The organism is Pyxidicoccus sp. M6 (assembly GCF_055568925.1).
Map to the genome: position 1 here is coordinate 7784915 of NZ_CM145714.1, position 57671 is coordinate 7842585.

46 protein-coding genes (2 of these 46 running past the window's edge) are annotated in these 57671 nt (G+C 69.5%); 26 read left to right on the forward strand and 20 right to left on the reverse strand.

Annotated features, from left to right (window positions below; genetic code table 11):
- Together ACVTJA_RS30605 and ACVTJA_RS30610 are read left to right on the forward strand one after the other, a co-directional pair.
- A protein-coding gene (locus ACVTJA_RS30605; RefSeq protein WP_465825047.1) for a hypothetical protein crosses the window boundary here: on the forward strand, positions 1-1694 show its 3' portion. It extends 1588 nt beyond the left edge of the window; only the last 1694 of its 3282 coding nucleotides appear in the window; the start codon falls outside the window, past its left edge; it ends in the stop codon at positions 1692-1694.
- A gap of 105 nt (positions 1695-1799) precedes the next feature.
- Entirely contained in the window at positions 1800-3095 is a 1296-nt protein-coding gene (locus ACVTJA_RS30610) for a hypothetical protein (RefSeq protein ID WP_465825048.1), read from the forward strand.
- On the opposite strand, the gene ACVTJA_RS30615 is transcribed toward ACVTJA_RS30610, so the two are convergent.
- From ACVTJA_RS30615 to ACVTJA_RS30645, 7 genes are all read right to left on the reverse strand, one after another.
- Entirely contained in the window at positions 3073-4080 is a 1008-nt protein-coding gene (locus ACVTJA_RS30615; protein ID WP_465825049.1) for a cysteine synthase A, read from the reverse strand. The two genes, ACVTJA_RS30610 and ACVTJA_RS30615, sit on opposite strands and share 23 nt — an antisense overlap.
- Before the next feature lie 70 nt (positions 4081-4150).
- Positions 4151-5383 (reverse strand): ABC transporter permease, encoded by a 1233-nt coding sequence (locus ACVTJA_RS30620; RefSeq protein ID WP_465825050.1) that lies wholly within the window; start codon positions 5381-5383, stop codon positions 4151-4153.
- Between the two features lie 4 nt (positions 5384-5387).
- Positions 5388-6626, reverse strand: coding sequence for an ABC transporter permease (locus ACVTJA_RS30625; RefSeq protein WP_465825051.1), 1239 nt, complete (start codon positions 6624-6626; stop codon positions 5388-5390).
- Positions 6623-7375, reverse strand: a complete 753-nt coding sequence (locus ACVTJA_RS30630; protein ID WP_465825052.1) for an ABC transporter ATP-binding protein — start codon at positions 7373-7375, stop codon at positions 6623-6625. Before ACVTJA_RS30630 ends, ACVTJA_RS30625 begins: the two co-directional genes overlap by 4 nt.
- Positions 7372-8640, reverse strand: coding sequence for an efflux RND transporter periplasmic adaptor subunit (locus tag ACVTJA_RS30635; RefSeq protein WP_465825053.1), 1269 nt, complete (start codon positions 8638-8640; stop codon positions 7372-7374). Before ACVTJA_RS30635 ends, ACVTJA_RS30630 begins: the two co-directional genes overlap by 4 nt.
- Positions 8637-9965, reverse strand: coding sequence for a TolC family protein (locus tag ACVTJA_RS30640; RefSeq protein ID WP_465840550.1), 1329 nt, complete (start codon positions 9963-9965; stop codon positions 8637-8639). The genes ACVTJA_RS30635 and ACVTJA_RS30640 overlap by 4 nt, the downstream gene beginning before the upstream one ends.
- 110 nt (positions 9966-10075) lie before the next feature.
- On the reverse strand, positions 10076-10786 hold the full coding sequence (locus ACVTJA_RS30645) for a YIP1 family protein (RefSeq protein ID WP_465825054.1): 711 nt from the start codon (positions 10784-10786) through the stop codon (positions 10076-10078).
- A 219-nt stretch (positions 10787-11005) separates the two neighbouring features.
- On the opposite strand from ACVTJA_RS30645, the gene ACVTJA_RS30650 reads away from it, so the two are divergent.
- Both ACVTJA_RS30650 and ACVTJA_RS30655 read left to right on the forward strand, forming a co-directional pair.
- Positions 11006-13624 (forward strand): AAA family ATPase, encoded by a 2619-nt coding sequence (locus tag ACVTJA_RS30650; RefSeq protein WP_465825055.1) that lies wholly within the window; start codon positions 11006-11008, stop codon positions 13622-13624.
- Between the two features lie 74 nt (positions 13625-13698).
- Positions 13699-14556, forward strand: a complete 858-nt coding sequence (locus ACVTJA_RS30655; protein WP_465825056.1) for a DUF2520 domain-containing protein — start codon at positions 13699-13701, stop codon at positions 14554-14556.
- On the opposite strand, the gene ACVTJA_RS30660 is transcribed toward ACVTJA_RS30655, so the two are convergent.
- On the reverse strand, positions 14549-15871 hold the full coding sequence (locus tag ACVTJA_RS30660; protein WP_465825057.1) for a hypothetical protein: 1323 nt from the start codon (positions 15869-15871) through the stop codon (positions 14549-14551). The two genes, ACVTJA_RS30655 and ACVTJA_RS30660, sit on opposite strands and share 8 nt — an antisense overlap.
- Positions 15872-15956: 85 nt before the next feature.
- Between ACVTJA_RS30660 and ACVTJA_RS30665 the strand changes: the two genes are divergently transcribed.
- Positions 15957-19331 (forward strand): hypothetical protein, encoded by a 3375-nt coding sequence (locus ACVTJA_RS30665; RefSeq protein ID WP_465825058.1) that lies wholly within the window; start codon positions 15957-15959, stop codon positions 19329-19331.
- Here ACVTJA_RS30665 and ACVTJA_RS30670 read toward each other — a convergent pair.
- The 5 genes from ACVTJA_RS30670 to ACVTJA_RS30690 all read right to left on the reverse strand — a co-directional run bounded on the left by ACVTJA_RS30670 (position 19328) and on the right by ACVTJA_RS30690 (position 24015).
- The gene (locus ACVTJA_RS30670) at positions 19328-19834 is read right to left on the reverse strand and encodes a nicotinate-nicotinamide nucleotide adenylyltransferase (RefSeq protein WP_465840552.1); all 507 of its coding nucleotides are present in this window, start codon (positions 19832-19834) and stop codon (positions 19328-19330) included. The genes ACVTJA_RS30665 and ACVTJA_RS30670 overlap by 4 nt on opposite strands.
- A 68-nt stretch (positions 19835-19902) precedes the next feature.
- A complete protein-coding gene (locus tag ACVTJA_RS30675) occupies positions 19903-20574 on the reverse strand; it encodes a metallophosphoesterase family protein (RefSeq protein WP_465825059.1) in 672 nt (223 codons plus the stop codon).
- Between the two features lie 17 nt (positions 20575-20591).
- Positions 20592-21773 carry an exo-beta-N-acetylmuramidase NamZ family protein gene (locus tag ACVTJA_RS30680; RefSeq protein ID WP_465825060.1) on the reverse strand — a complete coding sequence of 394 codons (1182 nt, stop codon included), beginning with the start codon at positions 21771-21773 and terminating at the stop codon, positions 20592-20594.
- 41 nt (positions 21774-21814) lie between these two features.
- Positions 21815-23206 carry an adenylate/guanylate cyclase domain-containing protein gene (locus ACVTJA_RS30685; protein ID WP_465825061.1) on the reverse strand — a complete coding sequence of 464 codons (1392 nt, stop codon included), beginning with the start codon at positions 23204-23206 and terminating at the stop codon, positions 21815-21817.
- 68 nt (positions 23207-23274) lie between these two features.
- Positions 23275-24015, reverse strand: a complete 741-nt coding sequence (locus ACVTJA_RS30690; RefSeq protein WP_465825062.1) for a tetratricopeptide repeat protein — start codon at positions 24013-24015, stop codon at positions 23275-23277.
- Between the two features lie 75 nt (positions 24016-24090).
- Between ACVTJA_RS30690 and ACVTJA_RS30695 the strand changes: the two genes are divergently transcribed.
- The 6 genes from ACVTJA_RS30695 to ACVTJA_RS30720 all read left to right on the forward strand — a co-directional run bounded on the left by ACVTJA_RS30695 (position 24091) and on the right by ACVTJA_RS30720 (position 33457).
- Positions 24091-26496, forward strand: a complete 2406-nt coding sequence (locus ACVTJA_RS30695) for an endonuclease MutS2 (RefSeq protein ID WP_465840554.1) — start codon at positions 24091-24093, stop codon at positions 26494-26496.
- A 138-nt stretch (positions 26497-26634) separates the two neighbouring features.
- The gene (locus tag ACVTJA_RS30700) at positions 26635-27879 is read left to right on the forward strand and encodes a J domain-containing protein (protein WP_465825063.1); all 1245 of its coding nucleotides are present in this window, start codon (positions 26635-26637) and stop codon (positions 27877-27879) included.
- Positions 27880-27977: 98 nt separating this feature from the next.
- Positions 27978-28625 (forward strand): HAD hydrolase-like protein, encoded by a 648-nt coding sequence (locus tag ACVTJA_RS30705; protein ID WP_465825064.1) that lies wholly within the window; start codon positions 27978-27980, stop codon positions 28623-28625.
- A gap of 79 nt (positions 28626-28704) precedes the next feature.
- Complete coding sequence (locus ACVTJA_RS30710) at positions 28705-30225, forward strand: hypothetical protein (RefSeq protein WP_465825065.1); 1521 nt, start codon at positions 28705-28707, stop codon at positions 30223-30225.
- Positions 30226-30346: 121 nt separating this feature from the next.
- Entirely contained in the window at positions 30347-31114 is a 768-nt protein-coding gene (locus ACVTJA_RS30715; RefSeq protein WP_465825066.1) for an ATP-grasp domain-containing protein, read from the forward strand.
- 135 nt (positions 31115-31249) lie between these two features.
- Complete coding sequence (locus ACVTJA_RS30720) at positions 31250-33457, forward strand: M4 family metallopeptidase (RefSeq protein ID WP_465825067.1); 2208 nt, start codon at positions 31250-31252, stop codon at positions 33455-33457.
- A gap of 160 nt (positions 33458-33617) precedes the next feature.
- Here the strand turns inward: ACVTJA_RS30720 and ACVTJA_RS30725 are convergent, their stop codons facing one another.
- Positions 33618-34991 carry a sigma-54-dependent transcriptional regulator gene (locus ACVTJA_RS30725; protein WP_465825068.1) on the reverse strand — a complete coding sequence of 458 codons (1374 nt, stop codon included), beginning with the start codon at positions 34989-34991 and terminating at the stop codon, positions 33618-33620.
- Between the two features lie 4 nt (positions 34992-34995).
- Entirely contained in the window at positions 34996-36276 is a 1281-nt protein-coding gene (locus ACVTJA_RS30730) for a sensor histidine kinase (RefSeq protein ID WP_465825069.1), read from the reverse strand.
- Between the two features lie 417 nt (positions 36277-36693).
- On the opposite strand from ACVTJA_RS30730, the gene ACVTJA_RS30735 reads away from it, so the two are divergent.
- The 4 genes from ACVTJA_RS30735 to ACVTJA_RS30750 are packed head-to-tail and all read left to right on the forward strand — an operon-like array spanning position 36694 to position 41734.
- A complete protein-coding gene (locus tag ACVTJA_RS30735) occupies positions 36694-38100 on the forward strand; it encodes a TolC family protein (RefSeq protein ID WP_465825070.1) in 1407 nt (468 codons plus the stop codon).
- Positions 38097-38855 (forward strand): ABC transporter ATP-binding protein, encoded by a 759-nt coding sequence (locus ACVTJA_RS30740; RefSeq protein ID WP_465825071.1) that lies wholly within the window; start codon positions 38097-38099, stop codon positions 38853-38855. Before ACVTJA_RS30735 ends, ACVTJA_RS30740 begins: the two co-directional genes overlap by 4 nt.
- 50 nt (positions 38856-38905) lie before the next feature.
- Positions 38906-40510 carry an efflux RND transporter periplasmic adaptor subunit gene (locus tag ACVTJA_RS30745; protein ID WP_465825072.1) on the forward strand — a complete coding sequence of 535 codons (1605 nt, stop codon included), beginning with the start codon at positions 38906-38908 and terminating at the stop codon, positions 40508-40510.
- An 18-nt stretch (positions 40511-40528) separates the two neighbouring features.
- Entirely contained in the window at positions 40529-41734 is a 1206-nt protein-coding gene (locus ACVTJA_RS30750; protein WP_465825073.1) for an ABC transporter permease, read from the forward strand.
- Positions 41735-41768: 34 nt separating this feature from the next.
- Here the strand turns inward: ACVTJA_RS30750 and ACVTJA_RS30755 are convergent, their stop codons facing one another.
- The 3 genes from ACVTJA_RS30755 to ACVTJA_RS30765 form a co-directional block, all read right to left on the reverse strand.
- Complete coding sequence (locus tag ACVTJA_RS30755; RefSeq protein WP_465825074.1) at positions 41769-42872, reverse strand: citrate synthase; 1104 nt, start codon at positions 42870-42872, stop codon at positions 41769-41771.
- An 87-nt stretch (positions 42873-42959) separates the two neighbouring features.
- Complete coding sequence (locus tag ACVTJA_RS30760) at positions 42960-43340, reverse strand: hypothetical protein (RefSeq protein WP_465825075.1); 381 nt, start codon at positions 43338-43340, stop codon at positions 42960-42962.
- Positions 43341-43436: 96 nt separating this feature from the next.
- A complete protein-coding gene (locus ACVTJA_RS30765) occupies positions 43437-43973 on the reverse strand; it encodes a DUF4833 domain-containing protein (protein WP_465825076.1) in 537 nt (178 codons plus the stop codon).
- A gap of 167 nt (positions 43974-44140) precedes the next feature.
- On the opposite strand from ACVTJA_RS30765, the gene ACVTJA_RS30770 reads away from it, so the two are divergent.
- Complete coding sequence (locus ACVTJA_RS30770) at positions 44141-44974, forward strand: class I SAM-dependent methyltransferase (RefSeq protein WP_465825077.1); 834 nt, start codon at positions 44141-44143, stop codon at positions 44972-44974.
- Between the two features lie 101 nt (positions 44975-45075).
- On the forward strand, positions 45076-45750 hold the full coding sequence (locus tag ACVTJA_RS30775) for a hypothetical protein (protein ID WP_465825078.1): 675 nt from the start codon (positions 45076-45078) through the stop codon (positions 45748-45750).
- A gap of 51 nt (positions 45751-45801) precedes the next feature.
- Here ACVTJA_RS30775 and ACVTJA_RS30780 read toward each other — a convergent pair whose 3' ends face one another.
- Positions 45802-46812: a beta-propeller fold lactonase family protein gene (locus tag ACVTJA_RS30780; RefSeq protein WP_465825079.1), complete on the reverse strand. Its 1011-nt coding sequence runs from the start codon at positions 46810-46812 to the stop codon at positions 45802-45804.
- Between the two features lie 237 nt (positions 46813-47049).
- On the opposite strand from ACVTJA_RS30780, the gene ACVTJA_RS30785 reads away from it, so the two are divergent.
- From ACVTJA_RS30785 to ACVTJA_RS30815, 7 genes are all read left to right on the forward strand, one after another.
- Positions 47050-47820, forward strand: a complete 771-nt coding sequence (locus ACVTJA_RS30785; RefSeq protein WP_465825080.1) for a zinc-dependent metalloprotease — start codon at positions 47050-47052, stop codon at positions 47818-47820.
- A 262-nt stretch (positions 47821-48082) separates the two neighbouring features.
- Positions 48083-49450 carry a tetratricopeptide repeat protein gene (locus ACVTJA_RS30790; protein ID WP_465825081.1) on the forward strand — a complete coding sequence of 456 codons (1368 nt, stop codon included), beginning with the start codon at positions 48083-48085 and terminating at the stop codon, positions 49448-49450.
- Positions 49451-49464: 14 nt separating this feature from the next.
- The gene (locus tag ACVTJA_RS30795; protein ID WP_465825082.1) at positions 49465-50199 is read left to right on the forward strand and encodes a hypothetical protein; all 735 of its coding nucleotides are present in this window, start codon (positions 49465-49467) and stop codon (positions 50197-50199) included.
- Positions 50200-50201: 2 nt separating this feature from the next.
- Positions 50202-51215, forward strand: coding sequence for a HEAT repeat domain-containing protein (locus ACVTJA_RS30800; RefSeq protein ID WP_465825083.1), 1014 nt, complete (start codon positions 50202-50204; stop codon positions 51213-51215).
- 162 nt (positions 51216-51377) lie between these two features.
- Positions 51378-51902: a CARDB domain-containing protein gene (locus ACVTJA_RS30805; protein WP_465825084.1), complete on the forward strand. Its 525-nt coding sequence runs from the start codon at positions 51378-51380 to the stop codon at positions 51900-51902.
- 92 nt (positions 51903-51994) lie between these two features.
- Positions 51995-52399: a hypothetical protein gene (locus tag ACVTJA_RS30810; RefSeq protein WP_465825085.1), complete on the forward strand. Its 405-nt coding sequence runs from the start codon at positions 51995-51997 to the stop codon at positions 52397-52399.
- Between the two features lie 119 nt (positions 52400-52518).
- Positions 52519-53973, forward strand: coding sequence for a hypothetical protein (locus ACVTJA_RS30815; protein WP_465825086.1), 1455 nt, complete (start codon positions 52519-52521; stop codon positions 53971-53973).
- Between the two features lie 122 nt (positions 53974-54095).
- Here ACVTJA_RS30815 and ACVTJA_RS30820 read toward each other — a convergent pair whose 3' ends face one another.
- Complete coding sequence (locus ACVTJA_RS30820; protein WP_465825087.1) at positions 54096-55667, reverse strand: CocE/NonD family hydrolase; 1572 nt, start codon at positions 55665-55667, stop codon at positions 54096-54098.
- A 452-nt stretch (positions 55668-56119) separates the two neighbouring features.
- Between ACVTJA_RS30820 and ACVTJA_RS30825 the strand changes: the two genes are divergently transcribed.
- Both ACVTJA_RS30825 and ACVTJA_RS30830 read left to right on the forward strand, forming a co-directional pair.
- On the forward strand, positions 56120-56746 hold the full coding sequence (locus ACVTJA_RS30825; protein ID WP_465825088.1) for a TetR/AcrR family transcriptional regulator: 627 nt from the start codon (positions 56120-56122) through the stop codon (positions 56744-56746).
- 60 nt (positions 56747-56806) lie between these two features.
- Positions 56807-57671: the 5' portion of a nitroreductase family protein gene (locus tag ACVTJA_RS30830; RefSeq protein WP_465825089.1), read on the forward strand. 275 nt of this gene lie beyond the right edge of the window; the window shows 865 of its 1140 coding nt (coding positions 1-865); it begins with the start codon at positions 56807-56809; its stop codon lies beyond the right edge, outside the window.

A 57671-nucleotide genomic window follows, 5' to 3' on the forward strand; every position in this document is an offset into this window, starting at 1 on the left:
GTGGCGGCTGGGTAGGCGCGGGGTTCGCGGTGGGCGGTGCGCTCTTCGCGGGCTACGAGGCGCAGGCGAGCTGGAAGCAGTACCTCGTCGACAAGGCCGCCTTCGGCGCGGGGATGATGAAGGACGAGCCCACCATGGCGTGGGCGGTGCTGGCCACGGCCGGCGCGGTGGTCGAGCTGGGCGGCGCCGCCAAGGCGCTCAAGGTGTTCAGCTCGATGAAGCAGGCCATCAAGGGCTTCAACGAATCCAATGACCTCATCAGCCTCGAGCGGAACCTGAAGGCGCTGCCCGAAGTCACGCCCCAGCTCCGGGGCCGGATGATGGACGCGGCGAAGCAGCAGCAGAATCTGCGGCAACAGGTGGAGGGCCTGCTCTCGGAGGGCCCGCTCCCGCTCGGGAAGATTCCCGACGAGCGGCTCGGCAAACTCCGCGATGTCGCGCACGCGCTCGCGGAGCGTGGGGACGAGAACTTCGAGAGCTTCCTGGGCGAGCTGCGGGCGATGAAGGTCATCGATGACCAGCCTTCTCCGGAGACGATGAAGCAGCTCAAGCAGACCTTCGAGGACGGCGTGCAGCGGGCGCGCAATGCGCGCAAGGCCTCGGACGAGCTCGCGCGGCGCGAGCTCGTGGAGCAACTGGAGGCGACGAAGCCGACGCCGGCCAGCAAGACGCAGACGACACCGAAGCCCGTGCAGAAGCCCACGGAGGCGGTGAAGCCGGCCACGGTGAAGACGTCGCCCGTGAAGACGCCTCCGGTGAAGTCCGAGACGCCGCGCGCCGTCGAGGATGCGATGAAGCGGGTGGAGGAGCTCCAGCTCAAGGCCCGTGACGCGGACTTCGACGACCCCGTGAATGGCCTGGCCCTGGAGACGAAGTACCACGATGACCTGCTGAAGGCCTTCGAGGATGCGGGAGGTGACCCGGAGGTGGGGAAGCTGATGAAGACGCTCCGCGAGGAGTACCCCTCCGCCTTCCTCAAGTCTTTCGGAGGCACGCCGCCGGGCGTGCTGCTGCGCGTGGCCAGCTCGAAGGACCCGAAGCTCGTCGCCTACGCGAAGAAGGTGCTGGAAGGCGTCACGCGCGGCGTCGTGAGGGACACCGATGTCTCCGTCGCGATGATGCAGGCCGAGCGCCTGTCGAAGCTGCCTCCCGCGGGCGCCGTGAAGAACGTGACGAACGACTCCGGCGGCGTCGGCGTCTTCTTCGAGGGCCAGTTCCAGGGCAAGCCCACGATGTTCAAGACGGACGCGCTGTTGAACCACTCATTCGACAGCGATGAGCAGGTGCTCAAGGGGCTGAAGCCCTACGGCGGACCGGAGTTCCGCGCCCGCGTGCGCATCGAGGATCCGGAGACGGGCCTGTGGCGCGAGGCGCTTGCCATGGAGAAGATTGACGGCGTCGACGTGAAGCGGCTGCTGGAGGCGCAGGCTCGCGGAGAGAAGCTCCCCTTCCCCATCACCGAGGCGCACGTGAAGGCCCTGCAGGACCTGGAAGCGCGCCTGCGTCGCGACGGCAAGCACCTGAGCGAGGTGAACCTGGGAGACTTCATCCTGACGAAGGACCCCAACCGGCCCGTCGTGCCCGTGGACATGTTCGTCAACGCCGGGGCGGCGCAGAACAGCGGCATGGAGAAGGAGGGCGTCCGCGTCGTCGACACCGTGAAGTCCCTGGTCGGCAAGCCCTCGAAGCCCTGAGCCGCACCGCCGTTCCTCCGAAGTCGTCACGGTGGGAAGACTTCTTCCCATCCCTACCGGGCATGCCGCTTGCTGTACATCCGGCAGGAGCAGCCAGGAGGGTAGATGCGCGGCGGTTGGAGATGGGCGGCGGTGGTGGGCGCGGCGGTGCTGCTGGGCGCATGTGGTGAGTCGAAGGACGGTGACTCGGTCGACGCGGTGGGTGGCCCGGGCCCGTGGCCCATGGACGCGGTGAAGGACTACGCGACGGCCTTCGGCATCGGCGCCGGAGTGCGCAGCGTCGGTGTCGACGAGGCTCACAACATCTGGCTGCTGCGCGGCGCGGAAATCGGCGTGCTGCGTCCCGGCGACACGGCGCCCACGTGGACGCGAGGCGTGGGCCAGGCCGCGGAGGGCTTCGGGCGGGACAAGAAGGCGCTCGGCTCCACCGTCATCTGCGGCGGCGAGGCGGGCCGCGCCTACGTGGGCTATCACACGTACGAGCTCCAGCCCGAGATACCGGACAAGCCGCACGCGTACATCCCCGCGCCCGGAGAGCCCCACTACAGCGCCGCACGCTTCGCCGAGTACCAGAAGGGGGACCTGGACGCGGTGCGCCTGGAGTCCGACGGCACGGTGGTACTGGAGGAGCACCTGTGGCGCAGCGCGGGCGTGTCCGGCGGAAAGCAGCAACTGGGCATCCGCAACACGAATGACTTCCACTTCGACGAGGACCGCTCTGTCCTCACCTGCGCGCGGGTGATGCGCGGGCGCGACAAGGGCGACCTCTACATCGGCACCAACCACGGCGTCACACTGGTGCGCGGCCTCACGTACAACAGCCACCGTCACGCCGCGTGGTACGCGGACGGCGACTCACTCCAGGCTGGCTTCAACTGGGGCCTGGGCATCGGCCCGGACGGCGAGGTGCTGGTCGCCAACGACTGGATGGTGGGCATCCTCGAACCCAACGGCGTGTTGGAGGACTTCGACAAGGAGCGCACCTGGGAGGGCCCGGTGCCGTGGCGCTACAAGGGCCACAATGCACAGCTCAACAGCCTGGAGTCCTTCGACTACTGGCGCGCCATCACCCGTACGAAGAAGGGAGTTACCTGGGTGGGCAGCAAGGACCACGGCCTGTGGCGCATGGAGCAGAAGGACCGCTCCAGCGCGAGCTACACGCGCCTCACCGCCCTGCCCTCCGACAACGTGACGTCGCTCGCCGCCGTGGATAGCGGCGCCGTCTACGTGGGCACCCACGACGCGGGCCTGTGGCGCATCGAGGAGGACGGCGAGACGCTGAACCGCGTGGACACGGTGGGCGGAGACCAGGTGCTCCAGCTCGTCTACGACCCCACCGTGAAGCCCGCGATGCTCTACGTCCTCACGGACACCGGCCTCACCGTGCTTCGGGAGGACTGACGGGCAGCGGCCTCACCTCGAGCTGCTTCGAGGCGAGGAACTCCGCGTTGAACACCTTCGAGGCGTAGCGGCTGCCGTGGTCACACAGGAAGGTGACGATGCGCAGCCCCTCGCCCTGGTGACGCCGTGCAATCTCCCACGCGGCGCGCACGTTGAGGGCGGCCGAGGTGCCCACCACGAGCGCGTCCTCGCGGGCCAGGTGGTAGAGCATCTCCAGCATGTCCTGGTCGCCCAGGCGCATCGCCTCGTCCACGCGGGCGCGCCGGAAGTTCTCCGTGAGGCGCATGATGCCGATGCCCTCGGTGATGGAGGAACCCGGGCCCTCCATCTTCCCCTCGCGCACGTAGCAGTAGAGGCCCGAGCCCGGCGGGTCCACCAGCACCACGCGCAGCGCCGGGTTCTTCTCCTTCAGGAAGCGGCTGACACCGGACATCGTCCCGCCGCTGCCCACCGACGCGACGAGCACGTCCACGCGCCCCTCGCACTGCTCCCAGATTTCGGGACCCGTCGTCTCGTAGTGGAAGTCGCCGTTGGCCGGGTTCTCGAACTGGTTCGCCCAGAACCAGCCGTGCTGCTCCGACAGCGTGCGCGCCTGGTGGAAGAAGTGATTCGGGTTGGCGAAGGGCACCGCGGGCACCTTGCGGACCTCCACGCCCATGGCCTCCAGGTACTCGTACTTCTCGCGAGCCTGGTTGTCCGGCATGGTGACGACGACGCGGTAGCCGCGCTCGCGGCCCAGCAGGCCCAGCCCGATGCCGGTGTTTCCGGCGGTGCCCTCGACGAGCGTGCCGCCGGGCTTCAAGAGCCCCTGCTCCTCCGCGCGGCGAATCATCCCCTTCGCGGCGCGGTCCTTGATGCTGCCGCCGGGGTTCATGAACTCGGCCTTGCCGAGGATGTCACACCCCGTCTGCCGGCTCAGTGAGCCGATGCGCAGAAGCGGCGTGTTCCCCACCGAGTCCCAGAGTGAGCCAATGCGTGGTGCCATGCGTGTGTGCCTCGTGGCTTGGGACTCTCCCGTAGCGGAAGTCCCACGTGCGAGGCAACCCACGCGGCCCTCAATCCGCGCGCATCGCCTCGACGGGGTCCAGCTTCGCCGCCCGGGCGGCCGGGTAGATGCCGAACAGGAGCCCCACCCCGCAGCTCATGAACAGCGCCAGCGCCACGGCCCACGGCGGCACGAGCATGGGGAAGCGCAGCATCCAGTTCCCGAGGAAGACGAGGAAGAAGCCCAGCCCCACGCCCAGCGCGCCGCCCATCAGCGACAGCAGCACCGCCTCGGTGGCGAACTGCCCGAGGATGCGCGCCTTCTTCGCGCCCAGCGCCTTGCGCACGCCAATCTCCTTCGTCCGCTCCATCACCGACACCAGCATGATGTTCAGGATGCCGATGCCGCCCACCACCAGCGACAGCAGGCACACGCCGATGCCGGCGATGGTGATGACCACGGAGAGCTGGTTGAAGGACGCCGTCATCGACTCGTTGGTGTGGATTTCGAAGTCGTTGGGCATGTTCGCCGCCACGCCCCGGCGGCGGCGCATCAGCGTGGCCACCTCGTCCTGCGCCTTCTGGAACAGGGCGGGCTCCTTCGCCTGCACGTCCACGTCCAGCGAGCGGTTCTTCCCGTAGAGCTGCTGGAAGATGCGCAGCGGCATCATCACCTGGTTGTCCAGGCTGAACATGCCCATCATGCTGCCGCGCCGCTGCAGCACGCCGATGACGCGGAAGGGCCGGCCCTTGATGCGCACCTCGTGGCCCACCGGGTCCATGCCGGGGAAGAGCACGTCCGACACGTCCGTGCCCAGCACCACCACGGGCCGGCCGTCCAGCGCCTCCACGTCGTTGAAGTAGCGGCCGGACTGCACCGTCAGGCCGCTCGTCAGCGTGTAGTTCGTCTGCGTGCCGAACACGCGCACCGACGGCCGCGTCTCGATGCTCGCCGTGGCCACCTTCTGGCCGCCGTCGTCGTCCGTGGGCGCCACCACGCCCACCGACGGGCAGGACTCCTCGATGGCGCGCACGTCCTCCATGTCGATGTCCTGCCGCTTGGCGAACTTCGCCCAGTTGATGCGCGCGAAGCCGCCCGCGGGCCACTTCGTCACCTGGAACGTGTGGGCCCCCATGCGGCCCAGGTCGTGGTTCACCTTCTCGCGGAGCCCCTCGATGAGCCCCATCATGGTGATGACCGTCGCCACGCCGATGACGATGCCCAGCAGCGTCAGCAGCGAGCGCAGCGGGTTGCCCAGGAACGTGCCCAGTGCCAGCCGCAGGTTGTCCAGGAAGGCTCGCATCGCTTCACTCGTACCGGAGGGCTTCCACCGGGTCCAGGTTGGCCGCGCGCGCCGCGGGCCAGATGCCGAAGAGCAGGCCCACCAGCGCCGCGAAGAACACCCCGCCCAGGATTGTGCTCGGCCGTACGTCCGCCGCCAGCGGGGTGATGAGCGACACGACCTTCGCCGTGCCCAGCCCCACCGTGGTCCCCAGCAGGCCGCCCACCGCGGACACGCTCGCCGCCTCCATGAGGAACTGGAAGACGATGGTGCGCTTGCGCGCGCCCAGGGCCCGGCGCACGCCAATCTCACGCGTCCGCTCGCGCACGGACACCAGCATGATGTTCATGATGCCGATGCCGCCCACCAGCAGCGTGATGAGGCCCACGCCCGTGGCGACGCCGTAGAGCGCTCCCGTGAGCTGCTCGTACGTCTGCGCCATGGCCTCCGCCTTGTTGATGGTGAAGTCGTCCGCCGCACCCGGTGGCGTGGAGCGCACGCGCCGGAGGATGCCGATGAGCTGGTCCTCCGCCTGCTTCACCTTCGTGGCGTCCTCCACGGCCAACGCTATCTCCAGGCCGCGGCCCCGGCCGAAGCTCGAATAGAACGTCTTGAAGGGGATGAAGACGACGAGGTCCAGGCTCTCGTTGACGATCTTCCCCTTGCGGCTGAGCGTGCCCACCACCTGGTACGTGCGGTTCTCGATGCGGAGGGTGCGCCCCACCGGGCTGATGCCGGGGAAGAGCGCGTCCGCCACGTCCGCGCCAATCACCGCCACCGGCCGCGTCACCTCGTCGTCCGCCTCGCTGATGAAGCGCCCGCCCGTGACTTCATAGCCGGCGACGGCGAGGTACTGCTGCGTAACGCCGGTGATGCGCACCGAGGACATCTGCTCGCCGCCGGAGCCCACGTCCGCCACGCGCTGCACGTAGGGCGAGATGGCCGACAGGAACGGCGCCAGGTTGCGCAGCCGGTCCACCTGCTCCAGCGTGAAGTTCTTCCGGTTCCGGTACACCCACCAGTCGCCCTTCATCATCCACGGGAACTTGGAGACGTAGAGCGTGTTGGCGCCGAAGCCGGCGAGCTGCCGGTGGAAGGACGTGTTGAGCCCCTGGATGATGCCGACGATGGCCAGCAGCGTGGCCACTCCGATGCCGATGCCCAGCGTCGTCAACACCGTGCGCAGGCGGTTGGCCTTGAGCGAGAAGAGTGCGATGCGCGCGCCCTCCAGCACGTCCACCCGGAAGCCCTTCGGAGCGCTCATGCGCCCCCCGCCGCCAGCACCGCGGCGGTCGTGCCCAGGGCCACCTCACGACCCACGCCGTCCGCGACAATCTCTCCGTCGCTCAGGCGGATGGCCCGGGGGCAGCGCGCCGCCAGCTTGGGCTCGTGCGTGACGAGCACCAGCGTGTGGCCCGCGTGGTGGAGCTGCTCGAAGAGCCGGACGATTTCCTCACCCGTCGCCGAGTCCAGGTTGCCGGTGGGCTCGTCCGCCAGCAGCATGGACGGCTCGGCCACCAGCGCGCGGGCAATGGCCACGCGCTGGCGCTGACCGCCGGACAGCTCGTTGGGCCGGTGGTGCATGCGTTGCGTGAGCTGGACCTTGTCCAGCGCCGCCTTCGCCCGCTCGCGCCGCTCGCGCGCGGACACGCCGCGGTACACCAGCGGCAGCTCCACGTTGGCCAGCGCCGTCTCGCGCGGCAGCAGCTGGAACGTCTGGAAGATGAAGCCAATCTCCACGTTGCGGATGGTGGCCAGCTCGTCGTCGCTCATGCGCGAGACGTCCTTGCCATTCAGCATGTAGCGACCGCTGGTGGGCGTGTCGAGACAGCCCAGCACGTTCATCATCGTGCTCTTGCCCGAGCCCGACTGGCCGATGATGGCCACCCACTCGCCGCGGTTGATGTTGAAGGAGACGCCGCGCAGCGCGCGCACCTCCTCGCCACCCACGTGGAAGACGCGGGTGATGTTCTCCACCTGGATGAGGGGCCCCGCGCCGCTTCCTTGACTCACGACTTCCGCCCACCCTTCATGCCGCCCGGGCCCTGACCCGGCTCGGGCTCACGCACCACGTCGCCGTGGTTGAGCTCCTTGGACAGCGTGCGGTACGGACCCTCCACCACGCGGTCCCCGTCCTTGATGCCGGTGAGGATCTCCAGCTCGGTGTCCGAGGCGATGCCCGTCGTCACCGGGACGACCTTCGCCTTGTTGTCCGCGTCCACCACGAAGACCACCTTGGCCAGCGACTCGGTGCGCTTGGCCGTCAGCGCCCCACCCTCCACCGACTCCTTGTAGTCCGGCAGCGAGCGCGCGGCGCGCACCGTCACCGCCTGGATGGGCACCAGCACCACGTCGTTGCGCGTCTCCGCGGAGATGCGCACCTCGGCGCTCATGCCGGGCAGCACGCCCGGAGGCCGCGTGTCCAGCGCCACCGTGACGGGGAAGCTCGTCACCTCCGCCTCGGTGCCTGCGTTCTTGATGAGCGCCTTCTGCGCAATCTCCACCACGGAGCCGCTGAACGTCTGACCCTCCAGCGCGTCCAGCGACACCTCGGCGGGCTGGCCGGGCTTGAGGTGCACCACCTCGTGCTCGCCCACCTCGAACTTCACCTCCATGGCGCTGAGCGCGGCGATGGTCATCACCACGTCCTCGGACAGCTCCGAGCCGCGCACGCGCTCACCCACCTCGCGCGACAGCTCGATGACGTTGCCGTCGATGGGCGACTGGAGCGTCGTCTTGGCCAGGTCCGTCTGCGCCTGGTCCACGATGGCCACGTTGCGCGCGAGCTGCTGCCTCGCGGACGCCAGCCGCGCGTCCGCCGAGTTCTTCGCCGCGCGCGCCTGGTCCACCTCCGCCTCCGACGCCAGCCCCTTCGCCAACAGCCCCTCCACGCGCGCCAGCTCCTGCGCGGTGCGGTTGGCCTCCACCTCGGCCACCTGGGAGTCCGCGCGCGAGGCGTTCTGCGACGCCAGCGCCTGCTTCAGCGCGGCCTCGTAGATGCGCTTGTCGATGCGGCCCAGCACCTGGCCCTTCTTCACCGGCTCGCCGTCCTTCACGAGCAGCTCCACCAGGTCTCCGGAGAGGCTGGAGGAGATCTTCACCGTCGTCGCCGCCTGCACCTTGCCCGCGCCGGTGATGGTGCGGGTGATGGTGCCCTTGCGAGCCTTGGCGACCTGGACCTCCAGTGACGGCGGCGGCCGCTCCTTGAGGCCGCCAACGGTGATGGCCGCCGCACCCAGGAACAACACGCCAGCAATGGCACCCTTCCACCACTTCATTTCGACTCTCCCGGGCTCAGGGCGCCCATGGCCCGCAGCAAGGTGAAGCGGGCGATTTCGACATCAATCCTGTTTTCCAGCAAGCTCAGCTCGGCCTGCGTCAGACTCAGCTGCGCGTCGCGAACCTCCAGGGTGGAGCCCGCGCCGGCGCGGAAGCGCTCCTCCGCCAGCCTGAGTCCCTGCACGGCGGCCTCGCGGTTCTCCGCGGCCAGGCGCGCGGCCTCCAGCTGGGCCTCCAGCGAGCGGTGCGCGCTGCGCACCTGCGCCTCGATTTCGCGCACCGTCTGCTCCAGCACCACCTGGGCCCGACGGATGTTGACCGCGGCGCGCTTGGACTGGGCGTCCGTGGCGAAGCCGTTGAAGAGGTCCCAGGAGAGCTGCACGCCGGCGGTGAAGCTGTGCTGCAGGCGCGGCTCGGTGAAGACGGCCTCCGCGCTCGGCCCACCGCGCGAGTAGTCACCGCGCGCCGACAGGCGGGGGACGTATTCCGCGCGGGCGATGGCACGCTGCAGCTCCGCGGAGCGGACCTGCCCCTGGAGCGCCACCAGCAGCGCCCGGTGCTCACGGGCCTGCGCGAGCGCGGTGTCCATGGCGGGGGCCGGCACCGGCTCCGTCTGGAGCACGCCCGGGTCCACGGCCTGGAGCGGCTCGGTGCCGGGGCGGGCCAGCCAGATGGCCAGCTGCGTCTGGTCCGTCACCAGCTGCGCCAGCGTCTCCGTGAAGGTGATGCGGTCATTGCCCAGGTTGACGAGCGCCTGGATCTCCTCGTTCTTGCCCACGCGGCCCGCCTGGAAGAGGGCCCGGGCGCGGTCGAGCTGCTCCTCGCTGCGCTTGACGGTGGCCTCCAGCACCTGGAGGGTGGCCTGGGTGCGGAAGAGCACGAAGAAGCGGCGGATGGCCTCCAGCTCGGAGGTGTCCGCCTCCTCCAGCGCCTGGTTCTTCTCCACGTCCCGGAGCACGCCGCTCTGCTCGAGCTGCTTGAAGCGCGCCCGGTCATAGAGAATCTGCGTCAGCGTCAGGCCCAGGTCGTAGTTGGAGATGTTGTACGAGGGGCTCTGGTATTCCTTGGTGATGGCGCGCGTGGGGTCCGCCGGGTCGGGCGCGGTGGTGACGCGGATGCTCTTGCCCGCCCACGTCTTGCCCGCGGAGGCGCCCAGGCTGAGCTGCGGCAGCAGCGCGGAGCGCGACACGCGCACGTCCTGCTCGGCGACATCCACGTCCAGCAGGGCCTGGATGGCGTTGGTGTTGTTCCGGCCCAGCTTCCGGACCTCGTCCAGGGAGATGGGCGTGGTGGCGTCCGTCGTGACGGCGGGGCTCGCCGGCACGGTGGCGGTGGAGGCCGGGGACAGGGGGTCCTGGGTGGCGGCGCTCTGGGGCGCCGGAGCGTTGGCGTCCGCCTGCGTGGCGGAGAGGACGGCGGCGATGAGGAGCGCGTTCACTTGCCACCTCCCGGTCCCATCGCCGGCAGGCCAATCATCGTCACGCCCGCGTACATCGCGTACAGCACGAAGGCCAGCAGCAGCGCGCGGCCCCTGCTCATGCCGGTGGCGGCGGAGAAGCCCAGGCCGAGGAGGCCCGCGCTCCAGAGGTTGAAGAAGTCCACTGCGGAGGCCACGCGCATCATCTTCGGGCTCAATCCCTGGAGGGCCGCGCCCAGGTGCGAGGGGACGAGCTGCGCGGCGCGGGCGGCGGTGACGGAGTGCTGCGCCGCGAGGCAGACGGTGAAGATGAGGTGGTACAGGGCGATGGGCAGCAGCGCGAGCGCCGCGGCGGACATCAGCCGCTCGAAGGGCGCCGGCCGGTCGAAGAGCCAGCCCACCACCCACAGCGCGCATGCCAGCAGGAGCGCGGTGAGCGGCATGAGGAAGACGCCCTTGGCGATGCCGCCGACCAGCGCCTTGCGGCTCGCGGTCTGGATGTTGTCCGTGAGGTCGGCCTCGGACATGCCGGCCAGCCCACCCGAGCCCATCAGGTCACGGATGACGTCGGGCGCGGCGTCCCACCGGAGGGAATAGAGCGTCCCGGAGGCGGACACGCACAGTGCGAGAATCAGGAGAGGCCACACCCAGCGGCGGGCCTCGACGGCGATGCGCGTTCCCTCGAAAGGGTCGACGAAGACGCGTACCGGTTGGACGAGAGAGGTCATATAGATGAGTGTCTTGAGCGATGTACGGCACTCGCCCTCAGGCAATTGCCCGGCCAGCCGAAATTGACGCGGAGAACGAGCAGGCAGCCAACCGAATTCCGCTTGGGGTCCGCTTTCTACCCCAGTGTTTCAGCGGACCTGTAGCAACCTGTAGCGGAAATTTTGCCGGACGCCCGGGGAGGGTGTATTCCGCTCGCCTGCCCGCTTGCCGGAGCTCGAATGGTCGATAGCACGGATCTCGCGCAGGTTCTCCACGAGGCGCACGACATCGCACAGAGCGTGGCGCAGAGGCTCACCTCGGCGCACGTGCTGTTGGCCCTCTTCACGGTGGAGAACCGGGCCCAGCTCCTGCTCAAGGAGCGGGGCGTGGACGAGGATACCCTGCTCCAGCTCCTCACGTCCGCCCCGGCGGAGACGGGCGGCGTGGTGGGCGAGTTGCGGGAGAAGACGCGCGAGATTGCCGTGAGCTGCGGCTCGGCGGAGGCGGACTGCCTCCACCTGCTCATCGCGGTGACGCGGGTGCGCTGCGCCGCCAACGAGCTGTTGCAGATGGCCGGGCTGGACCTGGCCACGCTGCGCACCACGGCCCTCTCCTATTTCGTCAGCGGCCGCATGCCGCGCAAGCTCCAGCCGGGCCGCGCGACGACGGTGGCCACGAGTCCCGTGGTGAGCCGCCCGCTGGGGGCTCCGCCCTCCCCCCTTCCCGCGCGGGCGGTGACGATGCCGCGCGCCGTCCCCGGTGGCCTGCCCACGCCCCCGCCCATGCTGGCGCGCCCCTCGCGCTCCTCGCCGGCCCTGTCTCCCCGGGACCTCATCAACGCGGACGCTCCGGCGGCGCGCCCCTCGCGCTCCACGCCGGCGCTGTCTCCGCGCGACCTCATCGACGCGGACGAGCCGGAGGCGCGGGACGACGAGCCGGTGCGCCCGCCCGCCCCGTCCGTGGTGGCGCGCGCGGTGCCCACGCCTCCGCCCGCCCCCGCACCGGTGGCCGTGCCTCCGCCGCGCCCCGGGGTGGCGCCGATGCCCGCGCCGGTGGCCCGTCACGCGAACGTGACGTTGGACCCGAAGACCTTCCCGCTGCTCACCTCGCTGGGCCGCAACCTGAGCCAGGCGGCGCGCGAGGGCCGGTTGGATCCGGTGGTGGGTCGCGCGCGGGAAGTCGAAGAGGTCATCGACATCCTCGGCAAGCGCCGCACCAACAACCCGTGCCTGCTGGGCGAGCCCGGCGTGGGCAAGACGGCGGTGGTGGAGGGCGTGGCGCAGCGGCTGTTGGAGCTGCGCGGCACGCTGGCGGAGAAGGTGCTGGTGGAGCTGGACATGGCGTCGCTCGTCGCGGGCACGCAGCTCCGGGGCTCCTTCTCCGAGAAGCTCAACGCGCTGAAGGAGGAGGTCCGCCGCGCGGAGGGGCGCGTGGTGGTCTTCATCGACGAAATCCACACGCTGGTGGGCGCGGGCTCCACGGGCGAGGGCCCGCAGGACGCGGCCAACGAGCTGAAGACGGCCATGGCGCGGGGCGAGTTCCCCTGCATCGGCGCGACGACGCACGACGAGTACCGCAAGTTCATCAGCGCGGACCCGGCGCTGGAGCGGCGCTTCACGGCCGTGGTGGTGAACGAGCCGTCGGTGTCGGAGACGGTGGAAATCCTCCAGGGCATCATCGGCCGCTACGAGGAGCACCACGCGCTGCGCTACCTGCCGGAGGCGCTGGAGGCCGCGGCGTCGCTGGCGAGCCGCTACGTGACGGACCGGTTCATGCCGGACAAGGCCATCTCCGTGGTGGACCTGGCGGGCAGCCGCTGCCACCGCGAGGGCCGCGACGTGGTGGAGGCCGCGGACGTGGCGCGCGTGGTGGCGAAGCTCGCGGGCGTGCCCGAGGAGCGGCTCTTGCTGAACGACTCGGCGCGCCTGCTGCGGCTGGAGCAGGACCTGTCCGAGCGAGTGATTGGCCACACGGACGCGGTGGCGCGGATTGCGCGGGTCATCCGCCGCAACTACGCGGGCTTCGCGTCGCGGCGGCCCATGGGTTCCTTCCTCTTCCTGGGCCCCACGGGCGTGGGCAAGACGGAGATGGCGCGGGCGCTGGCGGAGGTGCTGTTCGGCAACCGCGACGCGCTGGTGCGGCTGGACATGAGCGAGATGGCCGAGCAGCACGGCGTCTCGCGGCTCATTGGAGCGCCCGCGGGTTACGTGGGCTTCGGCGAGGGTGGCCAGCTCACGGAGCCGGTGCGCCGCCGTCCGTCGTCGGTGGTGGTGCTGGACGAAATCGAGAAGGCGCACCGCGAGGTGCAGTTGCTCCTGCTCCAGGTGCTGGAGGAGGGGCGGCTGACGGACGGCAAGGGCCGGCACATCGACTTCTCGAACACGGTCATCGTGCTGACCACGAACCTGGGCGCGGAGGCGTTCTCCCGCACGGGCCGGCCGCTGGGCTTTGGCTCGGACGCGGGTGTGCAGACGGATGCGATGGATGCGGCGTCCGCCGCCGCGCGCAAGGCGCTGCCGCCGGAGCTGTGGAACCGCATCGACGAGCGGCTCCCCTTCCGTCCGTTGGAGCAGGTGGAGGTGGCGCGCATCGCCACGCTGCTCCTGGCGGAGAGCAGCAAGCGGCTCGCCACGGAGCGGGGCATCGAGTACGTCGCGGGCGAGGACGTGGTGGGGCACCTGCTGAAGTCCGGCGGCTTCGACCCGCAGCTCGGCGCGCGGCCCATGCGGCAGGTGGTGCAGCGGCTGGTGGAGGCCCCGCTCGCGGAGCGGATTCTCTCCGGTGAGTTCGGCTCCGGGGACCGCGTCCGCATCGCCGTACAGTCCGGGCAGTTGCAGTTCCAGCGCGACTCGCACTGAGCGACGACACGTCTCGCGTGCCTCGGAGTCCGCCGCGTGGTGACATACCGCGCGCACACGCCTCCGAGGTCGCAATGCCTGCTCCTGCTCGAAAGCGCAGCCCGCGTACCGCGCGCCCGCCCGTCGTCATCGTCGGCGCGGGCCGGCTCGGTGGCGCACTGGCGCTCGCGCTCACCGCGAAACGCTGGTCCGTGCGGCTTCACTCGCGAGATACCGAGGGGCGTGAGCGCACGAAGTCCCTGGGTCTGAAGTCCGCCACGCCCGCGGACCTGAAGCGCGCCCGCGTCGTCCTGCTCTGCGTCCCCGACGCCGCGGTGCCTGTCGTCGCGAAGGAGCTCTCCGCCACCCTCCCCCGCTCGGCCGCGCTGGTGCACACGGCGGGCGCGCTGTCCCTGGACGCGCTGGGCTCGGAGAAGGGACGTACGCGCGGCTCCTTCCATCCGCTGTGCGCCGTCTCCTCTCCGCACGATTCACTGGTGGGACACACGGTGGCGGTGAGCACCCGCTCGCGCGCGCTGCGGGACGTGCTGCGCCGCATGGCCGAGGACGTGGGTCTTCAAGTGCTCGACGTCCCCGAGTCCCACCGCGCGGCCTACCACGCGGGCGCGGTGATGAGCGCGGGCGGGCTGGTGGCGCTGGCGGACGCGGCGGTGGCGGCGCTGGGCGCGGCGGGCATTCCGCCCGACGCGGCGCTCACGGCGTTGCTGCCGCTGATGCGCTCCGCGCTGCGAGGCGTGGAGGCCCGAGGCCTCTCCGGCGGGCTCACCGGCCCCATCGTCCGAGGGGACGCGGGCGTGGTGTCGGCCCACCTCGGGGCGCTTCCGGAAGAAGTCGCCCCGCTCTACCGACTGCTCTCGCGGCGCGCGCTGCGGCTGGCCGAAAACCGGCTCCGCCCCGAGTCGCGCGCCGCGTTGGAGCGGCTGCTCAGGTGATGATGAGCGAGCCCTGAAGGGCCTTGCGCACCACGGCCAGCGCCTGCTCGGAGGCGGCCTCCGCCTCGGTGAGACGGCGCAGGCACAGGTCGCCCTGCACCTGCGTCACCGAGCGCTTCAGGTCCGCGAGCAGGGTGAGCGCCGCCTTGAGCATCTCCTCGCCCTGCGGCGTCGTGGTGGCGGGCTTGCCGGCCGACTTGGCCAGGTACTCAGTGAAGCGCTTGAGCGTGTCCGCCGTCTTGTTCGGGTCGAACTGCTCCAGCAGCGGCTTGATGCGCGCGGAGTTGATGCGGATGAGCCGCAGCGCGCCCACCTTGGCGAAGCCCGGGTGCACCAGGCCGATGTCGCTCATCTCGAACGCGCCGAGCAGGCCCTCGTCCGGGGCCTTGTGCGCGTGCGGCACCATGTCCACGAACAGGGGCAGCACTTCCACGCCCTGCCGGAACGCTTCCACTTCCTCCTCATCCAGCGGCGGGAAGCTCGCCGGGTTGCCAATGAAGAGCAGCGGCAGGACGACCTCGTGCCAGAAGTCCTCCGGCGCCGAGCCCGTGCCGCCGATGGTGCCGAACAGGTGCGCCATCAGCTCCGCGAGCCGGGGCGCGCGGTCGGCCTGCTCCAGCAGCGCCTTCGACGCGTCCAGGCGCGCGAGGGACTGGACGATCTGCCCGTCGAACTGCTGCTTCGCCTCGGGAGGCAGCGGCGGCTGGGTGCGGCCCAGCGCGTTGCGCACATCGCGGCTCAGCGCGTCCGGCCTGGTCTCCAGCGCCGTCTTCGTCTTGTTCGGGTCCAGCACGACGAACTGGAGGAAGCCCGGGTCGAACAGGCGCTGGTACTCCACCGGCGACAGCTTCGGCTGCTGGGAGCCCAGGGCCTGTGCGGGGTTGAGGCTCAGGCGCGCCTGGCCCAGCGAGCGGCGGATGTCCGCGGCCAGGTCGTCCAGCCGGGCCAGCTTGCCCTGGCCGAGCGAGTCCATCACCGCGCCGAACGGCGACAGCATGATGATGGCATCGGGGAAGCCGAGCGTGGCGCCCTCGGGCGAGTCGCGGTTGGGGAACCAGAACGCCTGGTGCTCCTGGATGAGGCGAAGCGCGAAGGCACCGGCGAGGCCGAGCGCCAGCGTCTGGTGCTCCGGCTGATTCACCTGGAAGGGGCCACCGAGGAGCTTGATGGCGGCCTTCTCCACCTCCGCCCAGGGCGCCTTGAGCAGGTCGACGGGCTTGCCTTCGGCCTTCTCGAGGGCGGCGGCGACCTGGAGCTGGGCCTGGTGGACGTGCTGGGGAACGGGATACCCCTGGGGAGCGGAGGGTTCGGACATGGAGGAATCCAGATTCAAAAGGGAGGCAACGCGCCTCCAAATACCGTGAAAAACGCGGTCGTGGCTACGTTTTGTGCCCGCTAGGATGGCCCGCATGCCCGCCCCCCGCCGGCTGCCTTGCTGGCATGCCCTGGCCTTCTTCCTCCTGCTGACAACAACGGGGTGTGCCTTCGTCACACCCCGTTTCCCCCAGAACATCCAGGCCTCGTTCGCTCGGGAGGAGATGCGGAAGCTCACCACCGCCTCGCTGGAGCTCTACTACCCGGCGTCGCTACAGGGCACCGCCCTGCGCACGGCCGCGCGGCTGGAGGGCTGCGTGGAGCGGCTGCGCGGGCAGACGTGGAGGCAGACGGACCGGGGGCGGGTCCTCGTCTACCTGACGGGTTCGGACTTCAACAACGCGTACGTGGTGCCGGACTACGCGAGCACGCCGCAGCAGATGGTGCTGCCCGCGCACGTCACGCTGGAGCTGTTCCACCTCTTCAACCTGGGCGAGGTGGACGTCGGCGACGTGGCCTGCCACGAGTCCGTGCACTACGTGCAGCTCCAACAGACGGACGGCCTCTGGGGCTTCCTCAACAAGCTGACGGGAGGCCTGTTCCAGTCGAACTCGTTCACCGAGTCGTGGTTCCTGGAGGGACTGGCCACGTACTACGAGGGCCGCTTCGGGAAGGACGTGGGGCGTCCGCACAGCCCGGTGTGGCGCGGCTGGTACGAGTCGGCGGCGCAGGCGCAGGGCGGAGACCTGGACGCGGGCTACCTCTCGCCCGAGCACCGGGCGTTGGACCCGTTCGGCGGCAACTACCTCACCGGCATGCACTTCGTGGAGTACCTGGCCTCGAGGTACGGCGAGCGGAAGCTGTGGCAGTTGGTGAACGAGCAGGGCGGTTCGCTCCTGCCCCCGCTGGCGGTGACGCTGCGCTTCAAGCGCGTGTACGGGAAGGACATCGGCTCGCTGTTCCAGGAGTACACGGAGGTGCTGCGCCAGGGCATGGAGGCGCGAGCGCGTCCGGCGTCGCAGCGCGTGTGGCTGACGGAGGCGGGGTACTTCTCGCGGCTGGCGACGCATCCGGAGAGTGGGGCCACGGCGCTGATGAGCGTGGGGCGCACGGAGTACTCGCGGCTCTCGGTGCGCGAGGCCGACGGGCGCGTGCGCTTCGAGCGGCCGTTGGTGGATTTGATTCCGTTGCGCACCTGGGTGCTGGGCAGCCCGACGCTGGTGAGCGGCATGACGTTCAGCCGCGACGGTGCGTGGCTGTACCTGGTGATGGCGGACCTGGACGCGGAGGGTGGCTACACGGCGCGGCTGTGGCGCGTGGACGCGCGCACGGGCGACGTGGTGCGCACGTGGGACGGCGTGGAGGGCATGGGCGGCGACGTGACGCCGGATGGCAAGGGCTACCTCTACGTGAGCATCAGCGGCGGAGATACGGCCAACCTGGTGCGGCTGGACTTGGAGACGGGCCAGCGTGAGCAGCTCACGAAGTTCGAAGCGAGTGAGCCCATCGGACCGCCGGCGGTGTCTCCGGATGGGGCGCGGCTGGTGTTCCCTTTCGGCGGCAAGGAGGGCTGGGATCTGGTGCTGCGCGAGGCGGATGGGAGCCTGCGCTGGCTGACGCATGACGGGCTCTTCAACTACTCGCCGCGCTGGCTGGACTCGGAGCGCATCGTGTTCCTGCGCGAGCACGAGGGCCGGCTTCAGGCTCATGTGATGACGGTGGCCACGCGGCGGATCACGCGCATCTCGGATGCGCCGTATCTGGTGATGGACGTGAGCCCGCTTGGGACCGGCGAAGTCGAGTTCCTGAATCGCGATGGCACGAACTTCACCGTGGACCGTGTGCCGGTGCCGAGTGAAGAGAGCGTGGCGGTGGCCGCACCGACGGAGAGCCCTGCCACGGCCACCAGGGCGGAAGGGAAAGACACGCCCGAGAACGCCATCCCTCAGACGATGAGCCCCGCCGCGCCCGACTCGGCGGAAGCGAAAGATGCACAAGGGACTGCCGTTGCTCCGCCGACGAGCCCTGCCCCTCTCGTCACCGCGGAAGCGGAAGCAACACCTCAGAACGCAACCCCGCCGTCTGAAAGGCCTACCGCGCCTGTCACAGGGGAAGTGGCAAAGACGCCCGAGCAGGCAGTCCCGCCGGCTGGAACTCTTCCTCGGGTCGAGTCACCGGCACCGGAAGAACTCGCACAGTTCCCTGCCGACGCGGGCACACCGCAGCCGGAAGCCTCCCCTCCCCCGGCCGATACCCCCACGGCCGCGGGCACACCGCAGCCTGAGTCCTCCCCTCCTCCGACCGACGCGCCCACGGCGCTCGCGGACCTGGACACGCCGGTGGTCTCCCCACCCGACCCGGGAGCCAACCTGCAAATCCTCTCCGACGAGCGCTACTCGTCGCTGGAGGGCTTCTTCGTCCCCGAGTTCCGCCTGCCATACATCCTGGTGGCGACGGACGAGGACAACACTGACGAAGCCATCGTGAGCGGAGGGCTCGCGCTGTCGGGCCAGGACCGGCTCGGCTTCCACGCGTACTCCCTGCTGTTCTCCGCGAGCACCAAGGAGAACGGGCCGAGCGTGTCCCTCTCGTACGGCAATGCGGAGCTCGCGCCCTGGTACATCCTCGCGTCCGCCTCGCGCATCCGCGAGAACACGCGCACGGACCTGCAGGGCGCGCTGTTCGGAACGCGCACGTTCTGGACCACGCCGGTGACGGTGGGTCTGCTGGCCCTGCGGCGCGAGTATGACCGGACGGACCGCTTCGCCGGCCTCGTCACCCGGCTCATCGGCCCCGAGGTCTCCGTGTCCTACTTCGCGGGGGACTCCACCTCGTACGGAGGCACGCAGCGAGGACTGGGGCTGTCGGCCGCCGGAGGCGTCTACCCGGGCGCCTTCTTCCGTGAATCCACGATGGGCGACGTGCGCCTGGGCGTGGACGGCTTCCTCGGCGGATTGCCCTTCACGGGCAACGACAACTTCCAGCTCTCCGCGGTGGCCCGTTACCTGCCCGGTGCGCCGTCGAACCTGCTGGAAGTGGGCGGAATCAGCGCCGGACAGACTTGGTACAGCAGCCGCAGCTCGAAGGAGACCTCACGTCTCCCGCTGCAGCTCCAGCCCGGCGTGGCCTTCAGCGAATACCTGCGCGGCTACGAGGACCTGACGACGCGAGCCCACAACGCGCTCATCGGCAGTGCCACGTACCGCTATCGAGTGCCCATCGATTACGGCTGGGCCTCCACGCTGTGGATTCTCCCGTCCCTCTTCGTGAGCGACTTCGAGGTGGAGGGCTTCGGCTCGTTGGCGCGCGTGGATAACGAGAACAACCTCGGCGCGGTGGGCGGCGCGGCCTCGCTACGCCTCACCTTCGGCCAGGCCGTGCCCGTCACCCTCTTCTACCAGTACGCGTACCGCTTCGAGCCCGGGCTCAACGACCTGCACCTCTTCGGCGTCGGCCTCTAACGGCGCGTCCCCAAACCGTACAGCCCTCGCTCCCGCGCATATGTCAGCGCGCCCGAGGGCACCAGGTCCGTCGGCTCCGCCCCGCGCGCGAGCATGTCGCGCACCAGCGTGGACGACACCTCCGCCAGCGGAGGCCCCACCGTCTCCGGCGCCGGGTAACCCGCCCGGTAGAGCACGATGACGCGCGCCATCTCCCGGATGCGCCCGAAGTCCTTCCAGTGCGGCAAATCCTTGAGGATGTCGCTGCCGATGATGAGCGACCACCGCACGTCCGGGTATCGCTGCACCAGCAGGGACAGCGTGTCCACCGTGCGCCCGGTGAGCCCCGGCTCGCTCTCAATCGTCGTCGTCTTCAGCCAGCCGGACGTTTCCGCGCAAAGCGCCTCGCACATGGCCACGCGGTGCTCGAAGGCCTCGAACTGCTTGCCGAAGGGGTGCTGCCACGACGGCATCAACCACACCTCGTCCACGCCCTGCGTCGCGTGCACGTACGACGCCGCCATCAGGTGTCCCACGTGGGGCGGGTTGAACGAACCTCCGAGGAGCGCGACCTGCACGTCAGGGCCTCACGTCACTTGAGGGTCAGCTTCGTGGACTTCTTCTCCAGCACCAGCAGCGTCGGCTTCACCACCTCGTACCCGTCCAGCCGGTACGCGGAGAAGCCCAAGTCACGGTCCACCTTCTCCAGCAGCGCGCACGTCTGCTCGGCCGCGCCCACCAGCCGGCCCGGCGTGAGGAAGTAGCGCGGGCCGATCTGCACCACCTTCGGCTCCGACTCCTTCCCGTGGATGAACACCGACGCGTTCATCAAATCGTCACGCGTCAAATCGTTCTTGTCGTGGACCACGCAGCAGAGCGTGTCACCCACCAGGTCCATCACCTTGTTGTTGATGGACGGGTCTCTGTACTGGAGCGACTCGCGCTCCGGCACGCGCACGAAGCGCTCCATGACGAGCCGCCGGTCATTCTCCGAGGCCACGTCCGCCGGAGCCGCCCCACGCGCGGGAGTCCGCGGCAGCGAGTCCTGGCTGCCCAGCCAGTTCGACACGTCCGCGAGGAAGTCCGCGTCGGAGTACTCCCGCCCGCCGCGCGCCCTCTGCCGCCGCCACAGCACCCACTCGTCCAGGTCCGTGTAGCGCGCGCCCGCGAAGATGAAGCGCCGTGCGCCCTTGGAGCGCAGCAATTCATAAGCCGCGTCGAAGGCCTCGAGGTCGCCGTGGCTATCGGAGAAGACGCCAATCACGTGTGGAACACCCCACGTCAAGCGTACAGCAGGTAGGGCGCCCTTTGCTTCGCGAAGGTCTCCGTCTGGGCGGAGAACCCCTCCAGGAGCTTGTCCAGGGGCCACCCCGCCTCGATGCCCCGGCGCACCTGGTCCGTGCCGCACAGCAGGTCGAAGGCCGGCACGTCCTCGACGAACTCGTACGCGTCCGCCCGCCAGGCGAACTTCCCCGGGCCGATGTCGTGCAGTGCCTGGAAGATGGCGATGCCCGTGCGCAGCGGCAGGAAGGCCTGCCGGTCCGTCACGTGGATGAAGGCGCCGTTGCAGGACTCGCCCTTGTACTTGTCGAACGTGGGGGTGAAACCGACCGCGCGGAATGCCACGCCCGGCAGGTCCTCCTTCGCCAGCCGCGCCAGCAGCGCGTCCGTATCGACCCAGGGGGCACCGAACTGCTCGAAGGGACGGCAGGTGCCGCGGCCCTCGGAGACGTTGGTGCCCTCGCCCTGGCACATGCCCGGGTACACCAGCGCGGTGTCCGGCGTGGGCATGTTCGGCGACGGGGAGATGAAGGGCAGCCCGGTGTCGGACCAGAAGTGCGCGCGCTTCCAGCCCTCGCACGGCACCACCGTGAGCTCCGCGCCGAAGCCCTCCTGCGCGTTGAAGAGCCGCGCCAATTCGCCCGCCGTCATGCCGTGGCGGTTGGGCAGCGCGTACAGCCCCACGAAGGAGCGGAAGCCCTCGCCCACGAGGTTGCCCTCCATGGCCACGCCGTTGAGCGGGTTGGGCCTGTCCAACACGTAGAAGGGCACGCGCGCCTTCGCGGCGGCCTTCATCGCCAGGGCCATGGTGTAGACGTACGTGTAGTAGCGGCTGCCCACGTCCTGGATGTCGAACACGAGCGCGTCCAGCCCCTGCAGCCACTCCTGGCGGGGCGACAGCGACTCGAAGGTGGAGCCGTAGAGGCTGTGCACGGGCACGCCGGTGCGCCTGTCTCGGGCTTCGCCCACGGCGACCATGTACTGCGCCTCGCCGCGGATGCCGTGCTCCGGACCGAAGAGCGCCGCCAGCTTCACGCCGGGCGCGCCGGCCAGCAGGTCCGCCAGGTGGCGGAAGCGCGAGTCCACACTGGTGGGGTTGACGATGGCGCCCACGCGCTTGCCCTTCAGCGCGGCGAAGCCCTGCTCCACCCAGACATCCAGTCCCGTCTTCACCTTGCTCACGGTGTTCCCTTCCTTCGAGGCGGGCCTCGCGGGCCGGGCCTTCAGTCCTTGTTGAAGCTCTTCAGCGCGCCCTGCGCGGCCCGCTTCGAGTCGCACCTGCCGATGCCGAGGACGCCGCCGCTGCCGTCGTCCGGGCCGCCGTCCTCCGCCAGGTCCTCCAGCTCACCCACGGCGTCCTCCAGCTTGAGCTGTGCCGCCGTGAAGGCCGCCGCCGAGCGCACGCCGCACTGCGGGTGTCCCAGCAGGTCGATGATGCGGCCCTCCGCGGCGCCGTTGCCCGCCCTCACCGCGCGGGCGTAGTCGCCGAGCGAGCCCGCCGGGTTTCCCTGCGCCTCTTCCAGCCGGCCCTCCAGGTACGAGCGGCGGCCCGAGTCCTTCTCCTCGCGGATGAGCCTCTTGGCTTCCTTCACGAGCGGCGCGCGCTCCTCAGCGGGCGCATCCTCCACCGCGTCGATGGCCCGCATCGCCGCGCCACCGCCGAACGCCACCACCCCCACGCCCGCCAACACCGCGGCCAGCCCCAAGCCCACCAGCACCTTGCGCCGCTCGGCCGCGAAGGCCCGCACGCGCGTGCCCAGCCCCGGAGGAATCGCGGAGGACAACCGCCACAACAGCGGCACCCCGACATTGCGCGCCTGCTGCCCGAGCACCGAAGCGCCCGCTGCCGCCTTCTGTCCGAGCGCCGACGCCTGCTGCCCCAGCACGGACGCGCCCGCCGCCGCCTTCTGCCCCAGGGCGGATGCACCCGCGGCCGCGCGCTGCCCCAGCACCGCCGCGCGCTGGCCCAATGCCGACAGGTCCACCGACGGCCCGAGCGTGGACTCGGGCACGCGCGACAGCGCGAGATTGCCGAACGGAGGCATCACCTCCGAGCCCGGCGCCTCCGCGATGGTCGCCGCCGACGGAGCCTCCACGCGGTACGGCGCACGCGGCACGTGGAAGACGCGAATCTTCCCGGGGATGCCCTTCAGCTCGAAGGCACCCACCTCCTTCGACGGCACCTCCGCCTTGTTCATCGCCAGATACACGGCCTCGGTGAAGTACACCTCGCCGGCCTCGGCGAGGCCCTCCACGCGAGCGGCGATGTTCACCGGCTCACCGAAGACGTCGTTGGACTCCAGCCGCACCTCGCCCACGTTGATGGCCACGCGCACGTGGAGCTGCTCGGCCTCCGGGATGTTACGGTTGTGGTGCCACAGCCGGTCCTGGATGGCGATGCCGCTGAGCACCGCCTGCGTGGGCGACTCGAACGTGACGAGGAAGGCATCACCGATGGACTTGATGATGCGCCCGCCGAACGCCTTGAACAGCGGCGACAGCAGGGCGTTGTGGACCTGCAGGAGGCGCTGGTTCTCCTCCAGCGTCTGCCGGCTGGTCCGCTCGGTGAAGCCCTTGATGTCGGTGAAGACGATGGCGAGGTTGGCGGTCTTCAAAGCGCGCGCAGTGTACGTGCCGTCGCCCGGGGCGCAATCGCCATGAGATTGCGCATGCCCGCCCGCTGTCAGCGGCGCGAAGGCTTCAGTGCTCGCATGCGCCGCTTCGGTTGCTGTTCCATCGACTTGCGAACCTTCTGCGCGAGCTGCGGGCGCCCCGTCCGCTCGTAGAAGTCGGCCAGACGGCGAAGCACCAGGGGGCTGTCCGGCTGGAGGCTCCTCGCGGCCAGCAATTCGTTCTCCGCGTCCAGCGGGCGCTCCTGCTTCTCCAGCACCTCCGCCAGTTGCAGGCGCACCTGCACCCACTCGGGCTTCGCCCTGGCGAGGTACCGGTAGTGCATCTCCGACTTGAGCCAATCCCCCTGCTGGGCCCACAGGCCGCCGAGCCGGAAGCGGGCCTCCTCGTACGAGGCGCGGTGCCGCACGGCCTGCTCGTACGCCCGCACGGCCTGCATGCGGTCTCCCCGCTCCTCCCACAACAGGCCGCGCAAGTACCAGGCCCGGGGGTTATTCGGTGCAACCCCGGCGACGGCGTCGAGGTGGGCCTCGGCCTTCTCGAGCCCGCCTCCCACCTTCAACAGGAGGCGCGCCGCCTCCAGGCGGGGCAGCTCCCAGGTGGGGTGCGCCCGGACCAGGGCCTCCACCCCGGCGAGGGCGCCCGCGTCATCCCCGGCCGCCTCCAGGGCCAGGGCCTCCTCGAGCGTACGGGGGGCCGGCGCGGCCATCTGAGACTGGGTTGCAGTCAGGGTGGACGGCTCCGCCGCGTCGGTCGCGCCCGCCAGCATGGCCGTCATGAAGACCCACTTCATGGGCGACCGATAACAGAGCCGAGCCGGGCTCCTCAATAGATCCTCTTGACGGCCGAGCGGCCGCGCATGAAACCCATGAACGTGCAGATATCTCAACGGACGCTGGAAGATCTCGGCTTCTCGGAAGTGCTCCGTGCGCTGGCCCAGCGCTGTCGGACCGAGCCCGGAAGGGAACGGGTGCTAGCCCGCCCGTTCCTCGACACCCCCGAGCAGGTGGCGGAAGCGCTCGCGCTCGTCGCCGAGGCCCGTTCCCTCTCACAGGAGCAGTTCTCCCTCCCCCTGGGCGGAGTGGTGGACCTCCGCACCGCCATCGGCCACGCCGAGAAGGGCGGGATGCTGGAGCCCCGCCAGCTCATCGACGCGGCGCAGCTCCTCTTCGCCTTCGTGCGCACCCGCGAGGCCCTGGACGAGCGCAAGGAGCGCGTCCCCCGGCTGATGGAGATTGCGCGCCGCCTGCCCATGCTGGAGTCCATGGCCCGGCGCATCGACCAGTGCTTCGAGCCGGACGGCGAGATTTCCGACCGCGCCAGCCCGGAGCTGCGCGAGGCCCGAGACAGGGCCCGCGGCCTCCACCGGCGCATCAAGTCGCGCCTGGACGAGATGCTCCACGACGAGAGCTTCCTGCCCAAGCTGCGCGAGAACTACTACACCATCCGCAACGGGCGTTACGTGGTGCCGGTGGTGTCCAACTACCGCTCCGAGGTGGACGGCATCGTCCACAACGCCAGCCAGACGGGCCAGACGCTCTTCATGGAGCCGCAGGCCATGGTGGGCTTGGGCAACGACCTCGCCATCGCCCAGTCGGTGGTGACGGAGGAGGAGCGGCGCGTCCTCCAGGAGCTGAGCAACCTGCTCGGCCGCGAGTCGGACCGCATCCTGGAAGGCCTGGCCGCGGTGGCGGAGCTGGACGAGGTGGAAGCCATCGCCATCCTCTCCGCGGACCTGGACGCCCAGGCTCCCGTGTTCGACGGCGTGAAGGACCTGGAGCTGCGGCAGCTCCGCCACCCACGCCTGGTGCTGCGCGGCACCGAGGTGGTGGCCAACGACGTGACGCTCACCGGCGAGGCCCGGGCCCTGGTGGTGTCCGGCCCCAACGCGGGCGGCAAGACGGTGACGCTGACGGGCGTGGGCCTGTGCTCGCTGATGCTGCGCGCCGGTCTGCCCATTCCGGTGGCGGAAGGCTCGCGGATGCCGCTGTATCGCTCCATGCACTCCACGGTGGGTGACGCGCAGGACCTGTCCCAGGGCCTGTCCACGTTCAGCGCCCACGTGACGATGCTGCGGGACATCATCGCGGTGGCCCACGAGGGCTCGCTGGTGATGATTGACGAAATCGCCGCGGACACCGACCCGCGCGAGGGCGCCGCCATCGCCATCGCCGTGCTGGAGGAGCTGATGGCCAAGGGCGTGGTGGTGCTCGTCACCACGCACCTGGAGGAGCTCAAGGCCCTGGCCCACATGGACCCGCGCTTCCTCAACGCGCGCGTGGGCTTCGACTCCAAGCGCATGGCCCCCACCTACCGCCTGCAGATTGGTGCGGCGGGCCAGTCCTCGGCCATCGAAGTCGCGGCCCGCGTGGGCCTGCCCCAGCGGGTGTGCGAGCGCGCGCGTGAGCTGTCCATGAACGCGGGCGGTCCGCTCTCCAAGGCGCTGCTCGCGGCCGAGGAGGAGCGCCGCAAGCTCGGCGAGGAGCTGGAGAAGGCGCGCGTGGCGGCGAAGGAGGCCGAGGAGCTCCGGGCCGACCTGGAGAAGCAGAAGGCTCAGTTCGAGCGCGAGCGCCGCGCGAGGATGATGCAGTTCAACGAGGACGTGCACGCCGCGAGCGAGCACGCCGCCGCCGAGGTACGGGAGCTGCTGGCGAAGCTGCGCCAGGAGCAGAACGAGAAGGCGCTCTCGGAGGCCCGCCTGCAGCTCCAGCAGCGAGCGGAGGAGGCGCAGAAGCGCGCACTGGCCGCGAAGGCGGAGCTGTTCCAGGTGGAGGCTCCCGGCCCGGCGAACCTCAAGGTGGGTGCGTGGGTGCACCACTCGGGGCTGGCGCGGGACGTGGAGATCATCGAGCTGACGGACTCGCACGCGGTGGTGTCCGCGGGCGGCGCGCTGAAGATGCGGGTGCCCGTGACGGAGCTGTCCGGCTCGCGTACGCGCAAGCCTCAGCAGGCGAAGTTCCCCGAGCGGCAGAAGCAGGAGTCTGCATTGAAGCGCGCGGCCTCGGCGGCGCCCGCGGAGGTGGAGGCCACCAACTTCCGCTGCGACGTGCGCGGCATGCGCGCGGACGACGCGCTGAAGGAGTTGGAGACGTTCCTGGACGGGGGCATGCGCAGCGGCGAGGAGGCCGCGCTCATCATCCACGGCCACGGCACGGGCGCGCTGAAGCAGGCCATCCGTGACTATCTCTCCGCGTCTCCGTACATCCGCATGTTCCGTCCGGGTGAGAGCCACGAGGGCGGCGACGGCGTGACGGTGGTGTCGCTGCGCGCGTAGTCCACGAGGGCTGTCAGTCCACGGAGTACCCCGGGGCCGGGAAGCCGTGCGGAGCGCGCGGCCTTCCGGCCCTGGTGGTTTCTGGACCTCGGCGGCGGATTGGGGCATTCGAGAGGGATGCGAGCCTGTCCGTGCTGCATGGAGCCGCTGACGACCGGCCTCCTGGGACTCGGGGGACGCCGCCTCGCGGGGAAGTGCGAGGTCTGCGGCGACGCCGTGTGCCAGACATGCGTGAGCACGCAGGTGCTGGAAGCGGGCGCCTTCCGGCAGCGCGCAATCGTCCCAGGCACCGAGGGCAGGAAGACGCGGGGACAGGTGTGCCGCTCGTGCCTGTGGGAGGTGTTGACGGACCGGGGCGACACACCGCCCTTCCCTGCCCCGCCGGGACAGCGGGAGCGTGCGGCCCGCGCCGCTCGCGAGTCGTGCAAGCATCCGGACGTGAAGTCGTGGATGGCGTTCTGCCCCGGCTGCGGTGACGAGGTCGCCTGGAACGCCGAGCCCGGCAACCCGGTCTGCGACGCCTGTGGAGCGCCGTCCCACCGGTACTTCAACCACTGCTGGGCCTGCGGTGAGTCCTTCGAGGAGGACAACGCGCCCCAGGTCGTCGCTCGGGGCTTCCGGCTCGAGTTCGACTGCGACTCCGATGACTGCGTGGGGAAGCTCGCGTGGCTGATGCCCTTCTGCCCGTGGTGTGGCGAGGAGAAGCACTGGCAGCACGGCGACGGGAAGCTGGAGTGCACGGAGTGCGAGAGCAGCCTCGACCGCGCCTGGGCGTTCTGCGTCCGCTGCGGCGAGGAGGCACCGCTCCCGGACGACTGTCCCCGCTGTGGTCTGGACTTGGAGGAGGCACAGTCCGCCGCCCGCTGCGAGGGGTGCCGGAACATCGTCTGCGGCGACTGCTTCGACACACGCGTCGTGCCTCTGCAAGGCGGTGGGCAGCAGGAGAAGTTGCTGTGCTCCACCTGTGGCGTGGGCTTCGACGTGTCCTCTGAGGACTCACGGGAGGACGAAGACGGCGAGCAGGACGATGCTGACGACGCCGCGGAGCAGGAAGACGACGAGACCGACGAAGTCCAGGACGAGGAAGACGCGGACGAAGCCGGCGACGCGAAGGCACAGGACGAGGACGACAATGCGGAGTCCGAGGAGGATGACGACGCGCCGGAGCCGCCCGTTGCCCCGCCCCCGCCGTCACCGTGGGAGGTCCTCGGAGTCGCGCCCAACACGCCGCTCACGGAGGTGAGGCGCGCCTACCTCGCGCTGGTGGCCCAGTACCATCCCGACAAGGTCGCACAGCTCGGCCCCAAGCTGCAGGCGCTGGCGCAGGAGGAAACGCGCCGCATCATCGAAGCGTGGGAGCGGGTCCGTAAGCAGTCGTCGTAGGTCCACGGTCTTCACGCTGACACAGCAGGTGGCACGGGCGAGGCCTCGACGTGCGAAGCCGCGCCACCCTGCCCCGTCATGCGGCAGGATGCGGCGCCGTGATTACCCACGTCGTCTTCGACTTTGATGGAACGCTGGCGGACTCGAAGGAAGTCGTCATTCGCCTGTACAACGAGCTCGCCGAGAAGAACCACTACGGCAAACTGACGGCCGACAATCTGGAGGAGCTGCGCGGGCTCTCCATCCTGGAGCGGTGCAGCCGGCTCAAGGTGCCGCCGTACCGCCTGCCGTGGCTGGTGGTGCAGGTGGGCCGCAGCCTCCGGAGCGCCATGGACCGGATTGAGTTCAACCCGGGCATCCCCGAGATGCTGAATGAGCTCCGGAGCCGCGGGCTCCACATCCACATCCTGTCCAGCAACCGCGAGGAGAACATCCGCGCCTTCCTGCGGCACCACTCGGCCGAGGCGCTGGTGGAGGGCATCCACTGCAGCAGCAGCCTCTTCGGCAAGGCCCGGTTGATGCGGGCCATGATGAAGCGCACCGGGCTCCGGCCGGAGCACTTCGTCTACGTGGGCGACGAGCAGCGCGACATCGCCGCATGCCGCGAGGTGGGCGTGAAGGTCATCGCCGTGCGCTGGGGCGCGGACACGCTGGAGCTGCTGCAGAAGGCGGGGCCGGACCACGTCGCCGAGCGTCCGATGGAAATCGTCGAGTGCGTGAGCCGCTGGTCGGCCCAGGCGCGCTGAAGCAAAGGAAGATTTCGCGCGCCCTTCGTTGGCTCCTTGGCGACTCCCCGAACCCATGGGACCGCACTGGAGACAACGCGTGAAGACCCGACATGAGCGGACATGGATGGCCCTGCTGGGAGCCACGGCCCTGACCCTGGCGAGCGGATGTGGCACCGAGGCACAGGTCCCTGCCGCGTCCCCTTCGGACCCGGCGGAGGACGTGGAGGAGAGCCTCAATGCCGAGCGGCGCGGCATCGGCGCCCTGCCGGACCTGGTGCCCTCGGGACCCAGGGCCATGGCCATCACCGTGGACCCTCGGCGCTCGCTGGTGGTGACGGACCAGACCATCCTCAGCGGCTTCTCCTTCTCACTGCTGATGAGCGAGCTCGTCTCCAGCAGCGGCGTCGCCACGACGGAGCTGGATTTGTTCCAGCGCTGGTGGGACACGGCGCGCCCGTCGCCCGGGCTCAGCGTGGCCAATGCCCACTGTGACACCACGGGCATCGCCAACATGAACGGCTTCCCGTACACCTGCCCGCGCAAGGAGGGCGACCAGGCGCTGGTGGACCCGTTCACCAACCCGACGACGAACTTCAACTCATACATCCCCGTCGGCCTCTTCAACCGCTTCGACCTCGCGTCCGTGCGCGGCGCCAACTGCGGCGAGTACCGCATCGCCTACGCGAAGCGCTCGGGCATCGGTGGCACGGGAGACCGCAACCTCCTCATCTTCGAGGCGGTGCTGCCCAACCCCAACCCGAGCGCGGGACTCGAGGGCTGCCGTCCCGTCGCCAACTTCTGGGCGGACCTGACGAATGACGCGGACCCGATTTCGCGCGCCTCGAAGCTGCGGACGTTCTACTTCATCGGCCTGCCGGGCTTCATGCCGGTGGTGCACATCGACAACTACGGCAACCGCACCACGGGCACCACGGGGCAGGTGCGCTCCAACCAGTTCATGCAGTCCAACTGGCTGCTGCGCGAGTTCAAGATTCGCAAGGAGTGCCGCAGCCTCTCGCCGTGCACGCTGCGCTTCATCCCCACGACGGTGAAGACCAACCCGGGCGGCACGCTCTTCAACCCCGCCTCCATGCACCCCGAGGCCGCGACCTTCCAGAACAGCTCCTTCCCCGCGCAGGTGTCCCGGCTTGCCGTCAACGACATCAACACCTTCACGATGTTCACCTCGGACATCCACAACAGCGGCCAGAGCGACGCGCAGAGCGCGACGGAGAACCACTACGTCAACAACTTCGGCGTCGGCGCGAGCACCTTCCGCACCAACATCCAGACGCAGTTGACGGCCATCGGCAGCTCGCTGTCGCCGGACAACATCGTGGCCCGCGCGCAGGCGCAGTCGTGCGCCGGCTGCCACCAGTTCAGCAACGGCGCCAACCTGGGCGGCGGCATCATCTGGCCCCAGTCGCTGCGCTTCACCCACGTCTCCGAGCAGACGGAAGCCGGCCCGGACGGCCTGCGCCACCGCATCTCCCCGGCGCTCACCAACGTCTTCATTCCCCACCGCAAGGCCGTCTTCGAGACCTTCCTCAACGCCGCGTGCGGCGACGGCGTGTGCAACGCGTGGGAGTCCTCCAGCTTCTGCCCGGCGGACTGCTAGTGAAGCGCGCTGCCGGTGGTCCGCATTGCCCGTCTGGGTGATGCGGGCCCCGGCCCTGCCTGCGTCAGGAGGCCCGGGGTACCGTCGTCCCAGGCGCACCCCTCCACGCAAGGCGCGGCACATGCACTGGGTCGTCCAGAACAACCTGTTCAACGAGCGCGGCTTCCACACCTTGATGCAGGTGTTGGAGAACGGCGGCATTCCCCACACGCTCGTGAAGGTCATCCCCTTCGACGGGGGCGTGGAGCCGACCGTGGACGTGGCTGGCCCCGTCATCGTCATGGGCTCGCTCACGCTGACGCGGTACGCGAAGCAGCGCGGCTGGGTGCCCGGCGCGTTTCTCAACGACAACTTCGACTTCCGCGTGTGGCGCGAGCACCTGGGCGAGCACCTGCTCAACGCCGATGCCCGCGTGTGCCGCTTCGCGGACGTCACGCCGGTGGATGGGCCGTTCTTCATCCGCCCGTGCCTCGACGACAAGTCGTTCTCGGGGATGGTCACCACGTGGGACGAGTTCACCGCGTGGCGAGACACCGTCGTCGCGATGCCCGAGGACACCACCGTCTCCGCGGACACCTGGGTGGCCGTCAGCGCGCCGAAGCACATCCAGCGCGAGTACCGCATGGTCGTCGTGGACGGCCGCGTCGTCACGGGCACGCGGTACAAGCTCGGTGACCGCGTGGTGGCTTCGGCCGAGGTGGAGCCGGAGGTGTACGCCTTCGCGCAGGCCATGGCCGACCGCTGGGCGCCGGACCGCGCCTATGCGCTCGACGTCTTCATGCACGGCGGCGCGCTGTACGTCGGCGAAATCAACAACCTCAACTCGGCCGGTTTCTACGCGTACGACGTCGCGAAGATGGTGGCCGCCGTCGAGGCGATGCGCTGGTGACCCAGGGATGGGGCGGATTCCGCCCCACCCGGAAGTTCGGGTGAGTGGCCGGAAAGCTATGAAACCCAACTAGTCCTTGAAAGCAGAAATGCTCATGTGTCATGAAATCCTTTCTTCTTCGGAAAGGTCGTGAGCATGAGCAATCGATTCACGAGGACGTTCTGGGCGGCGTGGCTGGGCGCGGGACTGGCGGCATGCGGATCGGTGCAGCCCGAGTCGGAGCCGCCCGCGAGCGAGGCGAAGGACGCCGACATCCAGGCCGCGCTGGCCCGCCTCCCGAAGGCCGAGGTACTGGCTCGCGAAGGCGCAGTGCCCTACTTCATCCAGGGCGAGCTGGGCCGGCTGTCCACGGACTCCGCGCAGAAGGCGCGCCAGGACGCGGGTGGCGAGGCGCGCGAGTCGCTGGCGGAGATCGCCTCGGCCTTCCGCCTGCGCAACGATGACCTCGTCTTCCGCCGCTCCACGGTGGACGCGCGGGGCCACAAGCACCTGCGCTTCCGGCAGCTCCTGAACGGGCTGCCCGTGGTGGGCTCCGAGCTGGTGCTGCACGCGGACTCGAAGGGCCTCATCTACGCGGCCAACGGCACGGCGCACGGCAGTGGCAAGGTCTCCGCCGAGCCGACGGTGGCCTCCGAGGCGGCGCTGAAGGCCGCGGAGCTGGGCTCCCTGCGCGCCACCGGCCCGGCCACCCTCGTGTACCTCCCCGCCGAAGGCGCCGGCGAGGCGCGGCTGGCGTGGCAGGTGCGCACCGTGGGCGAGCGCGACGGCATGCCCGCCGATGACCTCGTCTACGTGGACGCGCAGCGCGGCGGCGTGCTGGCCGTGCACCCCCAGATTCACTCGGCCCTCAACCGCCGCGTCTACAGCGCGAACAACACCACCACGACGCCGGGCACGCTGAAGCGCAGCGAGGGCCAGGCCGCCACGGGCGACGCGCACGTGGACATGAACTACGACCAGCTCGGCACCACGTACAACTGCTACCAGACGCTGTTCGGCCGCGACTCGTATGACAACGCGGGCGCGACGCTGACGAGCACCGTGCACTACAGCACCAACTACGTGAACGCCTACTGGGACGGCACGCAGATGGTGTACGGCGACGGCAACGGCGTGGACTCCATCGAGCTGGGCAAGGACCTGGACGTCACCGTCCACGAGCTGACCCACGCGGTGACGGACACGGAGTCGGACCTCATCTACTCGGGTGAGTCCGGCGGCCTCAACGAGTCCATGTCCGACATCTTCTCCGGCGTGTGCGAGAGCTGGACGCGCAGCTGGTCCACGGACGCGGACGTGTTCAAGGTGGGCGAGGACATCTGGACGCCGGGCATCGCCGGCGACGCCCTGCGGTACATGGACGACCCGGCCAAGGACAACGCCTCGCTGGACTTCTACGGCGACTACTCGTCCGGCGTGGACGTGCACTACAGCTCCGGCATCAGCAACCTCGTCTTCGCGCTGCTCTCCAAGGGCGGCACGCACCCGCGTGGCAAGACGACGGTCAACGTGACGGCGATTGGCCCGGAGAAGGCCGGCCGCATCTTCTACAAGGCCAACACGGACTTCTTCACGCCGAGCACCACGTTCGAGCAGGCGAAGACGTACACCGTGCAGGCCGCGCAGGCGCTCGGCTACGACGCGGCCACGGTGCAGGCGGTGTCCGACGCGTGGCTCGCGGTGGGCGTGCCGCCTCCGCCGCCGGTGACCAACCCGCTGACCAACGGCGTGCCGGTGACGGGCCTGTCCGGCAGTGCGAACAGCAAGAGGTACTACACGCTCGAGGTGCCAGCCGGGCAGACCAGCCTCAAGTTCGAGACCACCGGCGGCACGGGTGACGCGGACATGTACGTGCGCTTCGGCAGCGCGCCGAACTCCGGCACCTACGACTGCCGTCCGTACACCAGCGGCAACGCGGAGACGTGCAGCTTCACCAACCCGCAGGCCGGCACCTGGTACGTGATGCTCAACGGCTACTCCTCGTACTCGGGCCTGACGCTCACGGGCACGTACGGCGGCGGTGGTGGCGGCGGCACGCCGACCACGACGACGGCCAGCGGTACGGTGAAGCGGAGCGAGAACGACAACTTCGGGCCGTACAGCGTCGTGGCCGGCACCAGCTTCAGCGTGGTGATGACGGGCACGCGCAACCCGGACCTGTACGTGCGCTTCGGCTCCGCGCCGACGACGACGGCCTACGACTGCCGTCCGAGCACCTCCGGCGCGTCCGAGACGTGCACGCTCACGGTGCCCGCCGGCCAGTCTTCCGCGTACGTCATGGTGCGCGGCGCCGGCTCGGGCACGGCGTCGTACGACCTGACCATCAACTACACGCGGCCGTAGTCACGGCGCGGAGTCGTTGAGGAACGACGGGCGGCTTCCCTCTTCGGGACGCCGCCCGTCGTGTTTTCTGCGCTCACGGCATGCCGTTGTCGCGGCCTCGAGTCAGAGACGAGCGGCGGGCGGCATCCCTCTTCGGGAGATGGCCCGTCGTTCTTGGCGCTCACTGCATGCCGTAGCGCCGCAGCTTGTCGTAGAGCGTCCGCAGGCCGATGCCCAGCCGCTGGGCGGCACGCTTGCGGTTGCCACCCTCCGCCGCGATGGCCTGCTCAATCGCCATCCGCTCCAATTCCTCCAGCGTCGTGTCCGGCACCCGCGCTCCCTCGGCGGGCGTCGCTGGAGCACCAGAGCCGGCCGCATTGCTCGCGGCGTCCACCGGCCCGGTGGGGTCCAGCCACAGGTGCCGCGGCTCCACCACCGGCCCGTCCGCGAGGATGGCGGCGCGCTCGAGCGCGTTGCGCAGCTCGCGCACGTTGCCCGGCCACGAGAAGTCCTCCAGGCGCGAGGCGGCCTCGGGCGACAGCCGCAGCCCCGGGCGCCCCAGCTCCTCGCCGATGCGCTTGAGCAGCAGCTCCGACAGGGGCTTCAGGTCCTCGCGCCGCTCGCGCAGCGAGGGCAGGCGGATGGGGAACACGGCGAGGCGGTGGTAGAGGTCCTCGCGGAACTCACCGCGCGCCATCATCGCCCGCAGGTCGCGGTTGGTCGCCGCCACCCAGCGCACGTCGGCCTCCAGCGTCCGCGTACCGCCCACGCGCTCGAAGCGCCGCTCCTGCAACACGCGCAGGAGCTTCGCCTGAAGCTCCGCCTTCAGCTCGCCCACCTCGTCGAGGAAGAAGGTGCCGCCCTGGGCCAGCTCGATGCGCCCGCGCCGCTGGGCCACCGCGCCGGTGAAGGCGCCCTTCTCGTGGCCGAACAGCTCGCTCTCCAGCAGCGTCTCGGTGAGCGCCGCGCAGTTGACCGCCACGAAGGGCCCGTCGGCGCGCTCGCTCTGCTGGTGCAGGGCCCGCGCGGCCACCTCCTTGCCGGTGCCGCTCTCGCCCACCAGCAGCACCGTGGCCTGCGTGGGTGCCACCTTGCGCAGGGCCTCCACCACCGGGGCCATGGACGGCGCGCCCCAGCTCAACACCACCTCGCTGGCCGAGTGCCGAGCCTCCGCCTTGAAGTTGAGCAGCGAGCGCCGCTCCAGCGCGCGCGCCACCGTGAGCCGCAGCTCGGCCGGACTGCTCACCGGCTTGGTGAGGTACTCGAAGGCGCCGGCCTTCATCGCCGCCACCGCGCTCTCCACCGAGCCCACGGCGGTGAGGACGATGACCTCCACGTCCGGCTGCTCCTCGCGTACCTTGCGCAGCAGCGTCAGGCCGTCCATGCCCGGCATCTTCAAGTCCGTCAGCAGCAGGTCCACGCCCTGCTTCGCGAGCAGCCGCGCCGCCTCGTCGCCGTCGGCGGCCGTCGTCACCGCGTGGCCCTCGAACTCCAGCGCCTCGGCGAGGAACGTGCGCACGCCCTCTTCGTCATCCGCCACCAGGATTCGCGCCATGGCTTCAGCTCCCCCGGGACGGAACGGTGAGGCGGAACTCCGCGCCCCCGCGTGCGTGCGTGCGTGCGCTCACCGTGCCGCCGTGCAGCTCGACGATGCGGCGGGTGACGGCGAGCCCGAGCCCCACGCCCCGCAGGCGTCCCGTGACGAACGGCTCGAAGATGCGCTCCTCGTCGCCCGGGGGAATACCCGGGCCGTGGTCCTTCACCGTGAACACGAGCGACTTTCCCTCCTGTGCGATGCGGGCCTCCACGCGCTGGCCCTCGGGGCTGGCCTGCACGGCGTTGCGCAGCACGTTCTCCAGCGCCTGCTGCAGGCGCCCCGCGTCGAGCGGCCAGTGTGTGCTCGACGGCAGGTAGTGGGCCTCCACGCTCTTCTCGCCGGTGGCCTCCACCGCCGCGCGGAGGACGTCGTTCGGGTCCGCGTCCGCACGCCTCAGCTCTCCGCTGCGCACGAAGTTGAGCAAGTCGTTCAGGAGCTGCTCCAGCCGCACGGCCTCGTTCACCACGCGGTCCACCTTGGGACGCAACGCCTCGTCGCGCTCCACCCGCTCCGCCAGCAACTGCGCATGGCCCTTGAGCGAGGCGAGCGGGTTGCGCAGCTCGTGCGCGAGCACCGCGGACATGGTGCCGAGGGCCGCGAGCCGGCGCCCGCGCTCCAGCTCCTCCGCCATCGCCTCGCGCTGGGCCTGCGCGCGGGAGAAGGCATGGGCCAGCGCGAGGATGCCCACGCACGACACCATGGCCACGATGAGCAGCCGCTGCGCGCGCGACTCCAGCTCCTGCGCGTTGAGCGGCTCGAAGTCATAGGCGATGCGCAGCGTCTTCCGCGGGTCCTGCTGCTCCGGCGGAGGAGTCACCACCGGGGCCTCGCCAGCGGCGGCCGGGGGACGGGGGCGCCGCAACCGGTGCATGAGCTGGGCGCGGCTTCCCTCCATCCTCAACTGCGGGCCGTCCTGCTGGAGGATGATGTCTCCGACGGAGCCCTCGCCGGACGACACCAGCACCTTGCCGTCCTGGACGATGGCCACGTAGCGCAGGCCGCCCTCCCGGTGGGATGCCAGGAAGCCGTCGAGTACCTCCTGGCTCGGGACGCCGACCGAGTCGCGGAAGGCCTCCACCCCCGCGAGCATCAGCACGTTGGCCATGCCGCGCGTCACCAGCGACGACGACTCCATCGCCGAGCTGCGGATGAACAGCGCGGCGGACAGCAGCACCCCGCACATCAGCACCGCCGCTACCCACAACATGCGCGGGCCGCGGCGCCACCAGGACGTGGCGCTCATCGCCGGCCTCCGCTGCGAGGACTCCAACTCCAGGGGCTTGCCTTCCACACTGCGAACTCTGCATGCGGAGTGCGGAATCCGCACTCCCTTCCAGCCGGCCGCCCTGTCCCTCGGGCACCAACCTGCTCGGCTGTCTCCAACGTCATGGGTACCTCCCCCAGGGGAATGGAGCGCGGCCAAGGCCGCATGCTGGGAGGACGGACAGGCATGGGGGGGCCCGTGCGTCCTCTTCGCCATGGGTTCCACTGCAATCAGGAGGCCCAGGCGCCCTGCCCTCGCACCCCCGAGGGACGCCGTGTCACGGTGCGGCAGGAAGCTGCCGGCCGGGCATGCGGAATCCGCAGTCAGACTGCGCTTTTGGCAACAGTTGCTGTGATTTCAGCCGTCGTTTCAAGGACTTGAAAGCTGGCAAGGCGAATGCAATCCCCTGGCGCGATGAAGACGCCCCAGACAGCGTGGTCCAAGAAGCGGCCCCATCGGATGACGGCCCTGGCCCTGGGATTCCTCGGGCTGGTGTCGGCGCCGGGCGTAGTGCTGGCGCAGGAAGCGGCCCCGGCCGCGTCGCAGTCACAGCGCCCCGAGGAGGCGCCGCCCCGGCGCCCCGCGGTGAGTGTCACCCTCGAAGAGGCGATTACGCGGGCCCTCCGGACGAATCCCCAGGTGGCCCAGGCCGCGGGCACCGTGACGACGTCCCAGGCCGCCGAGCGCAGCGCCTTCGGTGCCTACCTGCCGAACCTCTCCGCCAGCGCGAGCGGCTCGCTCGCCAGCAGTCAGCGGTTGGACCCGGAGACGGGCGCGGTGTCGTCGGGCTCCAATGACACGTACAGCGCGGGCCTGTCGGCCAGCTGGGACGTCTTCACGGGCTTCCAGCGGAGCGCCAACCGCCGTCAGACCAAGGCCCAGTCGAGCGCGGCCGAGGCGCAGCTCACGTCTCAGCGCGCCACCGCGATTCTCGACGTGGAGCGCTCCTTCTACGAGGTGCTCCGCGCACAGGGCCTGGAAGAGGTGGCGCTCTCGCGAATCGAGCGGGCGAAGCAGAACGCGGAGGCCGCGGAGCGGCGGCTGTCGGTGGGCTCGGCGACGCGCTCGGACGTGCTGCGCTCGAAGCTCGAGCTGACCACGGCGCGCGAGGCGCTGCTCACCGCCCAGACGCAGCGCACGTCGGCGTCGCTGGGGCTGGGGCGGCTCATCGGCGAGGACGGCCCGGTGGACGCGAAGCCGCTCGACAACCTGGAGCCGAAGCCGCTGGCGCTCACGGAAGAGGCGCTGGTGAATGAAATCGTGGCGCGGGCGCCGGCGGTGCTCGCGGCGGAGGCGGACCTGCGCGCCTCGGAGGCGGGCGTGGGCGCGGCGAAGTCCGAGTACCTCCCCAAGATTGGCCTGTCCGCGGGCTACAACTGGTTCAACGACGACCCGGCCTTCACGGGTGGCAACACGAGCTGGTCCGTGCGGCTGGGCCTCTCCTACCCCATCTTCGACGGCTTCCTCCGCGAGGAGCGCGTGGTGCGCGCGAGGACGGCGGCGTCGGTGTCGCAGACGCAGCTCGCGGACACGCGGCGCTCGGTGAGCTCGGGCGTGGGACAGTCGCTGAGCCAGCTGCGCCTCACGGAGGAGCGCATCACCTTCGCGAAGCAGTCCGTCGAGGTGGCCGAGGAGGACGTCAAGGTGCAGACGGAGCGCTATCGCCTGGGTGCCACCACCATCCTGGAGCTGCTGACGTCGCAGGAGAGCCTCGTCCAGGCGCAGATCGACCTGGTGGCCGCCCGCTTCGACTACCAGATTGCCCGCGCCGAGCTGGAGGCGCTGGCCGGGAGGCCGCTGTGAATCCCTCCACGAACACACAGCCGCAAGCCGCCACGGGCCCGGTGCCCGCGGGCGGGCGGGACATCTCGGACGTGGTCATCCGCGTCGAGGGCCTGCGCAAGGACTACAAGATGGGCGCGGAGGTGGTGCGCGCGCTGCGCGGCGTGGACGTCACCATCCGCCGCAACGAGTACGTGGCCGTCATGGGCCCGTCCGGCTCGGGCAAGTCGACGTTCATGAACCTCATCGGCTGCCTGGACGTGCCGAGCGACGGGCAGTACTGGCTCAACGGCCAGCCGGTGGCGGGCATGTCGGAGACGCAGCTGGCGCGCATCCGCAACCGCGAGCTGGGCTTCGTCTTCCAGAGCTTCAACCTGCTGCCCCGCGCGTCGGCGTTGGACAACGTGGCGCTGCCGCTCATCTACGCGCGCGTGCCGAAGAAGGAACGGCGCGAGCGCGCGGCGGCGATGCTGGACAAGGTGGGCCTGGGCTCGCGCAAGGACCACAAGCCCAATGAGCTGTCCGGTGGTCAGCGCCAGCGCGTGGCCATTGCCCGCGCGCTGGTGACGCACCCGGCGCTGCTGCTGGCGGACGAGCCCACGGGCGCGCTCGACAGCAAGACCGGTGAAGAAATCATGGCCCTCTTCGGCGAGCTGCATTCGCAGGGCCAGACGTTGATGCTCGTCACGCACGAGGCGGACATCGCCGCGTATGCGCAGCGGGTGCTGTTCCTGAAGGACGGCGTCATCGAGCGGGACGAGCGGAAGCGGGACTGAGCAGCGCCGCGCCCATTGGGTGTGCGGCGACATGGACCTTGGAGGACGTCGTGAGCAAGACGAAGAAGTGGGTCATCACGGGCGCTGCGGCGCTCCTGCTCGGTGCGGGGGGCTACGCCATCAAGACGCGCAGCGCCGAGCCGCAGACGCAGGAGCAGTCCACGTCGGTGGCGGTGGTGCAGCGGCAGGACATGGAGGTGGTCGCCGAGGCCGCCGGCCTGGTGGAGCCCCTGCGAGTGGTGGAGGTGAAGTCGAAGGCCTCGGGCGAGGTGCTGCGTGTGCACTTCGACACCGGCGACAAGGTGGAGAAGGACGCGCTGCTCGCCGAGGTGGACCCGCGCGACGTGCAGAACGCGCTGTCCCAGGCGCAGGCGGACGTGGAGTCGGCGCGGGTGAAGCTGAACACCACGGAGGCGCAGCGGGTGCGGCTGGAGGAGCTGCGCAAGTCCGGCTACGTGACGCAGCAGGAGTACGAGGCCGCGGTGGACGCGTCCGCGACGGCGCGGGCGTCGAAGGTGCGGGCGGAGACGAACCTGCAGCTCGCGAAGGAGCGCAGCCGGGACGTCACGATTCGCGCGCCGATTGCCGGCACGCTGCTGGAGCGGACGGCGCAGCCCGGCAACATCATCGCCTCGGCGACGTCGAACGTGTCGGGCGGTACGACGCTGTTCAAGATGGCGGACCTGTCGGTGATGCAGGTTCGCGCCAAGGTGGACGAGACGGACGTGGGGCAGATCAAGCCCGGCCAGAAGGCCCGCGTGACGATGGAGGCCTACCCGGGCCGCGTCTTCATGGGCGACGTCGTCAAGGTGGAGCCGCAGGCCCTGGTGGAACAGAACGTCACCCTCTTCCCGGTCATCATCCGGATGGACAACGCCGAGGGCCTGCTGCGGCCGGGCATGAACGCGGAGGTGTCGGTCGAGATTTCGAAGCGGCGTGACGCGGTGACGGTGCCGAACGCGGCGGTGGCGAGCATGCGCGATGCGCGGTCCGCCGCGGCGGCGGTGGGCGTCTCCGAGGACGCAGTGCGCGCGGTGATGCGTCCGCCGGGTGGTGCTCCTGGCGCGGGCGCGGAGGGAAGTGGGCGCGGCCCCGGCGCGGGTGCGGAAGGCAACGGGACTGTCGCGCGGAGCGACGGCGCGCGCGGCCCGGGTGATGAGAGCACGGCGGGTGCTCCGGGCGCGGGGCGAGGAGGCCCGATGGGTGGCGCGGGCGCGGCGGGCGGCGCGACGACCACCTCCACCACGGGCGGTGCGGCTGGTGCCCACGGCGCGGCGGCGGATGCCAACACGGGTGCCAACGGCGCGCCGGGCGCCAACGCGGTGCCTGCTTCGGGCCAGGGTTCTTGGAGCGGAGGCCGCGGTGGCCGGGGCTCGCGAGATGGCCGTCAGCCCACGGGCGACACGCGGCCGGGCATCGTCTTCGTGCAGGGCGCGAAGGGAACGGAGCCTCGGCGCGTGGTGCTCGGGATGAGTGACTGGGAGAACTCGGAGGTGGTCAGCGGGCTGGAGCCCGGTGAGAAGGTGCTGCTCATCTCCGTGGCGCAGCTCAAGGCGCAGCAGCAGCGGAGCACCGAGCGGATGCGCCAGATGACCGGCGGCATGATTCCGGGCGCGGGCGGAGCGGGCCCGCGCGCGGGTGGCGGAGCGCGGTAGGCACGAGGAGGTCAGGTCATGGGAGAAATCATCCGGGTCGCGTTCGACGCGGTCCTCGCCAACAAGCTCCGCTCCCTGCTGACGATGCTGGGCATCGTCATCGGCATCGCCGCGGTCATCACCATGGTGGCGCTGGGCGAAGGCGCGCAGCGCTCGGTGGCGCAGCGGCTCCAGACGCTCGGCACCAACGTCCTCACGGTGCGTCCCGGCCAGGCCTTCCAGGGTGGCCTCGGCCGTGGACAGGCGTCCATGTCCATCGAGGACGCCGAGGCGCTGCGGGAGAACCCGAAGCACATCGCGGCGGTCGCTCCGGAAATCGAGTCGCGCTTCCAGGTGGAGTACGGCGCCGGCAACGCGAACCTGTCCGTCGTGGGCACCTGGCCGGACTACTTCACCATCAACCAGGGCAAGGTGGTGGCGGGCCGTCTCTTCACGGACGCGGAGGACCGGGGCCGCCGGCGCGTGGTGGTGATGGGAGCGCTCGCGGGAGCGCAGCTCGGCCTGAAGGACTCGACGTCGCTGGTGGGTGAGACCCTCCGCATCCGAGGCATCCCCTTCGAGGTCATCGGAGTGCTGGCGGAGAAGGGCGCTCAGGGCTTCAACAACCCGGACGAGAGCCTCTACATCCCCATGGCCACGGCGCAGTTCCGGGTGATTGGCAGCGACCGCATCCGCTCCATCGCGGTGCAGGCAGTGGACGACAAGTCCATGGACGACGCGATGGTTGAGATTGACACGACGCTCCGGCGCGAGCACCGGCTGCGTCCCGAGGCGCAGGCCGACTTCAACATCCGCGACCAGGCCTCGTTGCTCACCACCATGCAGGAGACGACGCAGACGTTCTCCCTGCTGCTGGCGGGAATCGCGGCCATCTCCCTGCTGGTGGGAGGCATCGGCATCATGAACATCATGTTGGTGTCGGTGACGGAGCGGACGCGAGAGATTGGTCTGCGCAAGGCATTGGGCGCCACGGGCATGGACATCCTGCTCCAGTTCCTCGTGGAGTCCCTGGTGCTGTGCCTCGCGGGAGGAACGCTCGGATTGCTGTTGGGAATGGGCGGCGCCGCGGTGCTGCAGAAGGTGGCGGGCTGGAGCGTGGTGGTGGCGCCCGAGGCCATCGTCGTGGCCATCGCCTTCTCCGCGTCGGTGGGCGTGTTCTTCGGCATCTGGCCGGCACGCCGCGCCGCGAGCCTCGCTCCCATCGAGTCGCTGCGGTACGAGTGAGACACGCGGTGAGCGGCTGGCCCGCCTCCCCTGCCTACTCCTTCGGCATCGTCCCCACGTAGCGGGAGGCGGGCCGGATGAGCTTGCCGGTGGCTCGCTGCTCGGCGACGTGCCCGAGCCAGCCCGCGACGCGGCCACAGGCGAAGGCCGTGGAGAACAGCGTCCGATCGAGTCCCACCGCGTCGAGCAGCACGGCCGTGTAGAACTCCACGTTGGCGCGCAGCGGGCGATCCGGGTAGCGCTGACGGAGCAGCTCCTCGGCGGCGCGCTCCACCGCACGAGCCAGCGCGAGCCGGTCGGTCCGCAGCCCGCCGCGCTCCAGTCGCTCGATGGCACGCTCCAGCACGGCGGCGCGAGGATCTCGCACGCGGTAGATGCGATGGCCCATGCCCATGATGCGGCGGCCGGCCTTCAGCTCCCCTTCCAGCCACGACGCCGCGTTCTCCGGTCGGGCGATGGCGTCGAGCATGTCCAGCACGGGCCCTGGCGCCCCACCATGGAGCGGACCCTTGAGCGCGCCGATGGCGCCCACCGTGGCGGACACCGCATCCGAGCCTGTCGAGGTGATGACGCGCGCGGTGAACGTGGAGGCATTCAAGCCATGATCGGAGACGGTGACCAGGTACGCATCGAGCCCGGCGGCGCGCTCGGGCTGGTGCTCTCCGGTGGCCATGCGCAGCAGGTCCGCGGCATGGGACAGCTTGGGCTCCGGCCGCACGGGTGCCAGCCCACGCCTGCGCCGGGCCCACGCGCCCGTGAACACCGCGGCGGCGCCTGTCAGCAGGAGGAACGTCTCCTGCTCGTTGCCCTGCGAAATGGGGACATGGGCCATCGCGGCCCGGAGCGCGTCCATTCCATCCTCGGCCGAGAGCGCATTGCCCAGCCCCTCCAGCAGGCCGAACGCCCGCACGCGCGCCTCCCCGAGGGCGGCCTGGAGCGAGGAGGGCAGCGGCTGCTGGGCGTACGGCGCCCAGAGCCTCGCGCACACCTCCTCGAACGAGACGGCACCCGCGAGCGACTCCACATCGCTCCCGGCGATCACGAGCCGCCCGCGCTCGCCATCCACCTCGCTCAGCCGTGTCTCCGCGACGACGACCCCTTCAAGCCCTGCCTGTAGTGTTGCCTCTGTCGTGCCCATGCTCGGGTTCCTCCGGCACAAGAATTAGCGCCGGCCACGAGCCTGGAAACGCGATTCGACAATCGACATGTGTGCGCCGCGAGGGCGTCACAACGCGCTGCAGGCCCAGACCCCCAGTGACGTGCAGAAGCAGTTGGGATTGGGGTGGCCCGGCAGACAGCAGCTCCGCGACCCACCAACGGGCGAACACGGGGTCCCCGCGAGCTTGCTGCAGCGATTATTCAGCCCACAGAGGGGGATGGACGGGACACAGATCGTGTAGAAGCCATCGCACTCGACGGAGTCCGCCTGCACCGAACAGGTATTCCCCTCACAAGACACCGTCGAGCCATTCGGACAGGTCTGTGAGCACGTGACGAGGGCGCTCGACTCCTGCGCCAGCTCCGGCGCCTCGACAGGTTCCACTCCACCACAGGCCACCAGCACCGGGACGACGAGCACCGTCAGCACACCCAGGAAGCTCTTCATGGCGTGTCTCTCCTTGAGGGGTTGAGCGGCATCGAATCACAACCTGCGCTCGTTTCGCCACGGAGTTGCACCTGTATGAGTGTTAGGCATCACACCTCACTGGCGGATGAGCTCATGGACTGGCTGTCCTTCCGGCCCCACGCCATCCAGCCGCACGAAGTCGACCGAGAAGGGCCAGGACGTCTTCACGAAGACGTGCTCCAGCCGGGAGACGCTGTTGCCCAGCTTCGTCCAGGCCTGGACCTGGCACTCGCCATCGACCCGCGCGGTGGTGATGTCGATGGGGCGCGAGGGAAAGGCCCGCAGGCGCACCCGCACCCGCCAGCCATCCTCGGTGGCGTCGACCGGCTGCGCATCCTCCAGCCCGTACACGGGTTGTTCGACTCCCAGCAGGTCCTCCACCTCCGACTCTCCGCGCTCCAACATCCGCCAGTACACCTGCACGGGACGCGTCCCCACGGGGCGGCAGGCCTCGTCCAGGCGCAGGGCGTAGTGGACCTGGTTCCGGTTCTCGCTGCGGGACAGGAAGAAGGCGGACGGCGACGGGAGGGTCGCCTCGGCCGCGGAGGCCAGGGACGCGACGGCCGCCACCGCGACGGCGGCGAGAGTCCTGAGCCCGATCTTCGAAAGCATGTAGGTGTCCCTTTGATGGCGGAGTGGCGGCGGTCGCCCGCGGGGCCATACCGGAATGACGAACACCCCAGGCCCCAGGAACTGTCACTCGACCCCGCACATGGGGCGGGCGCCCCCTGTCCTGCCCCTGCCGGCCCGGGTCCCGACGGCCTGGCTAGAATGGAGTCATGCGTGAGCTCGAAGAGCGCATCGAGGCGTTCTACCGATTCCTCTGGCCATTCCTCGCGGCGGATGAGGCGTCCAAGGCCTTCCTGGACGAGGCCCCCGGGGGCCGCCCCGCCTCGGAGTTCCTGTATGAGATTCCAGCGCGGCACGGAGTGGGCACGGGCTCGGTGCTCGTGGACGTGGGCTGCGGCAAGGGGAAGCAGTCCCTGGAGTTGGCGCGGAGATTGGGCTGCGGCGTCATCGGCGTGGACCCGCTCGAACAGAACCTGGAGCTTGCCTCCGAGCGGGCCCGGGCGGAGTCGTTGGAGGGACGCGTGACGCTGAAGCAGGGAAACATCGGGCGGCTTCCCCTACCGGATGCGTCGGCGGACTTCGTCTGGTGCCTCGACATGTTCAACCACGTCGCGGACATCGAGGGCGCCATCGCGGAGTGCGCCCGCGTCCTGAAGCCGGGTGGCTTCATGATGAACTGCAGCGCGGTGGGGACGGACCTGCTGGAGCCCCGAGAGGCGGCGAGAGTCCCCCACTTCATCGGCATCAACCCCGACACCCTGTCGAAGGAGCGCATGGAGAGCGCGTTCCGCCTCGCCGGGCTGCGAGTCGCGGAGTACGGGACGACGACCGACGAGGGCTCGCCGTTTCTGGAGGCACTGGATGACGGCGTGGCGCGAGACGTGATGCGTTACGCGAAGATGCTGCGGGCGCCGTCTCGCGTGGCCTCCCAGCTGGGAGCGGGCGGGTTCGACATCCTCTCCGCCTACTATCAATGGAACATCTACCTGCTCATCGGGAAGCTCACCTACGGCGTCTGGGTGCTGGAGCGCGAGCCCGCGTGACGGCTCCCTCGATGTCCTCGAAAAGGAGCCCACTCCGAGTCCTTGCATTCCAGCACTCGCGGTAACTAGATTGCATTTCCCAAATCGTCAGGGAGGAGCAAATGCACACACAGAAGCTTGTTGTCGGACTGTGCGTTGGAATCGCTGCCATCGTGCTCGCACCCGCTCAGGTGCTCGCGCAATCACTCCTGATTGATGACTTCACCACCGGTTCGTATCAGGTGGACGCCTACGCTGGGTCCCCAGACCTGCACTATTCGAGTGGAAACATGCTTGGCGGAGCCCGAGGCACCTACGTCCTCGCGGTCCCCAAGCTTCCCCAGCATCAGCGTCCCGCGTCACTCTATATTCCACCGGGTGGGCCGCTGATTCTGGAGACTGGCTTTCAGGTGAATCACCGTCTCCAGTTGTCTTACGGCTGGAACGCTTCAGGCAATCAGGCTCCGCTCAATCTTGATACGCGCACCTACGACCGAATCAGGGTCTGGTTCGATGGAGCCGATGTGTCGGAAAACTTCAACATCGTCCTCTATTCCGCTGGGGGGGCTCGGTACTATTCGAGCGGCATCAACACCACACCCGTGCCTCGTCCCTTCTGCGTCGACTTTCTGCTCAGCAAGTTCCTGATTCCCGAAGCAGACCGCACTGACATCGACTTCATTGCGCTCATCCTTCAAACGGGAAGTGCGATTGGAGCGACCGACTTCGCGCTCCGCTCCATCAATCTGCTCGGACCCGGGAGTGTCGGTTCGGCTTCCTGCCAGGTTGCGCCGTAGCTCCGCTCACGTCTCGGGCTGAGCCACGCGTCCACTCAGAGAGGAACACGCCTATTCCTGGCGCCGGACCGCCCAGGCCAGCCCGTCCGGCCGTCCACCCACGTCGAGCTTGCCAGTCATCTCCAGCTTCTTGAGGTCGATGACGGCGACGTAGTTGTCGGGAGTGCACGAAACGAACGCACGAGCTCCCTCGGCGTCCATCAACATGGCCGCGCCGTGGCCGATGTTCAGCCGCTTGATTTCCTTGCGCGTGCCGGCGTCGAAGATGGCCAGGTCGCCGGTGCGCACGCTCACCACCAGCACGCGTTTGCCATCCGGAGTGAACTTCAGTCGGTGGGCACCGGGGAGCTTCGCATCCACGGTGGCCACCAACTTCTTCGCCGCGAAGTCGACGACGAAGAGCCTTCCCTCCGGAGTCGCCGTCCAGAGTTCCCGCCCGTCCGGTGAGACATCGAATCCCTCGACGCCCTGGGCCAGCGGAATCACGGTCTGCACCCAGTCCATGCGAGGCTTCGCCCCGGGAGGCAGGACTCCCGTCGGAGGCACCGTCGGCTGGAGCAGGACGTTCTCCAAGACGCTGACCGTCCCGGAGTCCACGTTCGTGGTGTAGACCTTCTTCTCGTCCGCGGTGACGTGGAGCATGTGCGTCCGGTCCTGGCCGGTGCCCATGAGCCAGTCCACCCTGCCCGCCGCCGGGTCATAGCGTGCAATGGCTTTCGAGCCCTGTGCCGTGAACCACAGTCTTCCGCCCACGAAGACCAGGCCGTGGGGCCCGAGCAGCGGTGCGGTATCCACGCTGGGGAGCGCCTTCTGCGCGACGAGGTCGATGACGGAGAGCTCGTGTAAGCCGCCGCCTCCCGTGTTGGAGACGTAGGCCGTTCGCCCATCCGCGGACGCGACCACCTCATGCGGATCCTCACCCACGGGAGCGCGTGCGAGGACCTTCAGCGTCGATGGGTCCACAATCGTCAGCACATGGTCGGTCTTCGAGACGATGAGCAGTGCGCGCTTCGGCGTCGGCTGCGCGGCCCCTCCGGGCGCGGCGAGAAGCAAGACGCCCATCGCAACAGAAGAAACAAGTGCACCAATCAACCTGGACTCCTCGAGCGTTCAGTGGGGTGAGACATTGTGAGACATTGCGGCGCGTCGACAGGTGTTTCCGCACTGGAGAATTAAGCGCAGTTAACGGTCTTTACTCATTTTATTAGATTTCACTATTGAGACTGTTGTAGAAACCCCGTAGTCCACCCCGGCGTTCCCATGTTGGGACCGGGGGGTAGGACAAGAGGGGCAACCAGCATGTTCAAGAGAGCGGCAATCCTCGCGGTGAGCTGTGGTGCGTTGCTGGCGGGCTGCGGTACCGAAGCGCAGAGCGAGAACGAGGAGATCGTCTCCAACCTGGTCGAGGCCGGCTTCCCGGCGAACGACATCATGGAGGTCGACGGCAAGGTGTACGTGGGCCGTGACGCTCATGTGACGCTTGAGGCGTCCCGCGAGATTGTCGAGTCCGGCACGCAGACGAAGGAGCAGTACCGGACGACCAACCTCGTCGGCACCAGCGTGACGAAGATCTGCATCGTCCCCACGTCCCAGTTCAACAGCTACAGCCGCCTGAGCGAGGGCCTCGACCTGGCCATCGAGAACTACAACAGCCAGGGGCTCCGCATCACCTTCGCGCGTGGCTCGGCGTCCGACTGCACCGCGACCATCAGCGCGCGGACCACGAGCGGCGTTGGCGGCTCCTCGGGCTTCCCCAAGGGCGGCAAGCCCTACGGCACCATCAACATCGGCACCGGCCTGCAGAGCTACAGCGTTGACGTGAACGAGCACGTCATCACGCACGAGATTGGCCACACCATCGGCTTCCGCCACACGGACTACTACGACCGCAGCATCAGCTGCGGCGGTGCCGCCACCAACGAGGGCGCGTCCAACGTGGGCGCCATCCACATCCCCGGGACGCCGACCACGGCCACCTCCGGTGGCTCCGTCATGAACTCCTGCTTCCGCTCGAACGAGAGCGGCGAGTGGAGCAGCTCCGACCGCACCGCGCTCGACTACCTCTACTGAGAGACGGCGCGACAGCCCCCGGGTCCGCTCATGACTCGGGGGCTCGAGCCTCGCGGACATCGTCATCCCGGGCATGCAGGCCCGTGGGTGTGCACCAACTCTCTGCTCCTCCAGGACGGAAGTCGTTTCCGACTCAGGGCCCCACCATTCCGGCCCTCTCGTTCCTGAACTAGAGTGACCGCAGGGGCTGAGTCAGCGGGGCGTCTTGAGCAGTCAGGGGTGGAGCACGGCCGGAGGCACGCGTGGAGCATGGCTCCGCGGCGTGGCGCTCGTCGGCGTCCTGGCGCTCACCGGCACGGTGCTCGCCACGGCCCTCCCCGCGGGCTTCATCTTCGATGACACGGTGGACGTCGAGCACAACCCCGTGGCCACTCCCACGGGCTTTGCCTCGCACCTCGCGCGCACCGTCCGCCCGCTGCTCAAGGCGAGCTACGCGCTCGGCGTGGCGCTGCATGGTCCGGAGGCTCCGGCCCATCGCGTGGTGAACCTGGGCCTGCACCTCGTCACCACCACGCTCGTCTTCCTCCTCTTGCGGCGCTGGCTCTCCGCGCACCGCCCGGAGGCGCGAGACACCACCCTGCCCGCCCTCGCGGGCGCGGCGCTCTGGGCGCTGCACCCGCTGGCGTGCGACACCGTGATTCCCATCTCCGGCCGCTCCATGGGCCTGTCCACGGTGCTGCTCCTGGGGGCGCTGGGGTCCGTCACGGGCACCCGGCCTCCTCGCGCGGCGGGCGCGGTGGGTGGCGCCGTGCTCGCGCTGCTGGCGCCCCTGGCTCGGGAGACGGCGCTGGTGCTCCCGTTGCTGCTCGCGTGGTGGCAGGCCACCCTCGGGCCTCGCGATCCGTGGCGCGACGTGCTGAAACGCGCGGCACCTGTCTGGATTGGGACGCTCGCCTCGGCGCTGCTCGTCTTCCTGCTGCAGAGGCACCGGGAACTGGTCGCCTTCAGCGTCGCCACGCGGGAGCCCTTCGAGGCGCTTCGCGGCAACGTCCACGCCCTGTCCGCAATGCTCCGCCTCTGGGCTGCGCCGTGGGAGCTGAGCATCGACCCGGCCCGGCCCCGCGAGTGGGGCTGGCTGGCCACGCCGACGCTGTGGCGCGCGGCGGTCCTCGTCGCGATGGGGCTCGTCGCGCTCCTCGGTCGCCGCCGGGCGCCCCACCTCGCGTTCGCGCTGGGCTGGGTGCTGCTCACGCTCGCGCCCGCCAACTCGTTCCTCTGGCGTCTGGACCCGGTGGGCATCCGGCCGCTGTACCTGGCGTCCATCGCGCCGGCCCTACTCGCTGGCCTCGTGCTGCTGCGCCTCCGGCCCGTGCCTCTTCGCGCCACCGCCTGGTGCTGCGTGCTCGCGGTGACTGTGTCGCTCGCGACGCTCACCGAAGCGCGCTCCGCGCTCTACCAGTCTCCTGTGGCGCTGTGGGAGGACGCGGTGAGGAAGGCACCTCGCCGGGCCCGCGCGCACACGAACCTGGGCATGGCCTATCTCGCGGAGGAGCGGCTCGATGACGCCGAGCGCGCCCTCTCCAACGCATTGGACCTGGAGCCGTGGAACACCTCGGCCCGGTGCGGACTCACCGCGCTGCGAATTCGCCGCGGCGCCACTTCGCTGGACAACAGGGAGCTGACGGAATGAGGGATTGGAGAAGGATGAGCCACTGGCTTGGGACGGTGCTGCTGGCGCTGCTCCTCGTGGAACCGGGAGTGGCCCGGGCCGCGGAGTGCAACACCTGCTGCCAGCTCCCGTGCGTGGAATCGGCCATCAGCTTCGCGGAGGGAATGCGCAAGCTCTACGCCAGGCTGAAGACCACGAAGAACCTCACCCAGGATGCCTACGAGAGAGCGGTGGCCACGGAGCGGAGCCGGCTCGGAAACGAGACCTCCGCCGCCACCGGGCACCTGCCTCAGTGCCAGACGCATCTGCCCGACCCGAGAAATCCAAATGACGCGATGCTGTACCGCAGACTCATCAATGCGGGCTGGGGCGTGGAGACCGTCATCATCGATGGGAAGACGAAGCTCGCTTACAACATCAGCGTCCAGACGAACATGAAGACGTGCGCCCTGAGCAACACGCAGATGGAGCTGTTCAAGGAGCTTTCCCTGTGCACGCAGCTCAGCGCCGCGACCGAGCTGCACGAGCACAAGCATCAGGACCAGTGCAAGGGACAGAAGAAGGACACGCAGCACACGACGACGCTGCAGGCCACCCAGGAGGTGGAGGCCTACGACGTGGAGATCGAATACCTGCACAAGCTGCGCAAGTCGCTCCAGGCGGCGTGCACGCGGCAGTCCTGCAGGCAGGAGGCCTCTGACAAGGATGCCCAGGGGCTGCACAACGGCCTCGAGCTCATGCGCGCCATCCAGGCGAGGTCGGGGAGATGAAGATGAAGACCCTTCTGATGAGTCTGGGAATGCTGTCGCTCCTGGCCGCTCCCGCTGCGCGGGCCAACAGTGGGTTCGTCATCTTCGTGCCCACGGGCCCGAGCGCCGGGGACACGGCGGCGCTGGAGGCCGCGTGCGCGAAGCCGGGCACGAAGGAGTGCACCGAGGCGATGCAGGGCTATGCCGCCTTCAGCGAGCACCAATTGCTGCGCGTCGCCGAGAGCGGCGACCCGAAATACAAGCCGCTGGCCCGCACCGCCGCCGCGCTTCCCTTCCCCGTGCTGCAGGCCGCCGCGGCCGCCGCGCTGGGCAACCTGGAGCCGGATGCGAAGGACACGCCGCTGCTGACGGAGCTGCTCAACCACCCCGTGCCCAAGGTGCGGCACGCGGCGCTGCGGGCGCTGGGGTCCAGCTCGGATGAGAAGGCCCGCGCCCTGCTGGACCGCGCGCGGAGCGACCAGGGCGAGGGCACCACGCCGGACACAGCTCCCACGGAGAAGACGCTCGGGGTGCCGCTCCCGCCGGGCGCGAGCTTTCTCTACTTCGCCAGTGTCCCCGCGCAGGGGCGCGCCGACTTCGTCACGGGCGAGTCCCTGGACAAGGTGAGCGCCTTCTACTCGGGCCGCTTCGGGGCCGCGCTGACGCTGAAGCAGTTCGAGCAGAAGGAGCTCGCCCGCCAGGGGAAGGAAGGCGAGCAGATGGACGCGAAGCAGATGGAGGAGGTGCTGAAGGTCCAGCAGGAGGCGCAGGAGGCGATGATGGCCGCGATGCAGGCGGGCAAGTCGCCCCAGGAGGCCGCCGCCGAGATGCAGCGCAGGTTCATGGAGTTCGCGCCGTTCGACATGGAAGCCTTCATGTCGGCGTTCGACAACCCCGAGCAGTTCGGCTCCGTGCGCGTCTTCGTGGCGGAGAAGGCAAAACGGAATGGCAAGCCCGTGCGCCTGGCCGTCGTGTACAAGGACCTCGCTCTCGGGAAGGCGGGCGTCAGTTTCATCACGCCTCCCCCCGGGCAGTAGCGCTGGTCTGGAGGAGCCCTCCGCGCAGGGCTCCTCAAGGTCAACTGCTGGGTCAGCGCAGTTTTGACACACGCAAAAGCATGACAGGCATTGCCCGGCCCCTCGAGGTGGTCTACAAGTCGCCGCCGCAGGGGCCAGCATTCCCTCAGAGGGGGATTCACAATGACTGTCAGAAACGTCTGGCTGGGAAACCTGCGCCCTGCCCTGGTGGTTCTCGGCGCGCTCGCGATGTCCGGCTGCAACATGGGCCCTGTCGATGCCGAGGGCGAACCGCTCGCGGAAAGCGAGGCGGCGCTCTGCTACGAGTGCGACCCGCGTCCGGAGCCGGTGGACCCGATTCCCATGGCCGACCTGCGTCCCATCAACTCGTCGGCGGGCAACCCGTACTGCGTCATCTCCTGGGCCAACAACCAGCCGCTGCTCGGGGTGCTCGTGAAGAACGTCGGTGACGAGACGGCGCCTGCTTCGACGACGCGCGTGCGCTTCACCTGGGCGACCGGTTACTCGGAGTCGATGGAGGCGACGCCGAGCCTCGCGCCGAACGGGACTCGCTACCACTGGGTCTACATCCCCCAGGGCTGCTGGGACCCCTACTGCGACTTCCAGTACGACACCGACTACGGCAACGTCGTGACGGAGCGCAGCGAGACCAACAACTCCGCGACGGGCTACTGCCAGTTCTTGTGAGCAGTCATTGAGTCACCGGGCTCCGCTGCGCCGGTCGTAGGCAGCAGCCTGCCGGGCTCCTGTGTCCCCAGGAGCCCGGAGCGGTCCAGCCCATGAATGACAACCCGCGCCGCGACAGTCACATGTGGGGCCAGGCGGCGCTCGCCTGCGTGAGCTTTGGCATCCCCATGCTGCTGCTCAGGGAGCATCCCTGGCATGCGCTGTGCGCCTGGGGGCTCGCGTGCCTGGTGTACCTGAGCCTGCTCTGGCTCTTCGGCGCTGGCTTCATGCTCGAAGGGGCCCTGTTCGTCCTTATCTGGGCCCTGGCGTTCGCGGTGTTGTTCAACGTCATCGCCCAGGCCCGCGAGACGCCAGGGAAGAGACGTCAAATCGCCGTTGCATCTGCCATGGAGTGTCAGGGTTCCATACGTAGGTCCGACAACAAGAGCGCCCTACCCTCGCCCAACAAAACGGCATCTGTGCGTTCTACTGTTCATCCACGCCCATGCACCCGATAAGACCCACGCTTCTCTGTCTGGCCATCGCCTTCGTGGGATGTGCCACTCCTCGAACCCTCGCTGGCGACCTCTTCGCCCGCGGCGAATATGAGGCCTCGGCCGAGGCGTACGATGCCCTCGTGGCGGAGCACCCGGAGCAGAAGGAGCTCCTGCTGCGCCGGGACACGGCACGCTCCCAGGCCCTGCTGAAGCAGGCCGGCATCGTGCAGAACCTCCGCGCGAGCGGCCGGATCTCCGAAGCGCTCGGCGCGGCCGACCTGCTCCTCTCCCGGAGCGACGTGTGGGCGCCGCACAGCCAGGCCGAAGCGCGGGCCGCCGTGGCGCGTGAGGCCGCCTGGGTGGAGCAGCACCTTCGCACGGAGGTGGGCCGCCGCCTGGAAGCCCGCGAGCCGCTGGGCGCACAGGCGTTGATGCAAAACCATGCGCCGTTGCTCGAACGCTCGCTGCTCACCGGGACGCGCGACGCGCTGACCGCCTCCATCCAGCGCTCGGGCCAGGAGGGCTGCTCGCGGCTGGCCTCCGCCGAGACCGCGGCCCCCTACTGGAGCCACCTCGTCCGGAGCTACTGCACGCACTTCGGAGCCGAGCCTCCCCCAGCCCCCGAGCTTCCGAACGTGTATGGCCGCCTGGCGTTCTCCGGCGGCGTTACTGGCGTGGAGAAGGAGCCCCACGCCACGGCCCTGGCCTCCGCGCTCACCCGGGCCTTCGAGACCAGCGTCTGGTACGCCCCCGGCGCGAAGGTCGCGGTGGCGGACCTGTCCGGCAGCTTCTCCGCGCAGGTGAAGACGCATGCCGTGCGGCGGGAGGTGCCCTGGACCGAGCAGATCCCCTACACCGACTTCGAGCACGTCATGGAGTCCCACCAGGTGCCCTACACCACGACGGAGCTCCGCTCCGAGCAGGTGCCCTACACCGCCTCGGAGTCGTACACGGTGCAGGTGCCCTACACCGCCTCGGAGTCGTACACGTATAGCTGCGGCTCCGGCACGAGCTACCGGACATGCACGGGGCACCGCACCGTCACGCGCCACCGCAGCGAGACGCGCACCCGCATGGTGACGAAGTATCGAACGGAGATGCGCTCGCACCCGGTGACGAAGTACCGCACCGAGCACCGCCCCGTTACCCGCCCCGTCACTCGCTACCGCCCGGAGCAGCGCCTCTTCCTCTACGAGGCCAACGAGGTCTCCGCCGACTACCGCACGGCCATGGCCGTCCGGATGACGGGAGACCTCCGGGTGGCGACCCAGGTCGAGGACGCGCTGAGCGCGAAGGAAGACTCGCACGACGTGCGGCACGAGCCCTCCAAGGTCGCTCCCCAGCGTCCGAAGTTTCCCTCTCCCGAAGACTGGTTCTCCGCCCAGGCCGGGATGCTCGCCGAGCATCTGGGCGCCGAGCTGGCGCGTGCATGGCGCGAGTCCTTCTGCGCCCCTGCCCCGTCCACCCTGGAGACCGCGTCGCGCTGTCTCTACGGCCACCCCGAGGCCGAGGGGCTCGAGAGCACCTTCGCGTCCGTGCTGGGCGGAGATGCGCCCGCGTTCATCCGCCTGGTGCGCCGGAACGAGAGTCCCTGAAGGCCCAAGGGTCCTCCCCATTCGAGCCGTGCTCCTCGGGACTTGCAACGCAAGAGGCGAGGAATGGGGCACGGCCGCGAAGCCGTGCCCGCTTCTTCATGCGCCCTACGGCATACCGCGTGTCACTTCAGCGGCAGGGACACGTAGGCCGGGCTGCTGGACGGCGAGGAGAACGTCACCAGCGAGAAGGCCGGCGCCTTGTCCGCATAGAGCGGGTCCACGGTGTCGATGACCAGCGAGAGGCGGTGGCCGCTCGGGATGTCATAGGCCGTCGCCGGGAAGTCCACGTCCACCGTGCGGGCCTGGCCGGCCACGGCGTCGCGGAGGGTGACGGGGATGTGCGTGACGAGGCTGCCCGTCCCACTCCAGTCCGTGTCGTAGAGGTAGGCCACAATCGTCGTCTGGCCGGAGTTGCTCGGCGTGAGCGTCAGGCGCAGGTGCGCGATGCCACGCACGCGCTGCGGGCTGGAGAACCAGTCCGTCTGCCAGACGCTCGCGTTGTCGCGGTCCACCGCCGGAATCCACGCCGTGGGCGGCTCGCCGGTGATGGCCTCCGCGCCGTTCGTCAGCAGCACGATGCCGCCGTTGGCGACGGTGTCATCGCCCGCGATGATGGTCTTGCTCCAGGCCGCCTGCGAGCCCGCCGTGAGGTCGCCCTCGTTGCTCCACCAGTGCACGTCGCTCAGGTTGTAGCGCGCGGTGCTCTTCGAGATGGCGCTCCACGACGCATACGACTCATAGGTGCTCTGGCCGCGAATCTGGAGCTGCACCGGGTTCTCGGAGCCGATGCCATTGTTCACCCCGCGCAGGTGGTAGTCGAACCAGCGGCGCGTGCTCGTCCAGGCGTCGTTGGGCAGGCCGAGGATGCCGGTCAGCTCGGGGATGGCGTGGTCACCCGGGCGCAGCTCCAGGCGCTTCGGCCCCGACAGCTTCGTGAAGAAGTCGGAGAGCTGGTTGGGCGCGAAGAAGCTGTCGCCATAGGCGTTCCCGATGAGGATGGCGGGACGGTTGGCGTTGATGCGGTCCACGTACGTCGCGGCGCCACGCACCTGGGAGTACGCGATGACGTCAGCCACGTTCTGGTTGGCGAGGAAGTTCGTGAGGGCCTGGCGCAGCTCCGCCGACGGCGTCCCCGTCAGCTCCGCCGACAGCCACAGCAGCCCGGCGCTCTGCAGGTGGCGCGTGTTGTTGGCGAACAGCGAGTACGTGAGGTCCGTCCAGGCGCTCAGCGCGGCCACGGCGCGGATGCGCGAGTCGAAGGCCGCGCCAATCAGCGCCATGCCCGCGCCGTAGGAGACACCCGCCACGCCGATGCGCGTCGGCTCCGCGGGCGTGTTGGCCAGCGTCCAGTTGATGACCTCGGTCAGGTCGCCGATGTCCTTGGGGCCCGCGGTGTCGATGCCGCCGCCCGACGTATAGAAGCCGCGCGGCGTGTACGAGACCACGACGTATCCGGCATCCGCGAGCTGCGCCGCCTGCGCGAGGTACTCGATGTTGGGCAGCGCCCAGCTGGTGATGAAGACGATGGTGGGGCGCTTTCCCGTCCCATCGGGCGTGAAGACGTTGCCCTTCAGCACCACCGCGTCACGCGTGGTGATGTCGATGTTCCGGAAGGACGATGCAGCAGCGGCGGGGGTTGCGACGATGGACAGCGACAACACCGCGGACACAGCGATTGCACGTAACCAGGACAAGGTACTCCTCCTCTGAGTGGGGGATTGGGTACTGCAATGACAGACGGATTCGGCGCTCCTGGCCCATGAGCGCGGCCTGCTTGTGGATGACGCTTCGCGACAGGGCCTCTCGGCCGTCGCGTCCCCGTCCCCATCCCTCGTCGCCGCGATGCGTCGGTTTCTGAGGCGGCTCCCAGCCATCCAACGCCACCAGCTCGCCTCGAACCTACGATGCCGAAAGTTACGTAAACGTAGTTAAGTTGTCAAACCGGAATTCCATGACATGCTGCGTCGGCGTCTGTGTTTCGTCCGGTGAACGGACGTCCTGGAAGAGCGGGTCGCGGTTCGAATGGGGATGGGCCTACGTATGCGTAGGTTCGTGACTCAGAGAGCCATTCGCACCTGGGCCGAGCCTCATGACGCACCGCGGAACGGCGTCGTGAGGCTGGGGGCGTGTACTACAGTGCCGGCCGATGACCAGCCGCGCCCAGCGCCTCCCCGCCTCTGCCCGCCGAGCCCAGCTCATCGACGTCGGGCGCTCTGTCTTTGCTCGCCGTGGCTACGAGGCAACCTCCGTCGAGGAGATTGCCGAGGTGGCGAAGGTCTCCAAGCCCGTCATCTACGAGCACTTCGGCGGCAAGGAGGGCCTCTACGCCGTCATCGTCGACCGCGAGATGGAGTACGTGGTCCGGCGCATCGCGGAGGCCATCGCGGAGGGCACTCCTCGAGATCGCGTCGAGCAGGGTGTCAATGCATTCCTCACCTACGTGAAGGACCACCCGGATGGCTTCGCCATCCTCGCTCACGACACACCGGTGACCTCGGCGCGCGGCGGGATGTCATCGCTGCTCAACGACCTGGCGGAGCGCGTCGGCCATATCTTCCTCACCTCGTTCAAGTCCGCGGGCTACGACCCCAAGGTGGCGCCGCTCTATGCCCATGCCCTCGTTGGCATGGTCACCTTCGTCGGCCAGTGGTGGACGGGCGTGCGCAAGCCTCCCGTGGAGGAGGTTGCCGCGCACATCTCGTCCCTCGTCTGGATGGGACTGCGCCACCTTCCCAGGCGCCCGGCGATTGCCTCGAAGCGGCAGAAGGGATGAAGGGGAGCCGGACGTCGTCGCGCTGGAAAGGCCGTCGCGCCGCGGCCAGACTGCGCCGCGATGACGGATGTGCCCTCCCTGGAGCAGCTCCTGCGTGAGGCCGCTGGTGATGCGGCGCGCTCACCCTCCTCCCACAACGCCCAGCCTTGCGAGCTGGTGCTCCTCACGAGCGACGAGGCCCGCCGCGCCTGTGTCGAAGCCGGTGCTCCCACCGGCGATGGTGTGTACGCGGCCGTGGCGCTGGACCCGGCGCGGTGCCTCTCCGCGCTACCGGCGCACCGTACCGAGATGCTCGTGAGCGGTGGCAGCTACACCGAAGCCCTGGTCATCGCCCTCGCGGCGCGTGGCGTCCGGGCCGGCTTCGTCTGGCGCATCGGCGGTGTTCCTCCCGGTATCGCGCGCCTGATGGGCCCGTGGGAGCCGCTGGCCGTGCTGCACCTGACGCCTTCCCCGACGGACTCCAGCGCGGCGGCGCAGCTTCCGCTGCTGGCGGCTCGAAGCACGAACCGCTCCGCCTATCGGCCCGAGCCCGTTGCTCCCGACGCAGTGGCCGAAGTGCGCGAGGCCGCGTCGCGGGCCTTCCCGGAGGCGCGCGAGGTGTGTGGAGTGGTGACGCTCACGGACCGGCCCCTCCTGGCGCGGGCCGGCGAGCTGGTGGGGCGGTACAGCACCATCGAGTTCACCCACGAGGCCGCCTGGCGCGAGACCTACGCGCACATGCGCTTCAGCCCCGAGGTCATCCGCGAAGCGGAGACAGGCCTGCCCATCACCCACACCCTGGCGAAGCCGCTGCCCGGGTGGCAGCAGGCGCTGCTGCGGAGGGTGCTGTCACCCGGGGCCATGCACGTGCTCGGGCCACTTGGGTTGGCGCGTAGCAACGCGCGTCAGTCCGGCAAGGCCGTCGCGGGCTCGGGGATGCTGCTGT

Bases quoted from the DNA above. Each gene is read 5' to 3' on its own strand.
- ACVTJA_RS30755 (WP_465825074.1), bottom strand. From the start codon at position 42,872: ATGGGCACGACAGAGGCAACACTACAGGCAGGGCTTGAAGGGGTCGTC.
- ACVTJA_RS30650 (WP_465825055.1), top strand. From the start codon at position 11,006: ATGGTCGATAGCACGGATCTCGCGCAGGTTCTCCACGAGGCGCACGAC.
- ACVTJA_RS30825 (WP_465825088.1), top strand. From the start codon at position 56,120: ATGACCAGCCGCGCCCAGCGCCTCCCCGCCTCTGCCCGCCGAGCCCAG.
- ACVTJA_RS30690 (WP_465825062.1), bottom strand. From the start codon at position 24,015: ATGAAGTGGGTCTTCATGACGGCCATGCTGGCGGGCGCGACCGACGCG.
- ACVTJA_RS30655 (WP_465825056.1), top strand. From the start codon at position 13,699: ATGCCTGCTCCTGCTCGAAAGCGCAGCCCGCGTACCGCGCGCCCGCCC.
- ACVTJA_RS30700 (WP_465825063.1), top strand. From the start codon at position 26,635: ATGGAGCCGCTGACGACCGGCCTCCTGGGACTCGGGGGACGCCGCCTC.
- ACVTJA_RS30805 (WP_465825084.1), top strand. From the start codon at position 51,378: ATGACTGTCAGAAACGTCTGGCTGGGAAACCTGCGCCCTGCCCTGGTG.
- ACVTJA_RS30770 (WP_465825077.1), top strand. From the start codon at position 44,141: ATGCGTGAGCTCGAAGAGCGCATCGAGGCGTTCTACCGATTCCTCTGG.
- ACVTJA_RS30810 (WP_465825085.1), top strand. From the start codon at position 51,995: ATGAATGACAACCCGCGCCGCGACAGTCACATGTGGGGCCAGGCGGCG.
- ACVTJA_RS30750 (WP_465825073.1), top strand. From the start codon at position 40,529: ATGGGAGAAATCATCCGGGTCGCGTTCGACGCGGTCCTCGCCAACAAG.
- ACVTJA_RS30695 (WP_465840554.1), top strand. From the start codon at position 24,091: ATGAACGTGCAGATATCTCAACGGACGCTGGAAGATCTCGGCTTCTCG.
- ACVTJA_RS30725 (WP_465825068.1), bottom strand. From the start codon at position 34,991: ATGGCGCGAATCCTGGTGGCGGATGACGAAGAGGGCGTGCGCACGTTC.
- ACVTJA_RS30610 (WP_465825048.1), top strand. From the start codon at position 1,800: ATGCGCGGCGGTTGGAGATGGGCGGCGGTGGTGGGCGCGGCGGTGCTG.
- ACVTJA_RS30620 (WP_465825050.1), bottom strand. From the start codon at position 5,383: ATGCGAGCCTTCCTGGACAACCTGCGGCTGGCACTGGGCACGTTCCTG.
- ACVTJA_RS30645 (WP_465825054.1), bottom strand. From the start codon at position 10,786: ATGACCTCTCTCGTCCAACCGGTACGCGTCTTCGTCGACCCTTTCGAG.
- ACVTJA_RS30760 (WP_465825075.1), bottom strand. From the start codon at position 43,340: ATGAAGAGCTTCCTGGGTGTGCTGACGGTGCTCGTCGTCCCGGTGCTG.
- ACVTJA_RS30660 (WP_465825057.1), bottom strand. From the start codon at position 15,871: ATGTCCGAACCCTCCGCTCCCCAGGGGTATCCCGTTCCCCAGCACGTC.
- ACVTJA_RS30730 (WP_465825069.1), bottom strand. From the start codon at position 36,276: ATGAGCGCCACGTCCTGGTGGCGCCGCGGCCCGCGCATGTTGTGGGTA.
- ACVTJA_RS30720 (WP_465825067.1), top strand. From the start codon at position 31,250: ATGAGCAATCGATTCACGAGGACGTTCTGGGCGGCGTGGCTGGGCGCG.
- ACVTJA_RS30625 (WP_465825051.1), bottom strand. From the start codon at position 6,626: ATGAGCGCTCCGAAGGGCTTCCGGGTGGACGTGCTGGAGGGCGCGCGC.
- ACVTJA_RS30615 (WP_465825049.1), bottom strand. From the start codon at position 4,080: ATGGCACCACGCATTGGCTCACTCTGGGACTCGGTGGGGAACACGCCG.
- ACVTJA_RS30670 (WP_465840552.1), bottom strand. From the start codon at position 19,834: ATGGCGGCGTCGTACGTGCACGCGACGCAGGGCGTGGACGAGGTGTGG.
- ACVTJA_RS30795 (WP_465825082.1), top strand. From the start codon at position 49,465: ATGAGCCACTGGCTTGGGACGGTGCTGCTGGCGCTGCTCCTCGTGGAA.
- ACVTJA_RS30775 (WP_465825078.1), top strand. From the start codon at position 45,076: ATGCACACACAGAAGCTTGTTGTCGGACTGTGCGTTGGAATCGCTGCC.
- ACVTJA_RS30715 (WP_465825066.1), top strand. From the start codon at position 30,347: ATGCACTGGGTCGTCCAGAACAACCTGTTCAACGAGCGCGGCTTCCAC.
- ACVTJA_RS30765 (WP_465825076.1), bottom strand. From the start codon at position 43,973: ATGCTTTCGAAGATCGGGCTCAGGACTCTCGCCGCCGTCGCGGTGGCG.
- ACVTJA_RS30735 (WP_465825070.1), top strand. From the start codon at position 36,694: ATGCAATCCCCTGGCGCGATGAAGACGCCCCAGACAGCGTGGTCCAAG.
- ACVTJA_RS30780 (WP_465825079.1), bottom strand. From the start codon at position 46,812: ATGGGCGTCTTGCTTCTCGCCGCGCCCGGAGGGGCCGCGCAGCCGACG.
- ACVTJA_RS30635 (WP_465825053.1), bottom strand. From the start codon at position 8,640: ATGAAGTGGTGGAAGGGTGCCATTGCTGGCGTGTTGTTCCTGGGTGCG.
- ACVTJA_RS30800 (WP_465825083.1), top strand. From the start codon at position 50,202: ATGAAGACCCTTCTGATGAGTCTGGGAATGCTGTCGCTCCTGGCCGCT.
- ACVTJA_RS30785 (WP_465825080.1), top strand. From the start codon at position 47,050: ATGTTCAAGAGAGCGGCAATCCTCGCGGTGAGCTGTGGTGCGTTGCTG.
- ACVTJA_RS30665 (WP_465825058.1), top strand. From the start codon at position 15,957: ATGGCCCGCATGCCCGCCCCCCGCCGGCTGCCTTGCTGGCATGCCCTG.